Raw genomic sequence first — 57,671 nt, forward strand, 5'->3', positions numbered from 1 at the left:
ATATGAAGAAGGCGGCCTGCTGGTCAACAAAATACGGCAACAACCCTACGCAGTAGTATTATTCGATGAGATAGAAAAAGCCCATCCATCTGTATTTGATATCTTTTTACAGATCATGGACGAAGGCAAATTACACGACAGACTGGGAAAAACCGGAGACTTCTCCAACGCGCTGGTGCTCTTTACCTCCAATATCGGTAGCGACGCCATCGCCGCTTCTTTTGAACAGGGAGTGATCCCGCCGTCACAGCAACTGATGGAACTGATGACCCGCCATTTCAGGCCGGAGTTCCTCGGAAGGCTCACGGAGATCGTTCCCTTCGGACCTATCCGGCAGGAAAATGTAGAGAAGATATTTGATATCCATCTGCAACACCTGCTGCAACTGCTGGAACAGCAACAGATCACGCTGACGGTTACACCGGCAGCCCGGCAACACCTCGCTATGATGGGCTATTCGCCCCGTTATGGCGCCCGCCCGCTGCGGGAAGTGATCCGTGGCCAGCTCCGCAAACCATTGTCACGCATGATCATCGACGGCAGCCTTAGCAAGGATATGTCTGTAACGCTCGACCTGAAAGAAGATAAACTGGATTGGTCTATCAACAAGTAAAAAACCTCAAACAATAAAAAGGGACAGGGAGCCTATCCCCAGGCCCTTTACTAATTTGGAAAATCTCAAAATGTTTTGTTATGAATGACAACTACGGAATTGGTGGCACAGAAGTCAAACTGGACGCCAATGAAGCCATTGCGGAAATATCGCATAACCGTACATTGTTTGCTGAAAAACTCACGCAGCAAGCACCTGTAAAGCCTGAAATCGTGGAAGGGCTTACTTCCGTGGAAGCCGTTTTTGAACACTTCAAGCCCAGCCTCAACGTAAGCTTTCATGATGCTGATGGCCGTCCGGTGCCGGAAAAACTGCAGTTCCACCACCTTGGCGATTTTGGTGTGAAAGGTATCACTGAACAAAGCGCTTTCCTCAATGACCTTGCCACAGAGAAGGAGCAATACATGAAAATCATGAAAAACCTGAAGACCAACAAGATACTTAAACAGGCACTCGCAGACCCGGAGGCAAGACAGGCCATGCTGAACGCTATACGCAGCATGCTGAAAGACCTGAACACAAAATAGTTAAACGGTTCCTCTATCCCGGAACATAATATCATTTCTTATGGCAGAATTACAGAAAAACGAGGAGCTGCAAGACCAGCAAAATGCGGGACAACAACCGTCAGCCAAACCAGAAGTTAACCTCGCCCAAAATATTGAGAGCCTGGTCAAATACGGTGGCTTCGATCTCATCGAAGCTGCAGTGGAAGGCGCCCAGAACCTCAATCCCGACCGCAAAGCACGCCGTAATATCTTCCTCACGGAAGCAGGAAAAAAATCGGAAAGGGATAAACTCAGGAAAACACTGTCCCTCTGGGAAAAAGTGCTCTCCGAAGCAACAGAACTGCCGGAAATGGTAGACTTCTGTAACGAACACGCCGCCGAAGCAGGACAAGTGCTGAATAAAAACCTCGGTGAAGCAGTAGAAGGCACCCGCGAACTGGAACAGGCTTATCGTAACGTAGCCCTGTTCTTCAAAAATACAGAGTCCGACAAAGTGAAGAATATCTCTTTCATGAATGTGGAACTCGAACAACTGAAAGACCTCGATAACACCCGCTTTATCGACGCTATCCGTGAAGAACTGGTGGCCAATTACGACCGCCTCGATCTGCGCGATAACTACAGCCTGCTGGTAATTCCGGGTTATCTCGGGTCCAACAAGGTGCTGGAGAAATGGGCCAAAATTGCACATGAAAACAAAGCCATGCTGGTGACAGACTTCGCTCACCTCGACGCTCCGGACGATGTGATGGAAATGTTTGAACTGGCTAACCTCACCGGCGGCGAAATACACCGCTCCAATGTGATCATGTCCTGCAACTGGCTCGTTGGCCGCGGCAAATTCGATGAAGTTGGAGAGGACGACAACCTCTATGTGCCACCTTCCGGTGCACTGGCAGGCAAAATCTACAAAACACTCATGTCCCAGGTAACGGCCGGTAAAAAATTCGGCGGCATGAACGAAGTAGATGGCGTACGCTTTGAACTGAAGAAAAGCGAAATTGCCAGCCTCGAAAAAATGGGCCTTGTACCGATGGTGAAAGAATACGGCAAAGTAATGGCCTTCAGTGCTAAAACACTGTTCAACGGGGATAACCTCGGTCTGCAAACATACTCCGTAGTACGTGTGTTCGACTTCGTGACCAAAGTACTGATGGACTTCCTGAACCGCCGTGCTTTTGAAAACTTCAACGCCAATACCCGTAAAGACCTCATGAAGCAAATCATCCGCTTCCTCGATGGTATTACCGGTCCGGATAAACTGATCGAAGATTTCAACATACGTCGTTTTGAACAGGACCCTGTCCAGAAAGACCGTATCCACCTGGATATTCACCTGAAGCCTTACTTCCCTGCCAAGAACTTCCTGATCAAAATGGAAGGCCAGAAAGGAGACGATGCGGCTGAGTGGGATACTACTTATGAACAGGATAAATAAACAGGTAGTCAAACTGATTACATGCTGGCAGTGATCATCGTTGAACAACCGGCAACACCTTGTACAACGTTGATCATTGCAGCACGACATAATTTTTATTATGGTTGTTTTTCAGGTAGATAAAACAACCTGAGAGCCAACTCAACTGTTAAGTGTAAATACAATGAAAGCGGTGCGCAGTATTTTATTTTGTTTGTTAATTGGAACGGCCCCCACAGCGATGGCACAGCAAGTCGGAAGAACTGATACTGTGCTGACAAAAAGAGGCGCTTCTACCCTTATTACCAGTGGTTCTCCTATCACCACATTCCAGATCGGTGATGGAAAAAACACAGATTATGATTACCGGATCGTAGACGGCAACATGGCGGTAGTAAGAGCAGTCACAGCATCTCCCAAGCCCACCAATCTGATTGTCCGTGAAGGGGACAATATTCACTACATGATCCTCACGTACCGTGAGAATGCAGACCTGTCTAAGCTGAAGTATGTGCTGTCCAGGAAAGCGGCAGGAGGCAAGGAAACTGCCATGGCCGGTACGCCTGAGCCCAGGCATGGTGATAAGGACTCCGGCAACAAGAACCAGACTACCCTTAAGTTCCCTGAGGAAGATGAGAGTGCTCCACTGATCAGTGTGGATACCGTTACGGTAAGTGATCTGGCGGAAGACTTCAGAAAAGACAGCAAAGTCAATCACAACTACGAAGTGAAAATAGACGGAGTGAGCATTGGTTATGCCAAAGCGATGACACTCAGTTCACTGAACTACTTCTGCTTCCATATCCGTAACAAAAACAATGATCCCTACGAGTTTGTGAAAGTTACGCTGATACACAAGGAGAAAAAAGATACCGCAGTGCTGCATACCATGCCGCTGCTGTATAAGAAAGGTCCGGCTACTATTGAAGCCCACGGTGAAGCACAGGAAGTATTCGTAGTGCCATCCAGAACTTTCAAAAAGGAGGATGAGATCATCATCGTACTGGAACCTGCCGAAAACAAGCCGCAACTGGTGTTGTATGTGCCTGCCAGCACATTGCCCAAGTATATGTTGACAAAATAGGAAAACGTGTCATGAGACGCTGGTATCTTATAGGGTTGTTTGTCTGCCTCCTCACTGTTCCAACCATGGCGCAGCAGGTTGACTTCTGCGGCGAAGTGGTGCCTATGGAGCGGGACTTTGTGTCGTTCCGGCTCATGGATGTCATCAAAAGGAATCTTCGTTATCAGGGATACCTGCCGGCGCTTCGTTCCAAAGCGGAGATGTATTTCCCGGTAATAGAACCTATTCTGCAACAATACCAGGTTCCGCTGGATTTTAAATACCTGCCTATTGTGGAGAGCGGCCTCACCAACGCTACCTCTCCGGTGGGAGCACAGGGCGTATGGCAGATCATGCCCGGTACCGCCGCAGAACTGGGGCTGACCGTTGCCGGTAACTATGATGAGCGTAACCACCTGATAAAGGCCACCCATGCCGCCTGCCGGCTGATACGTATGTTGCACGATCAGCTGCAGTCCTGGACGCTGGCCGCAGCTGCCTACAACTGTGGCGCAGGCAATATCTCCAAAAATATCCGCCGGCAGGGCAGCCGTGATTATTATCAGCTGATGCTGAATAATGAAACGGCGCAGTATATCTACAAAATCATCGCTATCAAACAGCTGTTTGAAAGCCCCGAACTGTATCTGCCGGGCTTTGGCTACAATGTCTTTGCTAAAAGAGACAGCAAAGGTTCTGTATTTGCCAATCCGCAAACACCGCCTCCTGGTAATATCCAGGACTTCAATACCATCCGTATCAATATCGGCAAAAAGGCATTGCCGAAACAATCCTCCACCGTATATACTGCCCGTTTGCAGACAAATGCGGCTTTCCGTGACGGAGAGCTGGTCAGTATTCATATGCTCGACAACATGCAGGCTAATGGCGTGTATGTGGGGCGTAATGCCAGTTTGTCCGGCAAAGGATGGATTGTGAGCAACCGGGTGTATGTAGACCTTGGCTTCGGTAGTGCCGTGGTGCTCTGTGCCACAGATGGCAAAAAAGGAGTGCCGCTCGATCTGTTAAAGACCGGCGGCGAAGTAAGGTTGCTGAGTACGGACAGTCACATCAGTACATCATTGATGAATACACGGAATGGGAACGTATTGGCGGATTTTTCTTCCAGCTGGAGCAGCAGTTCCTCTTTTAAATAATGCAGATTGGCAGATGGATACCTGGCAATGGGCTGTAACAGTTGCAGCTTAATATCCATGGTCCTTACATAACCTGCATTGCCGCCGGGCTGCAGGCTCACACCTTTAGTCACCACGGCTGCTTTCAGCTCTTTACCGAAAATGGTACGGCATAACGCTTTGATATCTTCCGGCGTCACGATCCTGTTATGTGACAACAGGTGAGCGCGATAGAGATTGATTTTCTCATCGATGTTCAACCGGTCTTTACCGCCTTGTGTGTTGGTCAGCAGGGTAATGCTGCCCGGTTTGGTTTGTATGCTGCCATATTCCAGCAGTTTGCTGCCCATGCGGATGTTGTTGGCAGCAGTACCATTGGTGGAGTAGAATTCGATGAAGATATAAGCCGCATTTTCTTTGGGTTTCACCATCACATAGGGGATATTCCCCTTGTTGGATCCGGGCTGCAACTGTTCTTCCAGTGAAGCGATCAGTTGATGCAGTTCCCGCATACGGTTGGTGACGTAATCGTTTTTAACTTCTTCAAACAGCGAACTTTCATCCCGTATCACTTCCATGAGATAGGCAATCACTTCTTTGGCTTCACGGGTATCGAAGCGGCCGATGCCGCTGCTGCGGACCACCAGTTCACCTTCCTGCATCTGGCCTGCCGTGGCGAAGTTGCGGACATAATAATCAGTGCCTTCCAGGTCGTACACTCTTTTGATATCGAAGAAGATATCCGGTGTTTGCAGGGGGATGATATTGAGATAACGGTTCAGTTTCAGCGACTGTTCGTTATTTTTTTTGTTGATAACCGGGAAACAGTTGATGCTGCAGTATAAATCCTCCAGCAGCGTATGATGAAGCGCTTCCGGGAATTCGATGCGGATCCATTGGATCTCTTTCTGCAGCTTCTCTGCTTCCTGTCCGAAGGTGCTGACCAGCATAGCCGGCAGCGACGCTGTGCCTGTCTTATGGACACGTGTATCCGTAATCGTGAGGAAGTGTTTGCGGAAACGTTGCAGGATATGCTGACTGTAGCGCGCATTGGTATCCACGGCTACTTCCACCATTCTTTCGATTTCTTCCTCGTCAACCGGGCGGCTGTGATGGTAGCCTGCTTTTACGGTCACTTCAGTATCATGGATGAAGAAACGTGCCAGTGGCAGGTAGTGGTAGAACATTTCCTGCTGGTGGATATTGCGGAGGTCAAAGAAGAAGGACATGCCTTCGAAGCTGAGGCTTGTATCTTCGAGAGACAGTCCCAGCCACAGGTGGTTGGGCGCTGCGTCGGGGAGGGTATGGCCTTGCAGTATTTGTTCTTTGAACCAGTTGTCGCGTGTTTCGTATAGTTTACTGCCGATGCCCAGGTATTGCACATGGCCTTTAAAGAGGCGGTGCGTGGTGACCGGGGAAAAGAACAGGTCCTGGCTGTTGTGACCGGCTTTTGTATGATGATAGAACTGATGATCGGCCTGGATGTCGGCGATGGTTTCGGTAGACAGGGCATGGAGGATACCGAAAGCAGGCTGGCTGCTGGTGATGGGTTCCGGCATCATGATCTGGGCCAGTCTTTCCACCAGACGGGCATGAGAAACGTCCACTTCGCCTGATATTTTTTCCAGTTCGCTGGCACAGGCTTCCAGCAGGAGTTGTACGATGGGGTCAAAAGATGTTTCCACTTCCGCGTCGGGGTATCCCCACAGACGGGCAGCGGTTTTCAGCATACGGTCTTTTATCCTTTCCTTTTTTTCTTTCATGTATCGGCGTTAAAAACAATTATCAATCATAAGACAGCGGGCTGATGTAAAAATAGCTGGTGTACTGGAAGGGGTTATTGTTTTTGGCCAGTGTGCCGCTAACAGTGACCCGTATCTTTTTTTTCATTTTGCGGGCGGGCGCCAGCATCAGTTCTTCCTGATTGACGGCCGCCACCACGCGGATCTGTGCCAGTCTTTTTTCGTACCGCAGTACGGCTGTTTTAACAGCATTTTCTATCTGTTCCTTCACCTCATTGTTAGAGGCTTTGATGTCAAAATCACTGTCCCACCACTGACAGCCGTACTGGGGGTCGTCTTTGTTTTCCCCCAGTACCGTGGTGATCAGCAGATGAATATGTTGTCCTACGGATTCTTCCAGGTTGACAGCCGGCACGTCTTTCTTTTGCAGCAGCTGGGAGAAGTCCATGGGTAGCTTATAATACTTTCCTTTCATGGGAACCGCTTAAAAAATACCCAATAGTTTTTTCCGGTCGTACATGATCCTGATTTCTTTCACGCATCCGTTGGCGTCTTTGACCAGGTTCACTTTTTCTATTTTGAATTTCTTTTTGCCGTATATGCGTGAGCAGAAGTGGGCAAAATTATCTGTTTCCTTGTCATTGAGCAGTACGCGTGCCGACAGGTTGTCGCACAGGTACTTGGAGAAATCGCCGGCGCTTTTCTGTTTGGTGGTCACCTGTGTGAGCATGAACAGGAATTCATCGTCAGCTACAGCTGGTGCGGTAGGGCCTTTGGGTTTTTCCGGCTCAACAGTCGGCGGTGGTGGCGGTGGCGGCGTGAATCCCAGATCGGGAGTTGGTGCCGCAGTTTGTGGCCTTGCCGGGAAAACGGAGATCCGTTTCATCACCATATGGGCCGTGTCGCCGTTGACGATGAGCGACAGTGTCCTTTCGCCCGGAGAGGAGAACGTGTAGGTAACGGCTGACTGCGAGTGCGCTTCAGCGTTATCCTGCAGGAGGCGCCAGGTCCAGCTGCGCGCGCCTGGTGTTTTGTTGGAGAAGGTTACCGGTCTGCCGGCAAACACTTCGCCCGGGCCGTCGATCACGGGGAAGATATCAGGGTGTGCTTCCACCGGGGCAGTTGGAGCGGCAATGATAATAATTTCCTTGTTCCAGGCGCATTTGCCGGAAACGAGTGTGACCATATAACTGCCGGGTTTGTTGAAAGAGTGGTACACCTGTGCACCGGTTTGCCGGGCAGAGGAGTCACCAAATTCCCAGGAGAAGTTATTTCTTTTCTTATCCTTGTTTTCGGCGTTGAAGGTAATGACTTCGCCTACCGTGTAGGCTTTGCCGGAAGTATGTTGTTTGTTGCTGAGAACAATGTCAGTGGTGGTGCAGTCTTCCTTTGAATCCAGCTGGAATGCAAGCAGCACAACGCTGATGAGGAATAAGCCAAAGAAAGTCCACAGTACCATGGGGTCAACATGACTGGCAATTTTACCAAAGGGTCTGAACGAATTTACCTTGTGTTCATTTTCGGGTTTGCGGGGGGCCATTTGTTTTTCAGGTTTTGCAATTTCAGATTCACAATTTTACTGTTTTTTTGGATAACTTGCCTATGTAGCCGCAGCGTTTTTTCTTTTTTGAAAATTTGAGTCACATATAAATGTAATATATTATTTTTGGGGCAGATAGTTAGCCCGGATAACCATAGGAACAGTTGAGATTAGATAGTTATGCTAACGACGACGAGCCCGAAAAACCTAAAATGATAACCTCATGGTAAACAACGCCCAGAAAGCGGTGGTATTGGAAGAAGTGATCACACATGTTGCGGAATTCCCTTATGATGTAAGGGCTGAGGTGGTGGTGGGCGAACTGCTGGACAACCAGGTACGCAGGGAAGAAGTGGTGGTGCAGTTAAAGAACGTGTTTACCCGATCATTTAATAAAGATATTCTCCATGTAAAACTGGATGACAGTCAGCCATATCAACCATATGTGGTGATGTCATTATCACGGGATGGCATATATGACCGTTTGCCGGAGGGTTTGTTTCATGAATTCTCTGAGCAGCGTAATAAGTCACGGGGAACGGTGGATATGGTGGCCCGTTATAAGCGGCAGCAGCAGGAAGAGTTGCAGGCGCGGCGTTTTTTCCAGCCATTGGAGAATGAGTTTTTTCTGCAGCGGGTATTTCTGGAGCAGCGGGAAAAGCATTTATTGTTTGATGTGTTTGGTAAAGATGCTGACATGTTGTTCAGCCAGTTCTGGGACTTGCCTGAAGGGTTGCCTGGCGCTGCGGCCAACAGGCTGGTGAAGCTGTTACCATATATGCATCGTATAGCCGGCAACTGCCGGATGATCCGGCTTTGTCTGCAGCTGGTGTTGGAACAGGAGGTAGAGGTTAGCGTAGACCATACGCCGCAGGCTGTACGAACAGAGACCGGTGTGCCGCTCGGCGAATGGTGCCTGGGAGTGGATGGTATGGTGGGGCAGGTATTTTATACAGATATGCCCCGGGCCACAGTGACCATCGGTCCGCTGCAACGCCAACGGGTATATGACTACCTGCCATGGCAGCCTTATGGCCGCTTGCTGGAAACCTGCTACGGTTATCTTTTTCCGGTAGATATGGATATCAACACTGTGTTGGTGCCCGATCCTGCCGACAAAAAGAAGACCCTTTCCGATCAGCAGGTGCAAGATGGGCTTATGGGATATAATTTTTTCCTGTAGCCATTTTTTTGCACGGATGTGGAATTATTTTTGTTAACATTGTTAACGCGTAAAAAACGCTGTTATGTTAAATGCCCAAAAAAAGAAAAACCTGACATACCGGAAGAGCTATGAGATACACCGCTAAATTCTATTTGATGTTGGCCGGCGTTATGGCCGTAGGATCAATCATAGTGGCTTTACTCAGCAGATACATTAAAAATTTCAGTCTTTTTAAAAAGAAGGCACTGTTGTATTTAGCATGTATGACGCTGATATTTGCTGTGATTAGTTCCATCCCTTTCCTATTTACCCACAAGAACCTGATGGACCAGTATCTGTTTTACCAGGTATGGTTTCTGGGGCTGGGGATATTACACTGTCACTTTATGTATACCCGCTTTTGGGCCAATGAAACTACGTTAGGGTCTGAACTGGCCTTTATTGTCGCGATCTGGTTGTTTGGCGGTGTCGGATTTGTACTGGTAAACCGTTTCCTGGACAAAGACGCTTTCCTTTATTACCCCATGCTCACCAGTATGTTTGCATTTGTGCTGCCCACTTTTGTATACAAGACTTTTGAGAAGATGATGGCTATCCCGGTGAAGGTGCACAAGTGGTGGCAGTATCCGATGTACAAGGAGGTACCGGAGGTGAATGACGACGATATGCGTGATTTGATCGTTATAGGGCTGGAAATGGAGAAGGGTAATGGTGACCGTAACCGGACCTATTTCAGGGCCCGTACGCCTATTAAAATGGACCTTGGCGACCTGTTTTACCATTTCATCAATGACTATAACGACCGCTATCCGAATACACCGATTGACTTTGTGGACGATAACGGACAAGCCTATGGCTGGGTGTTCCACCTGAAGCCGAGGTGGTTTGGCGGTGCCAAAACACTGGACCCTCATAAGGCCGTGTTTATGAATGGGATCAAAGAGAACAGCGTGATCATTTGCAACAGAATTATGTTATCCTAAACGTATTATTATGGCCGAGCCGTTGAAACATTTTCCCGTGAACTGGGTGGACGGGATGAAGATAAAGAAGCAGCATTTTATCGATACTGAAAATGCGTTGCTGGACCAGATCAGGGATGCCCTTGCCTGTGGTGTGAACGCCATTAACTATGGATTGCTGCCTCCGAAAGCAGAACATAAAGAATCATTGCGTTGCTGGTTTGTGACAGACAATCAGCACCTGTGGCGTATAAAACTGACAGAGTGCAGGGCGGTGACGCCTGGTGGCGGCCGTATTGAGATACCGGAGCATACCGTGCATTCGTTGCGTTATGCCACCACCTTCCCGGAAGCTACCTACACGTGGGACCCGGAACATACGGAGAGCACCTATTATGTGTTGATACAGATAAATCCATTTAACCGGCAACCGAGCGGAGAGCCGTTGCTGGAAGAAGAGCCGCCGCGCCTGCCATATGCCACACCTGAATACAGCCTGTATGTATTGCCTGCATCCCAAATGCCGCAGGGGCAGCTGGGCAGCTACCAGGCAGTGCTGGCCAAGATAACGGTAGCGGATGGACGACCACAGATGGATGATGATTATATCCCGCCATGCAGCATTGTGGTGGCGCATCCGGCCCTCGTGGACCTGTATCATGAACTGGACCAGTTCCTTGGACAAATGGAATTGTATGGTGTGCATATCGTACAGAAAATCTATGGACGTAACCAGAACAATGACCTGGCACTGGTAGTATTATATATCACTGAGAAAATGGTGCAGTTCCTGGGCACGCGCATCACGCAGTTCCGCTGGCTGGCACTCAATCAGCCACCGGCGCAGATGCTGGAAGTGATAGCAGGGCTGGCGCGCACCATGAAAAATGCGATCGACCAGCGCGCCGGCGCCGGGAAGGAAGAGCTGCTCAATTACCTGTCTGAATGGTGTGAATTGCGACAGGGGGAACTGGAAAACCTGATGGTGAATTGCGCCAATATCCGTTATAAACACCTGGACGTGCGGGAGTGTCTGCAACCCATGATCCCGTTTGTACGGGCTGTGAATAAACTCTTTGAAAGCCTCAGTAGACTGGATTACATTGGCCGCAAACAAGACAGCAATATTTTTGTGAAAGAAGAATCTGCAGAAGATTCCGAATACCTGCGTAAACATAAAACCAAACGCTGGTTCTTTACTGACTGATAAATAGTAGTTGCAGGCTTTTGGCAGACAGCTTTTGGTGTTTTTTCATTTACCGGGTAGTGAATGGGTTTCGCCGGAAGCTGCGTCCAGAGCCGGGCCGGCAACTATCTACGATATTAAATTTATCTAAACCAATAACAGCTTAAAGCTCAGATTCGTATGCAAGTATTAAACAAGCAGGAGAGAACAGCTTCCTTCCTATGGTTCCTGTTATTTTTTGTGGTCACGGTAGCACTGTTTGTGCTGGCCATCTTTTTTAATTATCAGGTGCCATCAAGGGAGAATGCTTCCCTTCGCAAGGAGTTGACCGCTTTCCGCCAGGAGCAGGCATTTCAGGCGGAGTTCCTGCAGAAGCTGGATAAGGTGAAACATAACCTCGACTCCATCAATCTCCCTAACCAGAACGCCAATTATATGGACCAGGTCATTGCCGGTTCACTGGCAGAAATGCGTAATTCCATTCCAAAAGATGTGGTAACACATTATGCTTTGTATGATAACATCGTACAGGCCTGCCTGTCATTACAGCAAACCAAGCAGCAACTGCGTGAGTTACAGAATGCACAGCAGAATATCGCGGGACTGAAAGAACAGGTGCTGGACCTCACCAGTAAGCTGGAAAGCAAAAGCAGGGACCTTGATAACTGCCGCCAGATGATGCTGCTTAATAGCCGCGCCCACTAACGATGCCGGATGTACTGTTATTGGTATAAAAAAATTGTTAACGCTGAAAAAAAGTAGTTAGGATAATTGACGGAAATAAAAAAAATATTTATTTTTGAGGTTCATACTTTTTCCTTTTTAATAGGTATTTTTCTTTATTGTAACCTTAAAAATTAACCCGACATGTCCTTCAAGTCAATTTTCACAGTTAATGGAGAGAACTACAATGTTCAACACGTCTCCTACGACCTCAGCCAGGAAACAGATGCAACAGGGCGCCCTTCAGCGATCACTCGCGGCGGCCGCATCAGAATGACCGTAGAGTCTACTGGCAAAACAGAACTCTTTGAGTGGATGGTAAACAATTTCGAAAGAAAAGACGGTACCGTTACATTCTACAAAAGAGACACTGATTCCAAACTGAAAACGTTGGAATTTAAAGAAGGTTACCTGGTTAAGTTTGAAGAGTCTTTCGACTACGAAAACAAAAACCCGATGGTTATCACCTTCACCATTTCCGCCCGTGAAATTAGCATGGGTAATGCAAAACATGTTAATGAATGGGTGTGATAAACTCCAGACATTATTGAATTAGCAGGAGGGGCTTTCTTAGGAAAGCCCCTTTATATTTGGGGTAAAGTTATCTTGTGATGGGGTGTATGACCTTGTTGGTAAACATAGACTGCCGTTAGGTTGCAGCAGACAGGTGAGTGTGCCGCCTATAGGTATTATGGTTAATAATACTGCGGATGTGTGACAGTTTGCACGCACATCCGGTCTATATGACGCTGCTGGCAGCATATCGCGACATCGGTGTCTCCATTGGTTGTAATGTGCCCTATTGATAATTAGAATGAGAATGAGCGCAGTGTTTTTTTGCCGGATATGAGCATTACTGACAGCAGGGTAGCGTGTCTTTATAAGCCCTTGTTATGTATTTTCTGCTTCATTGCGGTAACTGCAACATGTACGCAGCTAATCTGTAGGTTTTGCTATGCCTGATTGATATTGGTCTCTATTCGCTCAAATATTTGAGTCGTGTTGTTGTTATGCAGGGTGATTAGTTTAGCGGAATCGGTTTTTATAAAAAGGAAATGATACCGTCATCAATAGCATCTAGGTTAATTGGTAACAGAAGTAGATAAAACGTTTTCGATGGTATGTTTTGTTTTCGTATAGCCGATCGTGATAGTGCTGATGTGTTGTTTGTCCGCCGGCCGTTTGTTGGCGAATGTCATGGGTTTGGGAGAAGTTAGTAAAGAAGTGTAATAATTGAGTATATTTCTGCATGACCAACACACCACTAACAGAAAAGGATATCCTGGATTTATTGCACCAGTTTGAATCGTGTACGCTGCCTAAGCCTGCATGGACGCATGAGGCGCATCTCATTGTGGCTATTGCATACAACCTGCTGTACGGAAAAACAGCGGCACTGGATAGGGCAAGGAAAAACATCAGCCGGTACAACGAAGCGGTAGGTACTCCCAATACAGACCATAGCGGCTATCATGAAACGATTACCTGCTTCTGGATTTGGCTGGCAGACTGCTTTTTACAGACACAGGAAGATAAATCAATACCGGTTGTATATGATGCGTTTATACGTTCACGTTATACAGATAAACAACTGCCGCTACGCTACTATAGTGCTGTACTGCTTTTCTCAACAACGGCGAGAAGAGCCCTGGTAGAACCTGATATATCTCCCCTTAATATGGCGAACATAGCCGCAGAAAAATAGGAGCAGGTATGGATCACCGTTATAATACTTAAAATGTTGTATAGTCTGTAATTGCCTGCTGAAGCCTGTTTGAGGGAGTCGGTTTGGAGGGTGAATGCCCCAATGTGTGTATGTGTTAACCCGATATTACACATGGGCAGATGTGCCTTTTGAGTCTATAACTACTCTGAAATACAAGCGTTTAGGTATTTCGGTAATGACTTTGGTATGTCAATTGCAAAATGTCAGGTAACCAAAACTGATGTTATGAAGTCAATGCTTAAAATTGTTGGCCTACTGCTGTTAGCCGTTTTTTTGTTTGCCTCCTGTAGCAAAAATACTGATCCTGCTGATGTAGATATTTTTGCAGGAACGTTTAGAGGAAAGGTGAGTTACAGAGATGGGGAAAAAAATATTACTCAGGACAATGGAAGTATTTTTGTAACAAAGGTGGGTACACGTTATGATTTCAGGTTCTCTGATGCCATTCCTGATCTTACCGGCGTTGAATTTGAGAGAAAAGATGATAATACCATGGTGAATATAGGCTCCTCCGGAACAGGTGTCATCACCATTAATAAAGACAAACTGGTGATTGGATTTACGAGAAACAACCAGGTATGGGGAGCAGATTGTTCGAGATAGGTTTCCGCATAATAGTCAACAAAAAGCAGCCGGCTAATTAATATGGCCGGCTGCTTTCCTTTTTAATCATATAGTTTCCTATAGCATCATTATTTAGGTCTGTTAACAAGTACTGCGTGTACGAGGTAGCCTTCGACGCCAGGAATCGGATAGAAATCTTTTCCTGTGGCAGATGTGTCTTCGTATTTGGTTTTAATACTCAGGATAAAGTCACCGGATGTCAGGTTTTTGGCTTTCAGCCAAGCTCCGAAGCCTCGTTCAATATACACTGTTTTGGTAAATGTGCCCTTGCCACTGATTATCCATTCTTTGTCTTCTGTACCGCGGGATCCCGGCTGCTCCTGATGCATATCGCTGTAATGGATGCTGGAAAATGGGGCGTCAGTGAATGATTGGATTTGATAGGTGACGGCTACCATTTCAGGTTTGGGTGCTTGTTCTGCGGGTGCTGCTGGCGGCGGTACCGGCGCTACTTTGTCATTTTTTTTGCATGCCATTGTCAGTGCCATTGCTGACAGAAATAAATACTTTTTCATGGTTTCTCGTGTTGTGATGTTAATTTGGTTGTGCTGGTTATCTCACCGAAAGTATGCCAGAACAGCACGAGCTTTTCATGTAGGGCGGTTAAATCTGAAACTGGATAAGATGCTATCGAATGTAATGACAAAAAGGAAGGCTTCAGATTATATTACCTGAAGCCTTCCTTTACTTGTTATTTCTCTGCGTTTTTCTGCAGCCAGTTTAATCTTCGCTGATCGGGGAGGTGCGTGACGCTAAAGTTTTCAAACTTCGCCAGGAACCCTTTGCCATCCGGAGATGCAGCCATTAAGCCGATCATTACGGGATGATTGTCTTTTAACGGTGCATTGCGGGTCATCACATAGTTCTTGTCATCGTAAGAGTAATAGATCTCTACGGCATCCAGTTTTCTGATAGCTTTTATCCAGATGAAAGGCGGTGTTTTATCCAGTGGCAGCACGCTCCAGTCACTGGTTTGGTTGGTGACTACCGTGCTCACGTTAAACTTACCGTCATAGAACTCAACACCTGTTTTGATATAATGTTCCTGGTCAATCCTGATCATCATGCCCATCTGATCAAACCGTGCTTTATAGTCGCCGGTCAACTTTACCTTCGCTTCAAACTCACCTCCATAAGTCGCATAATAAAAAGGGGCATCATCTACCGTAAAACCATAATGTGAGATACGCCAGTAATCCGTTTGGGGGGTAACAAACATGGACAGGGCATTTTGTTTTATTTCCCATTTGGCCGGCTCATTAAACCACTGCATCTTCTCCAGTGATTGTGCTGAAAGCGTGTGCAGCACAGACATCATCCATACGCTCAGAATTAGTTTCTTCATACTTTATTACAATTTGAATCGGTTTCCGCTTATAGCAATTAATCATGTATATGATATAGCTCCGCAAAGGTAAATTCCTGTAAATGAATGGACAATGGTTAAAAATAACCATATTTGCTTATCATGAACATCCTGGACTCGCTTAATGATTATTTACTGCTGCAAAATTTTGATGACAGCGATGCGTCCGTGAAACTCTCCCGGTCGCAAATGATTGCACAGGTGTATGCGCAAATGGAAAATTCCATTAGTGTTTTAAGTGACCTGAAGCGTAATAAAAGTTATATCTATACCGGCGGAGCTGCTACAACACTTGGCATTGAAGGTTCAACAGTTATGAAAGAAATCGGGTCCATCTGGGAAGAGGAGATTCTCCGGAAAATAAAGGCAGAAGACCTGATAGAAAAGTACGCGTTGGAGCTGCGTTTTTTCCACTTGCTGAAAAGCCTTCCGGTAGCGGAGCGATCAGATTATCAACTGGTGAGCAATATCCGTATGCTGGACAAACGCAACACTTATGTAGCGGTAAAACACCGTATGTTTTATATTCAGAGCACAGCAGATGGCAGCATCTGGCTGGCATTGTGCCTATATAACCTTTCGTTTGAAGCCAATGGGGTGGAGGCTTACCGGGGAACAATCGTCAATACCAAAACCGGAGAGACGATTGGAGATGATGGGTACCAGGTGGATGATATCCTGACCAGCCGCGAGAAAGATGTACTGCTGCTGATCAAAAAAGGGAAAAAGAGCAAGGAAATTGCGGCGCAGCTTTCCATCAGCGTTAATACGGTACACCGCCACCGGCAGAATATCCTGGAGAAACTTCATGTGACCAATTCCATGGAAGCCTGCAGGATGGCGGAGTCGCTAAAGCTGATAAGTTAACGAGCCTATTCTTTAGCCAATATGGGAATGTCTTTTGCCTCAATGGTGTGTGTGGAGTAGCCGTTGAACGTAACATTGATCATCGCTTTACCCACTTCTTCCAGTGTAAGGAAATAGTAAGGGAAAATAACCCTGAACACGTACATGAAACTAAATATCTTATAAATAGGTTTGAGGTTTTTGGCGCCCTTCGTGGCTTTCATAAATGCCGGACGGAAATTGTACACCGCTTTGAACGGAAGTTTGGTCAGGTCATTTTCTGTTTTCCCTTTGACCCGTGCCCACATTATTTTTCCTTTTTCAGAACTGTCAGTGCCCGCACCAGACACATAACAGAAGGTCATGCCGGGATTAACAGCGGCTAGGCTGCGGGCGAAATTCAGGGTCAGCGTATAGGTGACCGCGTAGTAAGCCTCTTCCTTCATGCCAACAGACGAAACACCCAGACAGAAGTAACAGGCGTCGTATCCTTTTAGCTGGTCCACGATGGGGGATATATCGCTGAAATTGTTATGAAGAATTTCTGTCACCTTGGGATGAACCACCCCCGAAGGTTTGCGGTTGAGCAGCAGAATTTTCTCTACTTTGGGATTGGCGATGCATTCCTGCATCACACCTTCTCCCACCATACCGGTGGCGCCGGTTATTATTACTTTCAGTTTCATAGCTGACAGTTGTTATTTGTGTGATAATTTCTCCCACCATTTTTCCCAGACTTTACCAGGATGATCGAGGTCTACTTTTTCTCCGATTAGCGGCGTGGTGACAGGTATATGGGCAGCTTCCGCCAGCAGGGTTACCTGGTGAAGAGGCTCGTACCATGGATGCTGCGCCAGTTTGAATTTGGAATTGTGTACCGGCATAAAGGCCGCTGCTTTCAGTTCCCGGGCCTCTTTGACCACTTCATCCGGAAGGGAGTGGATATAAGGCCACCGCTCATTGTATTGTCCGCATTCCAGTATGGCCAGATCGAAGGGGCCAAAGCGTTCCCCGATTTCTTTGAATTGGGGGCCGTAGCCGCTGTCGCCGCCGAGAAAAAGCTTTTTAGTGGGTGTTTGCAGCACGTAGGATGTCCACAGAGAGATGTTCCTGTTGAAAAGCCTGCCGGAAAAATGTCTCGCTGGCATCAGGGTTACCTGGAAGCCTTCGAATGGCGTAACGCTATCGTACCAGTTTTTTTCTGTTAGTTTATTTTTGTTCCAGCCCCAGTATTCAAAGTGTTGCGCTACACCGAGTCCGCAAATCACTTTTTTTACTTTCGGCTGTAGTAGTTGTATTGTCTGATAATCCAGATGGTCCCAATGGTCATGGGAAATCAGTAACAGGTCTATGTCGGGCAGGTCTTCCACCTGGTAGTGATTGGCGCCGGGGAAGGCTTTTACAGATCCCCGTACCGGTGATGCGTTACCGCTGAAAACAGGATCTACCAGTAATTTCTTTCCATCTACCTGAATAAAATACGAGCTATGTCCAAACCAGACCAGCACATTTTCTTCCGGGCGCAGTTGTTTTAAATCTGTATTGATAAAAGGGATGGGCGATGTTGGCGTGGTGTCAGTATGTTTGCCAAAGAAATGCCAGAGCACTTTCAACATATTTTGTCCCTCTACCAGTGCCGGTGTGGGGATCTGGTTTTGGAACTGCCCGTTTTTATAATTGGAAAGGGTGTTGAAATATGCTTTCCGGTGAGTGTCTGGCGCCTGGCCATATTTTTTCTTCATTAATCCAGTTTTAGTTTTTCTTCTTCCAGATCGATGTGATGCAGGAATTTCCTGATAATCTCTTCATCTATCTGTTCTTCTGTCTTATTCTTGTTTAACAGGAATTTGCGCTGTTGTTCAAGAATATTTTTATAGATCGATTTGACGTTTTCCGGGAGGACCACTGTTCTGTTGAACTGTAGCTGGTTTTGCCATTGAAGCGCCTGTTGTTGCAGATGGAGGTTCTGTTCCATATCTGCCGGGTGATGTTCCTGCAAGTAGGTCAGCGATGCACGGGCCAGTTCTTCCCGGATCATGATTTCTGTTTCGTCTTCCGGCAGGTGATCGTGAAAATCCGGGAGCTTTACTTTCCTGATCAGTATGGGGAGTGTTAATCCCTGCAGGACCAGCGTCACCAGGATGACGACAAATGTGATGTACAATATCAGGTTGCGTTGGGGGAAGAGGACGCCGTTGTCGAATGCTACCGGAATGGATAGTGCGGCAGCAAGGGACACCACGCCCCGCATGCCGGTCCACCCCAGGAGCAACGGTGCTTTGAAGCCGGGGTTCCTGTCTGCCACGGTAATGAAGCGGCCGGCTATCACCGTGGTGACAGCCGCTCCGTAACCCGCCAGCATTCTGCCTATGATCAGGGTTGCCGTGATTAACAGTCCGTAGCCGGTGGCCTGGTAGAAGCTGATGCCTTCCGCTCTCAGGCCTGCCGTTATTTCGGGAAGGTCCAGGCCGATGAGGATAAATACCAGTCCGTTCAACAGGAATACCAGGCTTTGCCAGACACTTTCGCCTCTTAGACGTGACGCCCCGCTTAGGAAACGGTGACGGTGATAGGAGAGGAAAAGGCCACCACTGACTACTGCCAGTACACCCGAAGCGTGGGCTGCTTCTGCGCCGATGTACATGGCGTACGGTGTTACGAAAGTGAGGATGATGTCCATGTTCACATCAGTGGGAAGCCATTTATGGAATTTGATAAAAACTAATCCTATCAGCAGGCCGATGGCAACGCCGCCGGCTATCATCCATACAAAACTGAGGGCCGCTTCATGCAGTACGAACTGGCCGGTAGCCACGGCCACCATGGCAAACCGCATAATGATCAGAGAAGAGGCGTCGTTGAGCAGGCTTTCCCCTTCCAGTATAGAGGCCATTCTTTTGGGTACTTTGACGAATTTCAGGATAGCGCTGGCGCTCACCGCATCCGGCGGAGAAACGATGCCTCCCAGCAGGAAGCCCAGTGCCAGCGAGAATCCGGGGATAAAAGCGTTAGACACTAATGCAACCGAAATGGCCGTGAGGAAAACCACCACAAAAGCAAAACTGCCAATGATCCTCCGCCAGTGCCATAGCTCTTTCCATGAGTTGGCCCAGGCGGCTTCATACAGCAGCGGAGGAAGGAAGATAATGAAAATCAGTTCAGGGTCTATTTTAAGGACCGGGATACCGGGGATGAAACTGATCGCGAGCCCTGCCAGTACCAGCAGTACAGGATAGGCCACTTTGATCCGGTTGCCCAGCATGATTAATAACACTATCAGAACGATAACGGCCAGATAAAAGGGGAAATGTTCGAGCATGCGGCGTTTATAGTTAAAAGTTGATTAAAGCACTCTCCGGATTAGGATTACATATTTTAAATTTAGTACTTTAAATCGTTTCTGATAGTGATTATTTAATGCTATTGTTCATCAAAAATGTCCTTAACCTGATGATGTACCAGGTTAAGGACGAATAAGGGAGCTAAATATTTTCTTTAAAGACTTTCCCTGTTGCATATGAGAAGGGAAACGCTGATAATTGTGAATTGCTGATTTCTCCACTGGATTTTGAGGACTTTAATCTTCCTTATCCGGATAGTCTTGAGTGGGTCAGGAATTATTTTTATCGTTATTGACAGCTGATTTTACTTTTCACCACCAAGGGCCGGCATAAGCCGGCCCTTAGATTTCCGGAGAAACCTTAGTATATATTGTAACTGATGAAAATGCCGTGTATACATGACAGTTACCCTATCATGCCTGCTGCCTGTTGGGTTATTGATACAGGTATCTCAATGCAATGATATCATTAGCATTGAAAGGACGGTTTACACCGTTAGGAATACAAGCCAACATCCAGCTGTTGGGATCACCGCCGGTAGGAGTGCCCGGAATGTTGATAGCACCTACGCCGGCAGAACCTTCGTTGCCGCCGGAACCGCAGCTGTAGGCGCGGTTGAAGTAGTCAGTATGCCTGAAACCGATAGTATGGCCGATTTCGTGAGCAATAACAGTAGCCAGATAGTTCTGGTTCGGGTTGCTGCCCAGGGCATTGGCATCAGAGTTCAGTTTGATTGGGCTCGGAGGGTTACCGGTAGAGCAGTTAGGGAAACCGGCAGATTGTCCTAAGATACCGGCGCCGAGGCTGGCATACTGGATCTTGATTTGTCCACCACTGGCTACGCGGGTAAATTTCAACCGCAGGTTCAGTGCATTGTAACGGGCAATGGCGATATCGGTAGCTGTTGTATAACCGGCAGGCAGGCCACTGATAGAAACAGTGATCGTGCGCGGAATACCGGTGATCAGGCAGCTGGTACGATATTGCTCATCGTTGGCAATGCGCAATACAGGAGAATTGGGTTTGTAATTCAGTGATTCGTGTGTCAGGTAGATATCACCTTCCACTACGTAACCACCTTCTACAGTACGAACGTTATCGGTGTTGTACCCGAGGCTCGAAATCTGATTTTTTACGTTGTCGGAAATTGTCTGTTTTTCTTGCTGAACAATATCCTGTGCATTATCTCTTTTACAGGAATAGACCACTCCGCAGAGAATGGCAACCATCAATGAAAGGCCGGCGGCCTGTTTAATAGTGATTTTCATTTGTCAGGTTTTGAGGGTTTGGGTTTACATCAAGTCTGAAGCAGGTTGACAGATTTTGGTTGCTATCATTGAATTGGGCTATCGATTTGGTTCGCTACAGATATATGTATAAGGGCTCTCGTTAAAATGAAGTTAAATAGTGTCACTGCATTGTGTTCGCAAGGCCCTGTTTTTTTTATCTTGTGTCAACGTTTGTATAAACAAAACGCCCCGGAAATTTTCCGGGGCGTTGTTCAATTGTAGGTTTAGTTCCAACCGCCGCCGAGCGCCCGGTAAATGTTTACCATAGCATTCAGCTGTTGTTTTTTGGTTTCGATCAGTTCAAATTTTGACTCCAGTGCATCGCGCTGTGTCAGGAGTACTTCCATGTAATCCGCACGGGCAAACTTGAACAGGTCAGTGGAAATAGTGATGGATTGCGTTAGTGCAGCCACCTGCTTTGACTTCAGATCGTAGCTTTTTTCCAGGTTGTTGATCTTTGCCAGCTGGTTGGCCACTTCCACATAGGCGTTTAAGATAGTGCGTTCATAATTATAGACCGCTTGCAGTTGTTTGGCATTAGCGCTATAGTAAGTGGCTTTTATCGCGTTTCTGTTGACCAGCGGGGCCACCAGTTCTCCGGCTACTGAGTACAGCATGGATTCCGGTGTTCTCAGCAGGTAACCCGGATTAAAGGCATTGTAGCCGAAAGATGCCGAGATGCCCAGCGACGGATAGAACTGTGCTTTAGCCACTTTGATGTCCAGCTGTGCAGCCGCCAGTCCCAGTTCCGCCTGTTTGATATCGGGGCGGTTGGCCAGCAGCTGCGAAGGCAGGCCGGCATGAATGGAAGCTGGTATCAGTTCATCGAAATGTTGGCCATCTCTTGGCACCGGCTGCGGATAACGCGCCAGCAGGAAGTTGATCCTGTTTTCCGTTTCGGTGATCTGCTGCTGGATATCGTATTGCAGGCTTTGTGTTTTCAGCACCTCTGCTTCAAATTTACGTACGGCCAGCTCCGTTACACGGGTGGCTTCTTTTTCCAGTTTTACGATATCGAGCGCGTTCTGCTGGATTTCCATGTTCTTTTTCACGATCTCCAGCTGATTGTCCAGTGCCAGCAGTTCGTAGTAGGAGTTGGCTACTTCGGCCACCAGATTGGTGATCACGAAGTTCCGGCCTTCTACAGTGGACAGGTAGCGGGCTACTGCTGCTTTTTTAGCATTGTGCAGTTTATGCCAGATATCCACTTCCCAATTGGCGTATATCCCTAACAGGTAGTCGGGCAGCGGATCGGGCATTTCCTTGCCTGGTTTGATTTCCGTGTTCTCTTCCATGGCACCGATGTTGGTGTAGCGGCCTGCTTTATCCAGACCGGCGCCTGCCCTTACGCCTACAGAAGGCAGGTATTCCCCTTTCCTGGCCCTTACTTCATTACGGGAGATCTCTATCTCCTGCAACGTGATATTCAGTTCCTGGTTGTTTTTCAGCGCTGTGTCAATCAGGGCCACCAGATGAGGGTCGGTGAAATATTCCTTCCATTTCACCTGTGCAGTGTTGACAGTGTCCTGCGAGTTGTTGTAACTGTCAGGGACGTGTTTGTTGGCTGTCTTTCCCGTCAGCTCCGGCACCTTACAGGCCGCATAGGCGAGGGAAAAACAGATGAGCCCTATATAATGATATTTTCTTCCTGGCATATGATCAGTTTCTTGAGTTAAAGCTGTCTTCTTCCATGATGAGGATTTTGCGTTCGGTCAGCGGTTTCTCATCTTCATCTTTGATCAGCTTGCGTTTAGCGGCGATACTGCCGAATATGTAATACAATCCCGGGATGAGGATTACCCCGAAGATGGTGCCTATCAACATGCCGCCCAGTGAGGACGCGCCGATGGTGCGGTTACCGATGGCGCCCGGACCGGTGGCGAAGATCAGCGGTATCAGACCAGCGATAAACGCCAGGGAAGTCATGAGGATCGGACGGAAACGGGTTTTGGCGCCTTCGATGGCGGCATCGAATACGGATAGGCCTGAACGGTGTTTCTGCGCGGCAAATTCCACGATCAGTACCGCGTTTTTGCCCAACAGGCCTACCAGCATGATCAGCCCCACCTGTGCGTAGATGTCGTTGGACAGGCCCATCACTTTGATCAGCATAAAGGAACCAAACACACCTGCCGGCAGAGAGAGCACTACCGCCAACGGCAGTACGAAACTTTCATACTGTGCGGCCAGGATGAGGTATACAAAGAACAGTACGATCAGGAAGATGTACAACGCTTCGTTGCCACGACCGGCTTCGTCTTTGGAAAGACCTTCCCAGTCAATACCATAGCCATGCGGGAGGGTTTTAGCGGCCACCTCCTGGATGATTTTGATGGCTTCGCCGCTGCTATAGCCTGCTGCAGGCTCACCACGGATGGCGGAGGAGTTGTACATGTTGTACCGGGTGATCTCATTCAAACCGTGTGTTTTTTTGATGCTCATGAATGCGGAATAGGGCACCATTTCATCACGTTTGTTTTTTACGTAGAGATTCATCAGATCGTCCGGTAGTCTGCGGTATTCAGGTGCTGCCTGTACATATACTTTGAGGAAGTTGCCGAAGCGGATGAAACCCAGTTCATAGGTACTACCGATGAGGATGGAGAGGTTGTCCATGGCTTTACCGATAGAGACGCCTTTCTGCATAGCGGCCTGGTTGTCTATCTGCAGTTCATATTGCGGATAGTTGGCACTGTAGAAGGTGAACAGGCCGGTCAGTTCCTTGCGTTGTTTCAGCGCGGCCATGAATTCGTCGTTAACTTTCTCCATCTCTTTATAATCATCGCTGTTGGTTTTATCCAGCAGACGGAGGGAGAAACCGCCGGCAGCGCCATAGCCCGGTACTGCAGGAGGGCCGAAGAACTCGATGGTGGCGCCGGGTATTTCCTTACATTTTTCTTCCAGTTCCGCGATGATCTGTGTAACGGAGTGTTTACGTTCTGACCAGCCTTTGAGGTTGATCAGACAGGTGCCCGCATTGGAACCACGGCCTTCTGTGAGTACTTCATAACCGGCCAGTGCGGATACGGACTGGATACCTTCCACATGTTCAGCGATCTCCTGTACTTTTTTGGCCAGGTCGTTGGTGCGTTCCAGTGTGGAACCGGGAGGCGTCTGTATAATGGCGTAGATCATGCCCTGGTCTTCACTGGGGATGAAGCCTGAAGGCAGTACCTGGCTGATGCCGAAGATACCCACACCGAAGGCAATCAGGATGCCGAAGGTGATTGCTCTGCGGTTAACGATCCTTTCCATCAGACGGGTGTAGCGGCCGGTGAGCTTTTCAAACCCTCTGTTGAATGCATCCAGGAAATACTGGATAGGTGTTTTCTTCTTCGGCTGGCCGTGTGTGTTTTTCAGCAGGATGGCGCAGAGTACAGGCGTGAGCGTGAGGGCCACCACACCGGAGAGCACGATAGACGTTGCCATGGTGATGGCAAACTGCCGGTAGAAGATACCTACGGGCCCTGGCATGAAGGACACGGGGATAAATACCGCCGCCATTACAAAGGTGATGGCCACGATAGCGCCGCTGATCTCATGCAATACCTTTTTGGTGGCTGCATAAGGGGGGAGGTGTTCCTCTTCCATTTTAGCATGCACCGCTTCAATCACCACGATAGCGTTGTCCACCACGATACCGATGGCCAGTACCAGCGCGAACAGGGTGATGAGGTTGATGGTGAGCCCGAAGACCTGCATAAAGAAGAAGGCACCTACCAGCGACACCGGTACTGCCAGGGTGGGGATGAGCGTAGAGCGCCAGTCACCCAAAAACAGGAACACCACGATCGCTACCAGCACAAAGGCTTCACCGAGGGTGTGGATTACTTTTTCGATGGAAGCGTCGAGGAAGGTAGATACGTCATAGCTGATCTGATAATCCATGCCGGGAGGGAAATCGGCTTTCATCTCTTCCAGCTTGGCTTTTACTTCCTTGATAACGTCATTGGCGTTACTGCCGTAGGTCTGTTTCAGTACAATGGCCGCAGAGGGGTGGTTGTTCAGGTTGGAATAGATATCATAGAATTCACTGCCCAGTTCCACGTCTGCAATGTCTTTCAGGCGGAGGATTTCACCGTCCGGGTTGGCCCGGATGATCACGTCCTTATATTGTTCCGGCTGATTATATCTTCCCTGATAGGTGAGCACATATTCGAGGGCTTCCGAGCGTTTACCATCGCTTCGGCCGAGACGGCCGGGAGAGCCGATGACGCTCTGACTGCCCAGCGCTTCCATCACTTCATCGGTGGAAACGTTGTAGGCCCGCATCCTGTCGGGCTTCAGCCAGATACGCATGGCATATTGGCGGCTACCGAGGATCTGTGCGTTACCGATACCTTTCACCCTGCTCAGCTCGCGGAGGATGTTTACGTTGGAGTAGTTGTACAGGAAGTTTTCATCCGCTTTAGGGTCTTTACTGTATACGTTCACATACATCAGCATGTTGGGCTGAAGGATGTTCACCACGATCCCTTCGCGTTGTACCAGTTCAGGCAGACGGTTGGTCACCTGTTCGATACGGTTTTTTACGTTTACCACGGCCTGATTGGGGTCGGTGCCCAGATCGAAGACCACTTGTATATTGGCCTCACCGGCGCTGGTGGCGTCGGAGGTCATGTACTTCATGCCCGGAACGCCGTTGACCGACTTTTCCAGGGGGATGAGCACGGATTTTACCAGCACGTCTGCGCTGGCCCCCGGATAGGCTACGCTCACGATCACCCTTGGCGGCGCAATGGATGGGAACTGTGAGGTAGGCAGGGTATTGATGGCCAGGATGCCCATGAAGATAATGACAAGGGATATCACTATCGCAAAGACAGGCCTTTTCATGAATATATTAAACATGTCGCTTTTTTCTTTAGGTGGATGTTTACGTTATTCCGTTGGTAACTTCAGGTGGGAAATCACCTTTGCCGGCTCTTCATAGTCGAAGGTGATTTTATCTTTGTCTTTCACCTTCCGTAAACCTTCCAGCAGTATTTTATCATCTGCGGCCAGTCCTTCCTGTACCACATACAGGTCCGGCATTTCGGCGCCGATGGTGATGGCTTTTAAAGTGACGATATTGTCTTTGCCTACTACGAAGACATATTTTTTATCCATGATTTCCATGGTCGCTTTCTGGGGGATGATCAGGGCATTTTTCAAGGGTACGTCCATGAGGATGCTACCCGTTTCCCCGTGTCTCAGCAGTTTATCCGGGTTAGGGAAATTGGCCCTGAACGCGATGTTACCGGTTTCGTTGTTAAACTCGCCTTCGATGGTTTCCACTACGCCGGGATATTTGAACACCTGTTTGTTGGCCATCAGCAGGTTCACTTTCACTTCTCCTTTTGATTTCAGGCTGGCCTGGTAGTCGAGGTATTCCGGTTCAGATACATTAAAGTACACCCACATGTGGCTGTTGTCTGACAGGGTGGTGAGCAGGTCGCCGTCACCCACGAGGCTGCCGAGTTTTAAATGCAGGCGGTCCACGATGCCATCGAACGGCGCTCTGATCTCTGTAAAACCGAGATGTACTTTAGCCAGTGCCAGTTCTGCTTTTGCCTTTTGCAGTTTAGCGTTGGCCAGTGCCAGTTCATTTTTGGATACAACATTTTTGTCGGCGAGGCTTTTGGTGTTTTGCACTTCAATTTCTGCCGCCTGGGTCTCTGCTTCGGATTTTGCCAGTTCTGCTTCGTAGAGTTTAGGCATGATCTTGAACAGGAGCTGACCGGACTTTACCACCTGGCCTTCATCTACGTTGATGCCTTGCAGGTAGCCTTTTTCCTGGGCCCTTAGTTCAATGTTGCGTATGGAGCGTATCTGGCAAACATATTCCCGGGTAATAGTGGTATCCATTTTCATTGGACTGGTCACCAGGAATTTGGTAGCTTCTTCTTTTTCTTCTCCTTTGGACGATTTACAGCTTGTATGGCACAATAAGGCATACAAGCCCATGAGCATGACGATTCTTTTCATATAAAATGATGCTTGGATTCAGGTCGGTTAGAACATTCTTAACGCAGGGACATGACAATCCCGATCTCATAGCGGGTACGCTATGCAGACAACTTAGTCAGATGTTTTTTATCAGTATGTAAAAGAAGGATGAGGCGATTGTATTCGCCTGTTATAGTGCAGGAATCAAATCCTGATAACACGGTTTACTATGAACTTATCAGCAGCCGTACGGGAAAAGTGAGGGAAATTTGGCCGGTGGTTGCTGAAGAGGATGGGAAAAATACTTCCGGGCTGAAGGGCATAAAAGGAGGTAATACGGCATATCCCGGTCTCCAGCAGTTTCCTGAAGGATTCCGAATCGCTTTCTTCCTCGATTTCCGTTGCTTTCATCTTGTCGCCTATGCTTCCTTTATCGGAGGGAGCTGCACAGACAACAGCATCGCTGTTGGGCATAGTTGTCAATTCCGCCAGTACCGGGTTTTCGGAGATTTGTTGGCAGGATTGGTCTAAACGAAGTTCGTCCGCATGTGCATAGCTTCCTAATAAAAGAAGACATAATGACAAGAGATATCCAATAAATAGTCTCATCATTAGAACCCAAAAATAGTATCAAAACAATTAAGTAGGTATAGTTAAAAATTAAATTTACTTTAAAATCGATGGAAGCGGGATAAATGGCTATTAGCCGGGAGTGATGGGAAAATGTGTAACTTAGGTCTGTAGCGATCTTCCCCATTCGACTACCCCGGCGCACTGGCGGCGTTGGATAGAGAAGAAAAAGATTTTGACCGCCTTATCGACAGTATTAAATTATTACCGGCAGATGGCATTAAACAAGGTGAGCCGTTGAAAAGGCATGCTGTGGACTATTATACCGCACTTATTTAGCACATGGATACGAAAAATGTTTTTATTGCCAGTGAACGATACCTGGGGAATATCAACTGGATACTGACAGATGGAAATGAATGGAACTACATTGGCGTGGGAGATGACTATGATGAAAATAAAGTGGATGCCTTCATTAAGCGCCATTTTGGAACGGCAGAACTTTTCCTGATTCTTGACAGGCATCGGGTGGAAATATGCCCAGCGGCTACCGCTGCACAGTCTATCAGATTATTTTTCGCCAAAAACGGCCTCACGGTCAGCAACCGGGATTTTACCAAAATGATGGTGTTTAATAAAATTGGTGTAATGAAATACGGCGATAGAGTAGGATAGAGATTTTAATACAAATCCGGCTTCATCACGCCCATTCCCTGGTAACGTTGCTTATTCATCTCATAGTGCATTTCCGTCACCTGATTAAGATAATCCTTCAGGGGAGGTAAGGCATATTCCTTCCGGACCTTATCCACATTAACGGAATCGAGTAGCCCGTTTCTGGGAAATGCTCTTCCGGTGGTGGTTACCTGATAGGCGATCTGGGTGCCGAATAATTGTTTCCTGCCGGCGTTGACCTGCACCCGGTCAAACAGGTATGCATAGTTGTTAGGGTTGGCATTTTGCTTTTTAACTTCTTTGTTCATCGCTTTCAGCACCTGGGTTTGAAACTCGGGGAACTTATCACAATGCTGTACCAACAGCCAGAAATGAGTAGAGCCTTCTTTTCCTACCATGTTAAACCCCGGGAACCCATATTTTTTAAAAATGGCTGCAAGCCTTTGTTGATGGAGGGCAAAAACACTGTCTTTAAAATGGTTCCATTGTTCGGTCGTATAATCTTTATACGGTCCTTTTTTGATATCAGCCGCGACCTGATCTTCTTTTACCAGTTCTATCAGTTCATTTTTCAGTGCGGTTTTTTTAGCGTCTGTCAGTCTGACGGCACAGCTGCTCAATATCATGGTGATGGTCAACAGGGATATAGCTTTTGTCATTTTGGTTGATATTAGGGTAGCTGAAGATACAGGAAATAGCTGATGTTTACTCAAAGTAATGTTGTTTTCAAAAAACCGATTAAGCGCGTAGGATAATCGGTTTTGTAAGCCATGGTAAAGGGAAAGGGCGGTAAATCGCGGGACGCGAAAGAAATAATATCCAGATGAAATTTCGTTTATCCGTAATAGTACCTTTTTTCTCCTAATGCGTTTTGTGTAAGAACACCCTTTGTTGAGATGATTAATATAACCCATAACCTACAGATTATTTGGATGAAGAAAGAAATTGGATTACTAATTGATAACAGTGATGGCCAGGAAGACATATTTAACTGGTTTGCCAGTGAAATTGAACAGTCAATACAGGAAGGAGAACATGATTTCGGGTTGAGTGAAATTATGGATAAAGTCCAGCACGTAGAGATGTCGTTGCAAGATTTATCGGAGAAGATAGATGTTAGCAATGAAAACGAGCCAACCTCTTTCAGCGTTGCGATAAAGCGAACCGGAGATTTGCTGAGGAAGTGGATGGTTTTGTTCCTGAACAGGAACAAAAACCCGAATGTTGTTTATTTTTTCAACCTGGAACTCGACAATATTCTGGAATACATTACTGTAGATAACATTAGCAACAAATCTATACCGGTTATTGAAAGAGATTTTTCAGTTATTTTCCTGATACAAGGAATTGATCTTGGTGATACTGTCAGGAAGATGAGCCGCGACGGGCTGTTTCAGCTGTCGGACAGCTTGCCTACCTTGAGCAAGAAGATAATTGATAAATTTGTTGTGGAGCTTAAAACGACGACATTTTCCACTTCTCAAATAGCTTTCAGAGACTTGATGCTGGGGGACACTCCCATGTCTCAGATAGCATTGAAGGGCTTGAGGCATGCAGATGCATCCGAAGAGTTTGTTCAGGATGGTGAAGAGGTTGAGTATCTATGGTTGGCTCACCTTTGGATTGATACTACTGATGCCGGTAAGGCCAACAAATTTATGCACTTGATTTCTTCCACACTTTGTTATATTGATAATGTTAAGGTGGAGCTTGTAAGTGCCAAAGTGGGGAGCCTTATGCAGAATTGGATTGTGACCGTGAAGGGATGGTTTACGAAGGAAAATATCCTGCAGATTTTGGCAAAAGTAGTGAAGGCTATAGAAGCATTTGGTCTTGGAAGACATATTGAATCTGTTGAGAAGACGAAAGCAGACCGTCGGAAAATAGAGGAAGATACCAAACGTATGATGTCTGAGGAGCAAACGCGACAAATGAATGAATTGGCGGTGGCGGAAAAAATAGAAGATGTTAAATCAAAGATGCTGGATAATAAGCTGAAGGAACTTGAGTACCAGCAAAAGTTAAGTGATATGCTCGCAAGTGGTTTGATGGAGACGGATGCGAATTTTAGTTTTATGATGAACAATTGCCTGGTCGTAAAACGGGAAAACGGTCGCCTTACAACAGGGAACATAGAAGACCTTGATGCCACCACGGGACGCAGCGAGACAGATACATCGCAAGACCCCCCAACCCTTTAAAAACAACCGGTTATCTGCTCAAAGCAGATAACCGGTTGCTGATACCCTTTTGTCAGGCAGTATTTATTGATTAACTGGTTGCTGGTACTGGTAACTATATTGTTTCAGTATTTTTCCGTTCTGGTCTTTGATTAGCAGCAGCCGTCCCACATTATCATACTCATAGTAAACGATTTTACCACTGGGGTCTGTTTCGCTGGTCACACCTACCGCTGGTTTGTAGGTATAGGTGCTTACCAACGCGTTCGTTCCTTTGAGGCCGGTGCGTATCTTGTCCAGTTCTGCCCTGAGCTGTACATCGCTTTGCGGGTTTCGGATCACAGCCGGGTCGACATAACTGATGGCTGTCTGATAGGTAGAGCCAATAATTTTGGCGACAGGGTATAAGTCATTGTATCCCCAGATATATACTTCGTTGATATCATTGGTTTTGCTCTGTTCCTGTATGTTCCCGTTGTTGTCATACAGGTTGAAGTTCAGTACCTGTTCATAGTTGTTGTCGCGTTTCAGATCGTTGTTGAGAATATACGCGGGCACAAAGTTAGTCAACGGCTCAGGGGTACTGAGTTTGTATGCCGAAGTCATTACAGCGCTCTGGTTGTTGGCCACAGGCAGTATTTTGTATTGTACCTGTGCGGCGGACAGGGTAGTGGTGGCGCCTCCGGCAACCTGTTGCGTGTACTGCTCAATCATGGCATTGTGCATATTACTGTCTTGCATGAACTTCAATGCCTGCAAGCCTGCTGACAAGGCGCCTGAAGGAATGGTATAGTCCGTCGGGTATTTGTTGTATATCCACAGGTCATTCATTTTTGAAGTTACCTTGTGAATGCGCGTAGGCTGTATGTGTTGCAGGTTGTCGTACGTATATTCGGTAACGTTGGTCAGTTCTCCTGTGCCCAGATACTGCTTTTGCGTGGTTTTTTTCAACAATACGCCGGCGCTTTTATAGTCGTAGGTATTAGTTGCGAATTTTTCTAATGCCGGTCCTGTAAAGTTGAATCCTTTTTCGCTATAGCCGGTTTTCCATCCGCGTACGTTACCTTTTTCGAAGGTGTCATATTCGTTGATGGTCTCCGCTACCCGCTTGCCGGTATTGTCGAAGGTCAGTTGCCGTTCCAGCATACCGTTTGTGATATTCACATTAGGAGTAGGGCCGAAAGGATAAATATTGAGGCCGCTGGCATTGTTATCCAGCTTGTAGATATACCGTATGCTGCCGTTTTGTTTGTTGCTGCCAATGCTTTCCAGTACTTCCCGGTACACAACAGACCCCTGTCCTGATTCTATTTCATTATTGGGGGCTGACGTGCGTATGGTCAGCGGACAGGGATAATTCGGAGTATTAGTTCCATCGGAATTTTTGACCGGTTTCATAGCGACATAGCTGTAATTGTATTTGGGCCTGTTACACAGGTAACCGCTGGACAGGGTATCACTGCCAAAGTTATAGGTATATGTTTTGATGATGTCATTGACGTGATTGATGCCGTCATAGGTGGTGATTTTCCGTATCCGGAGGCCGCTGGCGGTGCCTATATAGGTATAACCGACAAAAACACCGTACGTAATAGACACGTACGCCAGTTCATCGTAAATAGTCTCTTCGCTGTGTTCCGCATCCAGGATGATCAAGTGCTGCCCGGCGCTAAAATAAAGGTCTTTTGTCGTGCTGGTGATATATCGCCGTTCTCCTGTCGCCATATTCACGGCAACCGCTGTGGCAATGTTGCCGCAACATGATCTTACTATTGCACTAACACCTACATGCAGCTCTTTACTGAAATTTAGCTTAATAGTATCGCTTTTGGGGCCTCGGTCTTTAGGGCTTGTAGCGACCGCCTTTCCAACACTGATTGGTTGGTATATAGGATCTTCTACTGCTCCGCCACCGCCATAATAACTATAGGTGTGGTTCTCAAATTCAAAGGTAGTAGATCCCCCTGTAGGATACTCAATCTTTTCAAGAATGCCGGCTTTAGTATACTGGCTGTTGGGTGCTCTGTTTCCACCCGGCAGGCCCAGATCTTTGTCTGCCGGAATCAAAGTAGTATTACTTGCGTTATTATAATATCCCCAGTGGTCTTTTGATTTTGCATTAATGGCCGGGAGAGGTGTTTGTTCATAATATAGTTTATACGCAGAAATCACATTGTCATTCATATCTACCGTACTGACAGACTGTAACTTCAAACGGTCGGGAGTGACATAGTTTAACTTATACTTATTTACATCTGTGTATACGCCGCCCACATTGGATGATACCGTGATATCGCTTAGGGCATATTGCCCCGTCCCTTCATCCGTTCTTGGAAAAGCATAATTAAAACTAATTCTGCCACCGGGGTATTCGATTTTCTTTATTTGTTGTTGGGTGTATGACCGTGTAGTAACACAGGAAGTTAGTACAGGCGTAATACCCGGACAGCCCTGTATACCACCGCAATTTCCACCATAACATGCATTTCGTGATTCTGTTTCCGACGTGGAGTTGATAGAAACACTACCTGAAATATATTCAAAATTGATCGTACGTTTACTTACTGGCAATATAATCGTAGTGAGATACCACGCGGAAGTATAGGAATCGTAAGAATCGCCACAGTTGCTGGTTACCCAGGTGATATCTGTTGCTTTAAAGATATATTTGGTCCCGTTCTCCGTTGTCACAGTAAAGGAACTTCCGGTTGCCCAATCCCATTTAACCCGGATGTTTTTGTAGGGCATCAGCTGAACCACCCCGTTGGTGTCTACCACAAATTTTCCACTGTAGCCACCAAAATTATAAGAAAACTCATCCGGTTGAGTATCTATGATCCCCAATGCACTGGACCTGAATCTCTGAAAATTGCTGGCGTCCATCTGCCAGGGACGATCGGCCGGTATCAACTTACCATGTCCCTGTCCAAGATAGCCATACTCGTCCGGCGAACCATGCACGGTCCGGGTAATTGCTCCACCGGCATTCAATGCCCATCCCAGTCCTACATAAGAAGCTATTTCATCCACTCGGTTCCCGGCTGCATGATAAGATAAGTTCACCGGCATATTAAATTCGCTGCCAACCGCTATCTGGGAGAGCGGGATTTCAATGTTAGGCAAACCATTAAACAGGTTGACCGGGGTTTCTCCATATCTTCCCAACGAGGCGGCATTCGGTGAAGGCGGAATTACGTTGAATTTTGTCGGGTTCAATGGCTCTTCCTGAGCCAATAAGCTGTTACAGCAAATGAACAGCAGGAATAGGGTGCATCTTAATACTTTCATCGATCGAAAATTTCTGTTCAGAATATAAGGATTCACATGGGTGGTTATGATCCACCGGGAAACGAGTCATTTTATAAGTTTCCGGAAATTGGTCTTTGCACTCTAAAGGCATTTAATTGGTTAACATTTCGCAGATACTTTTTTGATTAATGCAATATATTATATTTTAACATATTGTGTTGTTAAAAGGCAAATTGATTATAATAAAAAAATGTATATGGACATGAAATACAAAGATGGACAAAAAATTTCAACGATCAAACGCGCTTTGTCTTTTTAACAGCACAATACAGAAGCATTCTTTACATAGCCATAAGCCAATAAAAGAAGTGGATAAATCAGCAACTGCATAAAAGATACAGTCCTTTCTGCTAATTTACGATAGTTAAACCAAAACAAAGTATTTTAAACCCCTGTAACCTTAAAACCTATACCAACAATGTTAATCAGCCCGGGTGTATGAACCCGATTAATATGCCCTGTTAACGCCGCACAGGCGTTGTTAGCTTTCGTTTAAGACGTTCCATACTCATATTTACTCACCTGGTAGTGAGCGATAGTAATAGCTATGCGCTTACTATTTTAACCCTTGTAATATGCAAAAGAAGAGAGCACTGTATAGTGCATTGTTATTGGTTGGATTGATGTTTTCCAACAATGCCCTATTCGCCCAGATATCGGCGCAGCTGGAACCTTACTTCAATTCCTACACCCAATTTATTACCAGCAATAAGTCTGATAGCGTGGTGTTATACTTTCAGCATAGCAGAATGGTGAAGGACACAACACGACTGAAATCCCAACTGGCTACTGCATTTCCGGGTAAAACATTCTCGCAGTTTAACCTGATGATCGTTGGTGGTTACGGTTCCAATACGCCGGTACGAAGTAGTACAGGTGGTGAAGGGTCGGACCTGGATATTAATATGCTATTTAAAATCAATAATGGTATTGCGGCAAATATCTCCGCCTATACTTTTAAAGAGCAGGTAAAATCGTGGCTTACACTCCTGTTTCCTAATACAGCTAAATCCCATTATGTGTTTAACATGAAAGATCCTGTTGTGGAAGTAGTGGCTGATACTATTCTTCCTGCTGGTGATACCCTGACTTATCACATGGATATCGGCTCATTTAACCAATTAAGCGTGCCTCAGCATCCCGGTTGTCTTCCTGCTAACCTGTGTTCGGAAATGGCCTGGGGAATAGGTACTGATAATGATATATTTCCTGCCACGTGGAATGAAACAGCTTCGCCGGGGTTTGCAGTCGACTTCAATCAGAAATTCCCTGCTACCACTACGGCAGGTGAAAAAGCCCTGAGCGTTTGTAAGATGCTGAAGTTTTGGAGTAAGACCGCCAACTATTCCCCTAATGAGGATGATGTGCCTCCCTCACTATCATATCTGATAGCCAGCTATAACTGGGCGCCGGCCTATGCTGCGCCTACCACCTACCGCCTTCAACAGTTGATTGCAGATGTAGACAGCCTGAGGAAGAACGTATTCAATAATAATTGCTCCTCTGTGGCAGGAGCTAAGTTGACGGTACCTTTCTACACATCGATGAATTCAAATCTCCTGAATAAGATGAGTACAGCCGGATTGCAGACCTTCTGCAATTCGCTGAAAAAACTTTCGGATACCCTGCACTTCGTCGAAACGCAGACCAGCTTACCAAGAGCCTTGCTGGCATTGAGTAATGTGTTACCTTATTTCAACAACGCGCCTGCAGGTACTTTCCGGGTTGTATCAGTGTCTACTGGAGGAGTTATATCGCCCAAAAACGATGGTACCGCTATTGGCGATACCCTCGTACAATACTCTTTCTCCAACGTACCTACCAAAAAATGGGTGTTAGGAAACATTCAGCTCAAGGCAGACGGTAAATGCTATTATGTGATCTCCAATTTTCAAAGCGGCCTTGTAATAGACAATCCCGGCGCTTCGATGGCGCAGGGCACGCCTATGATTCAATGGACATATGGTAATGGAGGAAACCAAAAATGGGAGATCCTCTTTCTTGGGTATGATGGTAGTAACAGGAGGATTTACCAGATAAAAAATAAAGCGAGCGGCCTATTACTGGATGTAGAATATCCGTGGGGTATCGGCGCCAGAATTATACAATGGCCGAATAATGGGGGAGATAACCAGAAATGGTATCTTGAAGAATAATCACTACTATACAGGTTGTCCGCTTTTAGCGGACAACCTGTATCTCATAATCTTCAGCCAGGCCGTAATCATACAGATCGTAGTCACTCCCCGATGGCTGTGTTTTGATATTATACCATTTGCCCGGGTCTACCAGCCCGGGTACGGGTTTGTTGTAAAACGGACCCAGCAGGTTTTTCAGGCTGCCGATCACCGTTACTTCTACTTTGTTGTTCCCCTTTTTTATGAACTGACCGATGTCAAGCCTGTTGGGCTCGGAAGTGATGATACCGGCAAATACATCATTGACTTTTACGGCGGCCACAGTGCCCTGCCATTTGCCCAATGCTACGGCGTATGACTTGCCCGGATCTGTTACAGTGAAGCTTTTCGTATAGGCGATACCTTGACTGTACAATGGCAACCCCTGCTTGTTCCAGTAACCGGTCTGTAGTGGTTGCGGCGGAACAATGCGCCAGCCTTGTACTGCTGCTTCCAGGTGAAAATCGCCCAGGATATACACCGGTTCAATCTCTGCATAAACACGCATGGGGGCAACGGTCACGGCTAGTTCATTGTCCCCGGCTTTTAAATAATTGCCAATCCGGTACACGCCAAAGGACCGGTCGAGCCACCATTTGCCGGGTTCGTTTTTAATGGTGACGCCATTCATTTTTACCTCGTGCCAGAGGTCCGGCTGCTCGATGACTGCTTTGAAATCCCGGAAGTCCACACCGTCTTTCAGCTGGAAATGGTATACTGCCGTATAGCCGGTGCCGGTAGAGAAGGTATCCCGTCTTACGATGGCGTCTTTGAACTGGGTACGGTTATTCCACGGGTTACCTACGCCATCGGTAAATCCATGGTGCTTAAAAGCGGTATTGGAAGCCTGGCCAACATGCAGGTGTGTGTAACCGGTATCGGGCTGGTGTAAATAGAGATCGCAAAAATCGATGGTCAGGGTGTTGTCTGCCGGCCGCGATACTGTAGTGGCGGAAGCCTTGGCAGTAGCCCATTCATTGGCTTGCGGGGCCGACTGGTACCCCGGCAGTTTTTTATCGGCAATAAACAACATCAGGCTGCCAGCCGGAGGTATGGTCACTTCAAACTGTACAGCGTTGTTGTTTTGCGTATAGTGGTAGCGGGAGATTTTACCGGCATGCATGTCCATCTCCAATACATCGTGGCCCAGCATATTGATTTTGCCGGAAGAAGCGCTGGTCATGCTGGCATTGGTCAGCAACAGTAACTCGCCATTGGCCAGTTGACGGCGCTGATGATAGATATTGCCACCAATGCTGTCACCCTGCGCGGCGGATATACGAAAACCCTCCTGTTGAAATAGAGTCGTGCTCACAGCCTGTATTTTATCTGGCGGAAGGATAGTAGCTAACTCCTGATTAACCTTTCCATCTACCAACCGTAATTGTTCAAAGCAGACTACTTTTCCACCAGCGGCCACATAATCTTTCAGTAACCGGTGGCCAGATAAGCATTTACGTTGTCGATATACAGCTCATAACGCCTGTTCCACAAACTGATAAATACTTCCTGTACAATTTCCTCCGCCAGGTTTTTATCCCTGCTATGGAGATAAGCGATGGCCAGCAGTTGTTTCCAGTAACGGTTGTAGATTTCGGTAAACGCGCCGCTGTTGCCCTCTCGCAGGGACACTATCAGGTCAGCATCAGATGGTGGCTCGTACCGGGTCATGTGATTGGTGTGGTACGCAACGTTATAAAAATAAATTCAGATTTTATATCGGGATATGAAAAGATAATAATAAGGAAACAGGATACCGGAAATCAAATTTGACAAATTGATTTGTTTGATATTTTTTTGTATTTTAGATAAACGGAACATTGATCAGAATAACCCATATCGTATGTTTGTTTTTATAAGTTATACCCGAACGTCACTATCGCCTGCTAACGCCATTCTTCTCCCAGAGTTGTAACCACGTTTTCCCACAGGCATATCTAACATATTTTGAAAATGATGGATGTTAATGGCCGCGCATAATAACGGCGTTTAATAACCACATTTTTCCTCATTCCCATTCCATCCCGGGTCCCAGGGCTGAAGCCCTGGGCTACGATGTTGTTCAGGCTGTTTTGCGGCTTAAATCCATTAAAACATGCTGAGTACCTCGTTGTTCAGGGAGGGGAGGAGTGAATCTTAACCGCAAAAACTCTTGGTGCTGAACAACCCGCCCACGGCCATGTCCATTTGACTAAAGACAGGGAGGATTTACTATTAAATGTTATGAAAATGAAAACGAAAAAACCCTCATTGACCAAAAAACTGATGATCAACAAATCCACTATCGTTGCGCTGACAGACCAGAAAGACCAGTTAAAGGGACGTATTTCCTACCATACCTTCATCAATTGTGATGATGAGGCCCGTAGGAATGGTCAGTTCTGTTAAAAATGGTTTTTGATTAATGCCGGAAAACGTTGTTGTAATTCGTTTTCTGGCCCCCAGTCCCAGGGCTAAAGCCCTGGGCTAAGATGTTATTCAGGCTGTTTTACAGATTAAACTCATTAAAACGTGCTCAATCATCTTTGCCGGGCAAAGAGGTATAATAGCGCCTTTTGGTGAATCTATGCCATGAAACAGCCTGAATAACATCTTAGCCCAGGGTTTTAACCCTGGGTTCCCCGGTGGGCATTGGATTCATGGGAGTTCGTTGAATCCATTCTATTCGTTGCATTCGTTTGATTCGTTGAATTCGTTTGATATTGGATTTATTGGATTCATTCAATTCATGGATTCCATGCATTGCGCGTTTTATAATATTTCCACATATCCATCGGTTCCGTTTACCCGTATCCGTTGGCCGTCTTTGATCAGCCGGGTAGCATTTTCCATGGCTACTACAGCCGGGAGGCCATATTCCCGGGCGATCACCGCGCCGTGTGTCATCAGGCCGCCGACTTCGGTGACCAGTCCTTTGATTGATACGAACAATGGTGTCCAGCTGGGATCGGTGAAGGCGGTGACGAGTATGTCGCCCTCTTCCAGGTTGGCATCGGCCATATCCAGGATAACACGGGCGCGTCCTTCAATAATACCGGCGGAAACGGGCGTTCCGACGATAGCGCCTGCGGGAAGGTTTTCCCGTTTGTAACTGCCGTTAATGATTTCCCCGTCGGATGTGATCATCCGCGGAGGCGTCAGTTTTTCGAATAGTTTATATTCCTCTTTCCGTTGATGGATAAGTTCGTTGTCCAGCTGCTGGCTGCGCACCACTTCACGGAATTCCTGGAAAGTAAGATAATAGACATCTTCTTTTTCCCGGATAATGTTGGCACGTACCAGTTGTTCCGCTTCCTTCAGTAAAGCCTGCTTATAGATAAAGTAACGGCTCACCAAACCGTATTTGGGGTATTCGCGGTAGCCGAGGAAGTTCCGCATGAGGCTGATCTTTTGTTGGGTTTCGGCTGCCTTCTGTTCTCCATCGGGCAATGATTTTAGCCGTTGCAATAACTCCTGTTCTTTTTGTAAAGCTTCCTGTTGTCCCTGTTCAAACTTCCGGATACCGGTGCCCGGCTCAAAGTTGCGGATGTTACTGAGAATGACGGGAACGAGGCTGAGGGGTTTTTCACTCCAGCGGGTTTTGGTGATATCGATTTCCCCTACGCAGCGCATACCATACTTTTGCAGATACCCGGCGATGGCCTCATGGGCTTCTTCACCGCCTTTCAGTACAGGCAGTTCTTCCAGGAAATTATCGTTTGTTGTTTGTTGTAAAAAAGCAACAACTTCCGGATAAGGACGGATGACATCTGCCACGTCCAGCAGCGCCAGTCCCATTTCTGAGGTGATGTTGTTGGGAACGGATTGAGAAAGTGTGCCCGCTACTCCTTTTTCACCGAGCCATTTTTCGATGTTGTCATTAATCCAGAATAAGGCTTCCACAGCAGCCATGATCACCCGTAGGCTTCGTGACTCAAACGTGATCTTTCTGGATTGTTGTACATCTTCCGGAATAAAATCAAATAAGTCCAGACCTGATTTGGTTTGAATGTTTTGTTTTAACAGTTCAATCGAAGACCGGCTATTGCTGATAAGTTCCGTAGTAATGGCTGGGTCGTTTTCCAGTGGCGGTTGTCCTTCGTTTGTAGGGATGGGCAGTTCCGTTTTATCATCCGGCAACGGTTTGATGAAACCTTCCCGCGCCATGATGATGGTGAGCGCGTCTCTGGTCAGCGGGTCGGATTTGCCGAGCGTGTTCATGATGGCCTCTCTGCCCGACGGCGTTGCGAGAAAGTGGGAGATATCGATAAACAGTCTCCCGCCGGCAGGGGACATCCGGGCCGATGTTGCCATCAGGAAAAAAGACAATCCCAATGGTTTCATGGCGTCGGTCATCATTTGGTTGTGGCCAACGGACGCGTATACATGATTTTCCTCGTCCGGCGCTTCCGGTATAGGATATAAAGTGGTGATGGGTCTGCTTTGTACAATGTAAAATGTATCGCCGGCAAGGCACCATTCGATGTCCTGGGGACTGCCGAAATGCGTTTCTATTTTCCTTCCCAGGTGGCTTAGCGCTATTACCTGTTGATCCGTCAGCGATGCATAGTGCTGCTGCTCCGGCCTGACAGGCTGCGTGTGTGTGCCGCCATTTTCAGCTGGCAGAATAGCTATTTGTTTGTTGGATATTTTCCGGTCAATGATTTGGTCTTCGCCGACTTTGTAGTTATCTGCATTGACGAGGCCGGACACCAGTGCTTCGCCAAGCCCGAAGCTGGCATCAATGGAGAGCACTTTCCTGTTGGACGTTACCGGGTCTGCGGTGAACATAATACCTGATACTTCCGGGAAAATCATTTGTTGCACCACGACCGACAAACTCACTTTGCTTTGGTCAAATCCATGTTGCAAACGATAGGTAACCGCCCTGTCTGTGTACAACGATGCCCAGCATTGGCTGATATGTTGCAGGATGGCAGCTTTGCCGGTGACGTTCAGGTAGGTGTCCTGCTGGCCTGCGAAGGAGGCTGTGGGCAGATCTTCCGCTGTGGCGCTGGAGCGCACGGCATAGGCCTTATGCTCGCCCTGCAAACGAAGTTGGTCCGAAACCGCTGCCGCAATATCTTCGGGAATGGGCACGCTTTCGATGGCTGTACGGATTTGTGCGCTGATATCACTGATGTTTTTCCGGTCATCTGCCTGCAGCAGGGCCAGCTGGTCGAGCAATGAATGCAGCGTTGCATGGTGGCTGATCGCAGCTTTATAGGCGTCTGTGGTTACGCAAAAGCCCGGAGGTACCTGTGCTCCCTCCATGCGGCATAGCTCTCCGAGGTTAGCGCCTTTGCCGCCAGCCTGTGATACCATCGTTTTATCGATTTCCTGAAAATCAAGTATGTAAGCGCACATATCGTTTATTTGTTGAGTTTAGTAGTGGTCTCCTGCATGATCTCAATAGCCTGGGAGAAATAGCGTTCGATGACTTTGGCTTCTTTTTCGGAGAAAGATGCTGTCAGTTTTTCCGACTTGCTCCGGAAGTCCTTGTAAAGCGGTTCAAACAGCGCCATGATGAGTTTGGTGTTAGGCTCAATGAGCACCTTTCTTCTGTCACCTTCCGCGAATTTTCGCTTCACCAGGTTTTTCTTTTCAAATCTGTCTATCAAACCAGTGATGGCGCCGGTTGTGAGGCCGGTCAGGGCTGCCAGGTCTCCTGCGGTCATCTCGCCCCGTTCCAGCAGAAAACCGAGGTATTTATGGTCCGTACCGGAAAGCCCTGCTTTCCGGGCTACGGCTTCGTGCATCTGGAGAGCCGTATAAGCATATGCCTGGGTCAACTTTCTGATCTGTTTGATGATGTCCTGCTCCATTTTATATCTTATTGAGTAAATATCTTAGTTACTAAGATAAATTGTCTGAAATTAGTATCCAAATAATTCGGGTTAAAAAAGTCTAACGGCAGAGGGCGATGTCCGAAATTCCAGGAACAGCACGCCAGTCCGGCTGAAATATAGCCCGCACATATTTGTGATATACCCGCGAATGTTGGCCCATTTTCCGCGAATGTTAAACGCGGTTGACGTTGTGGCTTCTTTTCCTCATTTTTGATAGCACAGGCATGAACATGATAAGATGAAAAAATAATGTGGTGGTCGTTGTGGAAAAAGAGGGGAAAATGGCATCCTGTGTATGAAGGGAGGACATCAACGGAAATGTTGGTCGGATAAATGCAGAATAGTAAACTATATAAATATTTTTTATGGCAGTAGGATTATTTACAGCACCTATTTTCTATATGATCGGCACAGCGGATTTCCTGCATTCATTTTTCTCAACGATCGTCTACCGGCTGGAGGATAGTGATTGGGGAAGCCGATTCCCTGTATTGATGAATGAACTGTTTATTGATGGAATAACCCATACGCAAAGCGAAGCCGCGTTGCAGGAGTTGGCAGTGATCAAAAAGGAGTTGGCTGGTTTGTCTCCGGACCAGGTGATATGGGATATTGAGGATCTTTCCAAACAACCGCCCTGGGGAGTGGATATTGCGCATACCATTACCAATTTGTCCAACTATTTTGTTACCAGTGATGGTAAGCAGTTGATCACCGTATTTGAAACGGCTTTAAACACAAGCATCAGCACACAAAGGCCATTGATCATCCGGTCGATGTAGGATTTTTAAAAAAAAGAATTGCCATGATGATTAAACAATTATGCTTCATCCTTTTAAGTTCAGGTTGTATGGCACAGGCAAAACCGCAGGCGGCAGCAGATAGCAGCAGGCTGCAGCAATCATATGATCACGTAGTGATGATTGATGATAAACATGTCGCTGAAGCGGCGGGCAATTACCTGGTGGACATTCCGCTGGTGGAACACCCTGATTCAAATTATGTGTTTTTTCTTGGTGCGCACGTTCCGGTGGCCCCGTTTACGGCCACCAATACGTTTTATCCGGATATCAGGGAGTTTACGCTGATTGTTCCGGACTGGAAATATTATCATGAGGTAGCTGTACATGCTACTAAAAACAAGATGTGTGCAGAACCTGTCACTACCAATATTTATTATCATATCCGCAGAGGAGAGGGGACCATTACAGTGGATAGTATTCGTGTGCAGGGAGAACAACCCAAGCTGCAATATATTACTCCCCACGTGCCTGTAGATACCCTGATCGTATACCGGAGCGAAAGTTATGGGTCTGCTTGTTGCCCGGAAGATCCGCAATGGAAACGCACAGCTGAAAACGCTGCCATGATAAAAGATTTTGAGCGGCAGCATAAAGTAGCCATCACCGGTACTTACCGCCAGAATTCCGGTAAGGAGGGAGAGCATACGGATTACTATACACTACCCGGACTCACCCCAAAACAACGATTGGATTTTGTGCTGGCGAGACGTTGGCAGTGGATTGTAAATAAGGAAACGAAAAATATCGTGTTCAAGCCCCAGTTTTTTACACCCATGCTGATACCCGTTGTTAAAGAGGGTTTCAGGGCCATGAGAGATGCAGCCAGTGACCAGTGAAAATGAGCGGAAAAAAAACTTAATACTTTGGTAATATTGAAACCATGATTTTTGCATCGGTAATTTATATTTCCGATGGATTACAGACAAGCTTCTGATAGTGAGTTGTGGCAATGTTGTCAGCATGACGACATGCAGGCATACAATGAGATGTTTAGCAGATATTACCCCCGCATGTTCCGTCTTGCCAGCCGTTACATCCATGATGCCATGAGGGCAGAAGAGCTGTGTATGGACCTGTTGTTCCATCTCTGGGTAAAGCGCCACGACATTCACATCAACAGCAGCTTTTCTGGTTACCTGTTCCGTTCCGTCCGTAATCGTGTGATCAGTGAAATGCGCCGCAACATCCCGGTGATGGCCGGTCTTGATACTATACAGGAAGATTTTCAGGAGGACAGGCCCTCAGATTACCGCCTGTTGGCAGAAGAAGCTGAACGTACTTACCGCACTGTACTCAACGAACTCAGTCCACAGCGCCGCCAGGTGTTTATGCTCAGCCGGGAAGAGCATCTTACCTACCCCGAAATAGCCCGGCGGATGAACCTCTCCGTCAATACGGTGGAGAACTATATGGTGGCGGCGTTGAACAGTCTGCGGAAAAGACTGAAAGAAAACGTGCCTTCCGCAGTTATCCCTCTTTTATTACTCAGTGATTTTCCATCCTCCCTTTGGTAACGCGGTATGTGTAAAGCTTACGCCGGATGGTAAGTATGTACAACAATTCCTCCCGGGAAAACGTTCGTATCCACCAGTTTCAGCTCAAGTGGCTGGGACAGATCGCTGAATATCGGTAGTCCGGCTCCCAGGGCTACGGGATGCACCACTAAATGATATTCATCTATAAGTCCTGTTTCAATCAGGCTCCGCATAAATCCAGCCCCTCCATGTGCTAAGATCGGTTGTCCCGGTTCAGCTTTGAGCTGCCTGATTTCCCCGGCCAGGTCGCCGTTGAAAATTCGCGTCCCGGCCCAGGAAACCGCGGCAGGCGACTGATCGGCTGCGGGAGGAATTGTCATCCCCTTTTGGGTAAAGACAGCCTTAGGGATCTCGTTCATCGCCCTGGCAATAGGTAGGGGCGAGGTGGGCCAGTAAGGCGCCATATCATGAAAGCTCTTGCTGCCCATAATATGCAGCCCCGCAGACTCGCAAAGTTCCCTCACCCAGGCCGATGACTTCTCGTCCGCGGCTTTGAACATCCAGTCGCCTTTACCATTGGCAGCGGCAACAAAACCGTCGAGAGATATTGACATTTTCATCATTAGTTTTCGCATGATCAAAAGATTTTGTTTTTCAAATGTAAGTCGACCTCACAAAACATAAGAGGGGCCAGCGCGACAATCGAGGGGGCAATTGCGGCATTTTTTTAGCCTTTACTGTAATGCTTGCCAGTAAAAGGTTACAGCGTTTTATACCCTGATTTGACCTGGACATTTATTAAAAAAATCTTTCCCGCATAGGTGGTGCCGGATTCATTTAGGCGTCATCATCAATAGAGGGACGTATAGCCGGTCGGGTTATCATCTGTTCTTCTATATAAATGCTAACAATGGGAAAAGCAGACAGCTACTTACTTCAAAAATTCCTGGAAGGCCGTTGCACCACCGAAGAGCTCAGGCAGGCGAAGCTATTGCTGGATACCGGGGAAGGCCGGGCATTGCTGGATGCGCTGATGCGCCGGCGCGAAATGATGGTATGGGACAATCCACCGGAAGAAAGCGCCGCCATGCAGCAGCTGTGGAGCCAGAAACAACAGGAAATGCAACAAAGGATAGCTGCCTATGAAGCCAGTATGGCTGCTGAAAAAAAGCCTGCTATTCACTGGCGCAAAGTGCTCCGCTATGCAGCTATATGGACCGGACTGATCATGCTGTCCGGTTTGGCGTTATGGAAATTCGGTAAGAGCCGCAGGCCTGTTCACTATGTGGAAATGACCAACGCAAAGGGCGCACCCCGCCGCCACGTATTGCCAGACAGCACCGTGGTATACCTCGCGGCCGGCAGTAGTGTTAAATATCCTGATAGTTATCCTCAAACAGGCAGGGACATTGAATTGAGCGGAGAAGCCTTTTTTGATGTGGCACCGGATGATATTCATCCCTTCACTATACGGTCCGGCGTCCTGCTGACACGCGTACTGGGCACCGCTTTCCGGATAACCGCCTACGAAGGACAAATACAGGAGGTAGTGGTCACCACCGGTAAAGTCAGCATCAGCGCCCTGCAGGAAGAAAAAACGACGGAACTGGCGCAGCTCACAGCCGGGCGTAAAATCACCTGGCAGCCTGAAACAGGGAAAGCCATACAAAGCGCGGCAGATATCCGCAGTATAGAACAATGGAAAGCGGGTGATCTGGTCTTTACCGATATGCAGATGGCTGAGGTGGTGCTGGCGCTGGAACGCCGCTATGGCGTAACATGCCGCTTTGAAAAAACAGTCACCGCAAAACACGTAGTGAGCGGCACCTTCTCCGCCACCGATTCCCTCACCGGCGTGCTGGACATGCTGGGCTTCGTAGGGAAATTCAGCTACCACCTTTCCGCCGATGGAAAAACATGCATCATCAAATAAAAACTTAAAAAGCGCCTATGAACAAAAAAGTTACGTGACCTCTCTCCTAAAAGAAAGTGTCCCGCCGGAGGCAGGACACCAGTAGCTGCCAAAGCCCAACGATGTGGAAGTCCGGTCGGCTTTACAGCAACATTTACCAATTAAAAATTAACCAGTAAAAACAGTTACAATAATATGCAAAAAAATATATCCTTATCAGGATTATTGACGGTTGTTCTCCGAACGGGAAAGCTGCTTCAGCTTTCCATTACTGCAATAGCCCTGTTTATCCTGATGATGCCGCTCACCGCCAGCAGCCAGCAGGCCGACAATCAGCAGATCAGCCTGCAATTGTCCAACCGCAGCATTAAAGAAGCCCTTGCCGAAATACAAAAAAGAAGCAGCGTCAAATTCGTTTATGGTGACGATATCAACAAATATGCAGCGGTAAAGGTGTCTGTCAATGCCGGCAACATTACCGTAAAAAACGCCATTGAACAGGTACTGAAAAACACCAACCTGCGTTATACCCGGCGCAATGATCATGTCATGATCGATGAAAAGCCCGCCGGCAGCCCCACTGCGCCGCAAAAGGAGCAGGATAAACGGCCCGGCCGCATTACCGGTAAGATCATCAGTGACCGTGGTGAGGCGCTCATCGGCGCTTCCATCCGCATCGCAGGCGGCAGTCAGGCCACACAGTCTGCCGCTGACGGCAGCTACATGCTGACCGTTACGCCGGGCAACTATACACTGGAAATCAGCTATATCTCCTTTCAGACACAACGTATCACCGGCGTGGTGGTAAATGAAAACAGCAGCACCCCGCTGACGGTGGCCATGAAAGCCAAAACCAACACGCTGGACCAGGTGGTGATCACCTCCGGGTACAAAAAAGCCAGCATATCGGGATTGCTGACGAAACAGAAGAACGCCGTGGAATTGTCTGACGGGATTTCTGCGGAACAAATATCCCGCAGCCCGGACAACAACGCGGCAGACGCATTGGCCCGTGTGACCGGTTTAACTACCATCGACAAAAAATACGTAGTGGTACGCGGAATGGGAGAGCGGTGGAATGAAACCGCGATAGACGGCATCACTCAGCCCAGCACAGAACCTGTCCGGAAATCGTTTTCCTTCGATCTGATACCAGCCGCCATGATAGATAATATCGTGGTGAGCAAAACGCCGACACCGGATATGAATGCCAATTTCACCGGCGGATATGTACAGGTGAATACCAAAGATATTCCTGACCAGGACTTCCTGACCGTTTCCCTCGGTACTTCCTATAACGACCTCAGTACCTTCAAAGAGCAGTTGGGACCCAAAGCGGGAAAATATGATTATCTCGGTTTTCATGACGGCCGCAGGTCTCTCCCGCAGAGCAGTCAGCTGAAAAACATGCTGGAGCTGGCGCAGGAGAACAATGGACATGCGCTGAAAAACCAGAATCTGTATGAGCAATCCAAATTATTTGCCCATGATAATTTTACCACTTATTCCAGTACCACGCCATTAGGTTTGAATGTGAAACTGGCTGGTGGTAAAGTGTTCCATCTCGGTAGGGAAAAGAAAAATAAATTCGGTATCGTTGGCGCACTGTCTTTCAGAAATTCACAGGAAACGGAAAAAATCGACTTTATCACCAGGGGTGGCTGGCAAAGCGCGCTGGGCCTTAATCTGACAGATGACCACCCTAACCGCCAATACCTCAATACAGGGAATACCTACAATGTTAACTCCACCTGGGGAGGTTTGTTGAACATGGGTTTACAGATAGGTAAAACAAAACTGGCATTCCGCAATATCTATTCTCATATTTTCAACCAGGACTTTACCCAGGTGAAAGGCTGGAACAGAGACCAGACAAACTACAAAACAGACATCCCGGGGATAGAAGAAGTGAACAGGCCGCTGTTTACCAATTTCATTCAGAATAAGCTGGAAGGGCGGCATGACCTGCAATTCATGCATATCGACTGGAGCCTTGCCCATACAGAGATCAGAAGAGATCAGAAAGATGTTACCTACCTGGGATATTCCAATGTGAAAATCAATGATGAGGTGATTCATTATCCGGCAACCAATGTGGTGAATAGTACCAACAGGTTTCCATTTGGCCGGGGGAACTATGCTTACAAAGGCAGGGATTTGAACTGGAGCGTGGCTGCCGCATTTCCTTTTAAGCTCTATGCTGCGAAACAGCTTTTCAAAGTAGGATACTTCGGTGCCAAAAGGACCGGTGTGCAGGATTATTTTGAAGCAGGGCTGTACAACCTGCCCAATAACCTCTCCAGGGAATACTGGTATCTTTCCGCTGCTCAGTTACAGGACCCTAAAAACTTCCATGAAAACGGGTTTGCCTGGCTGCCCACCGTTGCCGGCAATTCCAAATACGAAGGTAACATGTACCAACATGCGCCCTTTGCCATGTTTGATAACCATTTTGGACAGTTCCGGCTGGTGTGGGGACTGCGGGCCGAATACTTTAAATACGAAGAGCTGCAGAATCCTAACGACGGCCGGTTTGGTCCGACGTCAGCCCCGCTTCCGGAAGAGAAGAAATGGCAGTATTTACCCTCCGTCAACTTTACGTATAGCCCCTGGAGTGATTTCAACTTCCGCGTAGCCTATGCGAAGACCGTATCCAGGCCACAGTTTGCAGAAAGAAACCGGTTCTCCTATTATGATCCTGTGTATTCTGCCTACATCTGGAACGCGCCCGTGAAGTCTTCCGTGACGGATGGTTATGACTTCAAAGCAGAATGGTACCCCGAGCCAGGTGACGTACTGTCTGCCGGTGTGTATTACCGGGACATTGCCGACCCCATTGAAATGTATAACTTCTTTTCCGCCACCAACAAGAGTGAATTCACCCTGAAAAATTCAAAAAGGGCGCAGGTTTACGGACTGGAAGTGGATGTTCAGAAAAATTTCGGTTTTATTGATGAAACATTGCGGAACCTGCGGTTCTCCGGAAACCTCTCTCTGAACAACAGTAGGGTGGATACCTATGGCAGCACTTCTATCGACGAGAATGGTGATCCCTTTGAAAAAGATCAAAACGGCGCTGCTATCTCCAGGGAAATTGTATACCGGGACAACCGGCCTTTGTATGGCCAATCGCCTTACAGCTACAACCTGGGACTGGCCTATGTTACTGACAGTTGGGGTGTCAATGTGCTGTACAATAAAACCGGCAGGAAATACATGCTGGTAGGGTCTGAATTAAAGTACGCCGAATTGCAGAACCCTTATGGAAAAGTGGATATGCAGCTGAGTTATAAGTGCCTGAAAAATAGAAACCTGGAAGTGGTGCTCAATATCTCCAACCTCTTCAATGAAAGCATCCTGTATTATAATAATGCTGCCAGCTATGGATATGATGCGGAAGTAAAGAATGAAAATAACAGGATGGACCCGCGGTTAGGTAATCCGGCCTTTTACAACAAACATATCGTGTTACAACCGGGCAAATCCGATAACTACGACAAAGGGGACCAGGTCACCTATAAGGCACACACAGGGCGGCGGTTCACGTTAAACCTGAATTACAAATTCTAAAAAAAGATGGCATGAAGATATCACAACAACTGGCAGCTTTAATAGTAAGCCTGTCTCTTTTTTCCTGTACCAAATCGCAGGAGGAACTCTATCCTGAACATAAAATCATCGACATCAATATTAACGGTTATATAGCGGCAGACTCCCTGCAGTTGAAGCTGGGGAACAGGGTAGTGGAGGCGACAGAAGATGGATCATCCCACTATTTTCAGGGGAAGGTGAGCACAAAACAGGTGTCCAACGGCCCTACTACCTTTTCTGTTTTCGATAGCAAGGGGGTACAACTGCTGGAAAGAAAGATTGACGGCGCCGCTCTTTCCAATACCGTCAAATTCTATTATGATGGTACTTCTCTCATTGACAAGCTGCCGGAAATTCCTAAGCCAACACCCGGTAATGTAGGAATACTCGTCAATTTCCCGGAAAGAACATTTAGTAAAATTCCGGTGAAAGACATTGCGATAGAGGTCTATATAGCGAAAAGAGGGCAGCCTACCATCCGGAAAGTATACCCGCTGAACGAAGAGGGGAACGCCTATGCAGACCTAACTGTGCCTGCAACCTATACCTCTATGACACTCAAGGTGGTGAAAGCAGCCAGTCCATCAGAACTGTATCTCGATAATTCCAAAACAAGCATCGTGCTTATGAATGTGCCCAAGCCCGATAAAGGAGCGCTGATGTTGATAAAGGAATATGCGGATGGCGGTAACTTCATGGGGATTCAGGGTATAGAACTGACCCAATACCTGAACTAATATTAACAGGGAGCGAGCCACCAGCGTGGCTCGCTTTTTTTATGGAAAAAGTAGATTAACTTTAATAGGGAACACCTTATGCCCTGCTTTGATGCAATGTTTGCCGTCGGCCATTTTAGCGCCTTACATAAAGAATTATACCGTTGTGACGATTGAGGAAGATCTCGATAACGAGGTGTTTTATCCCAGCGGATACATAGATCTCGTTATCAATATATCCGGATCAGCCGCCACCATCATCAACGGCAGAAGAAAAGACACTCCCGCTATAGAACTGTTGGGACATCTCACCCTGCCTACCAGGCTTACGGTCACGAAAGGTACTACCGTGCTGATAGCCCGTATTTATCCACATGCCGGCGCTTTGTTTTTTTCGAATCCGCTTTCTGAATTTACCAATTATGCCACTGATCTGTATGATGTACGCTCGCAGGAGAACCGGGAGTTATACAACAGGATCATGGAAGCCGCTACCATCGGGCATAAAATCAGGGTGCTGGAACAGTTCCTCCTGGAACAATTGAAACAACATGAAAAGCAGTTGAAAAAAGTAACTGTTGTACAACAGCTTTCGCATTTGCTTTTATCGGGAGATGATAAACTGGACTTGCCCGCTATCGCCCGGGAATCCGGTATTTCTGAAAGATATATCCAGAAACTTTGTCTGCAGCATATCGGTATTAGTCCGGCTGCGTTGGTAGCGGTAGCACGGTTCAACAGAAGCCTGCGGCTGGTGCTGGATACTCCAGCATCACTGACCGCGGTGGCCTATGACACTGGGTATTATGATCAGGCGCATTTTATCAAGGAGTTCAGAAAATTTACCGGCATTACGCCTTCTGAGGCCCGGCAGCGACTGATAAAAAATGATGTGGCCTTTCAGCAGGTGGTGAACATCGGTTTTTAGTTATTTCGCCGGGTGGTTGCTGCTGAACATGTCCCGGTGCATCTTCCAGCCGTTGGCTGTTTTTTTCCAGATGACGATGACTTTGCCATCATCTACTTTGTTGCCCTTCAAGTCTGTCATTTCATAATAACTTTCTTCCGTGACAAATGTCTGGCCATCGCCATAGAGGTGTTGGATGGTGAATTTGCAGTGTACTTTTGGGCCGCCTTTGAAAAAATTTGCGAGGTTGTCTTTGCCGCGCACCGGCGCCGCATTGGGCGGGTACAGACAGGCATCGTCGGTATACCTTGTCAGAATAGAGCCATCGTTTTTATTGGCTAAATCGGAATAAATAGCGTTGCTGGCTTCGATCGCTTTCCTGGCTGCTTTTAACGGTTGATCTTCAGATTGGCCATTGGCCACGACGAAGACGAAGGTCAATAAGCTTACGATGAGGAGTTGTTTCATCTGTTTTTTTCTACAAAACAAGTGCTTTTGCGTGGCGTGGAATTGTAAAATTGCGAACAAGGGGTTGCTTATGGGAAATAAACGTATGGTCGTGCTCCATGAGTTTCAAAAGATACTCATCGACGCTTTGGGGCGATAATACGGTGGCTGTCAGTGTATAATTGATAGAAGACCTGCGCTATGCGCAGGTCTTGCAAAACTTCGGTGATTTTATAAAATATCAAACAACCATATATTTGAGTCTTTTACATCTGATAACAAAATCAGATTCTGGATTTTCCACTAATTTGTGATTAAACATCAACGGAAAAAAATCGAAAACTATTTCGCCATTATCATGATTAAGCATTGCAGCGTTAACTACTACAGAAGAAGTATTTCTGTTTTCAATAAGCCGGAAGCACATCACTTCTTCAAAGACTAATTTAACCTTCTCCCATTCAAAATCATTTTCACTATTCATACAATTAATGAGAACTTCAATTTTTCCTTTGCCGGAAGAAGAATAGACATTACTCTCAAAAGAAAAGCCAAGAACCAAGGCGTCGGAAAAATGCCCATATTTTCTAATTATTTCGGTTATCATATCTTTAATCTTCACTGTCCTAAAGGTACGGCATAGTTTATATTAGACGGGATGGTAAGATATGGCTTAGGCACCAGACTAAAAGGGACGTGGTTTTCAGGTAAGCCAACGCTAACGCTTCGGGGTGGTGCAAAGTACCTCCTTTTTTAAATTCAACCAAAAATGATGAAGTTGACTATCAAAGGATAAGAAAGGATATTGATTTTGTTATGGACAGGAAAACACGTACTCCATACCATCCACTTCATCCATTACCTCATCCACTTTCGTGAAGCCAAGGGATTTGATCAGGTTCATGGACGGCAGATTATCGGGAGATACCGAAGCAATAAAACGATCAACCTGAAAATGATGGCGTGCCCAGTCGAATGCGGCTGTTACGGCTTCCCGGGCATATCCTTTTCTCCGGTAAGGTTCAAATATTTGGTAGCCCACTTCCACCGCTCCTTTCATATATTCCTTTAAGGCACCAGGGTCGGGGGCGGCATGAAAGCGGATAAGACCGATGGTCTGCATTTCCCCGGTGAGTATGATAGCCCTGGAAGACCAGGGAGCATAGTTGGCATCCGCCACCAGTTGTTTCTGGTCGTGTTGCAGACTGCTGGGGTGTTCCAGGAATGCTTCGGGCACTGCTGCTCCCAGCAGATGCGATGCCTGGGAGAGATCGCCGGCAAGGCAGGCGTTCCTTACTTCATTTCCTAATAATCGGAGCGTTAATCTTTCGGTGATAATATCATCTGATACTGAAGGCATGCTACGGGATTTTTACGCGATTACCCCTGCAATGTAAGTATTTTGGATGGGATGCCTGTCTTCGGTGTAGATGTATTACTTCAGCGATATGATATTATTCCGGATGGCGTATAGGACTAGTCCGGTCACATTGCGGGAGCCTGTTTTCTGTAGCAAGTTATTCCGGTGGCCATTAACTGTTTTCACGCTGATAAAAAGTTCCTGTGCGATCTCCTCTGCGGTATATTGTTTACATACCAGTTGTAATATCTCTTCTTCCCTTTTAGTGATAGACAGGTTCTGGGGTTTATGCCTGACTGTTTTAGCTGTTTTGAGCTGTAATGCTTTCAGGGCGCGTTCATTGATATAAGACCCTTTCGTATGTACGGCGATGATGGCTTCCTGTACTTCCTGTGGGGCGCTGTCTTTCACCAGGTAACCATGAGCGCCGCATTGGATAAGCAGGTTGATGAAATGTTCGTCATCATGTACAGACAGGATGAGGACTTTCATGTCGGGGTAGATACGTGTCAGCGCCTGGGTAACATGTTGACCGCTGTATTCCCTGTCGCCATCCGGCGGCAGCGAGAGGTCGACCAGCATAACATCCGGGAGCACAGCAGCCTGCTGCAATTTGTCCGGCACGGAGTAACCATCGCCGGATTCAAAAATTACCTGCATGTCCGGCCATCTGTTGATAATGGCTTTCATGCCTTCTCTGAAAAGTGCCTGATCTTCCACTAATCCAATGTTGATGTCTTTTTTCATAGGTGGTGTATTAAACGGTTAATGTTAATCGAACAGTGGCGTAGTATCCGCCTGTATCCCGGTTGCCCATTTCAAGTTTTCCGCCGAGTGCATTTACCCGGCCTTCCATGCTCTTGAGGCCTAAACCTCTGTTGGTATTGTCATCCGGCAATCCTCTGCCGTCGTCTGTATATTGGCATACCAGTTCCTGATCGCGACGGAAAAGGTTTATCCTGATTGATTTGGCACCGGCATGTTTGAGCGTGTTGTTGATCATCTCCATAATAATACGGAACAAGCCTAGGTTCACCAGCCAGGGCAGGTCCTCTGAGTAGTCATCACAATTCAGTTCGATGTCTATCTCACCGGCGCTGTTGATCTGTTCTGTTACCGATTCCAGTGCTGCCGGCAGTCCGAATGACTCCAGCTGTGGCGGCATGAGTCGATGGCTGATGCTTCTGATGCTTGCCAGTGCAGTTTCTGATAATTGCCGTACATGTTCCAGCCCTTCCTGCAATTGCTGGGAGCTGTTGCTGCTTTGTTGTTCCAGCACCATGAGATGCATGCGCATGATAGACATCACAGCGCCCAGTTCATCGTGCAGGTCGTGCGCAATGCGTTTGCGTTCTTCTTCCTGAGCCTGTATGTTGGAGCGGAGCAGGTCACGTTGATAGACGCTCTTCAACGCTTCCCGTTTGAGCTTCTGTATAGACAGGTTCTTTTGAAAATGCAGGTTCAGAAACACCACCCCGATACCGATGATGAAAACGATAACTGCCAGCGGCAGTAATGCATTTAGAAAACTCAGGTCTTTGATCGTTTCCATAAGCCAATAAAAAAGCAGGTATACATTACAATGGAGAAAAAAGCAAGAAATATCCAGGCGTACAAATTCAGGTTTCTGCTGAAGTCAATCGTGATAACAGAACCAAAGTAAAATATCAATATGCTGGAAGAGTAGTAGATGAACAATCCTGAATTGATCCAGGTGAGGCTTTTGATGTTGGCGCCACTGGTTTCTTTGACGATGTCACTCAAAAAGAACCGGTAGGTGAACAGCGACAGGATGACGATCAGGATGGATTCTACTGTTAATGCAATAGAGTTGAAAGTATGCACAGGTTGAATGAACAGAGAGTTGGCTATCGTAAAGAGCAGGAATAATATGGCGATGAGCCATATTATTCCTGCGTCTATGAATCTATTGAGGATAGTGTTGTAGAACCATGCCAGGCAAAGGAACCCCGCTGCCACATACAGGTGTAGCAACGGCATATTGTTTTTGCTGTTGAACCAGAATCCCAGGGAGGTGAACTGGATGATGCCGGACAGGAAAATGAACCATGAGAACACTTTCAGTTCACGGGGAAATGTGCCATAATGTATGGCGGCATATACTACCGTGACCAAAATAGGCACGTGTGATAACACTATTACAGTTTCTGAGAAGCTCATAGATTATCTGTCTGCTTTAACGGTGGGTTCTATCGGGCAGGTTTTCGGGCAGGGCGCGTTGAGGTCCAGCACGTACCTGTCTGTTTCAGCGATCGCTGCTGAATCGATGGGCACGATGATGGGGTTTGCATCTTTGTTGAGGATAACATCCCTGCCGGCGGTCCACTTGGAAGGGTTCTTGTCCTGCAGGCAGGCGCCCGTTACCGGTACGATGTATAGTTTGAATCCCACTTTGTCCTGGAATCCGAGATATACGCGGATATGTTTGAAGCGGCACATCGCTGAGTCGGCGAGGTCTGTGGGCATGCCCATGGCAGCCAGGAGATCTACGGCGCGGATAGTATAGGATTCTATGGGCGGGATGCCATCCCAGTGTTTATGGCAAAGGCTGTCATAAGAGTAAATATTGCGGCGGGCAGTTACGAGGTTGGCCAGTACACGGCCTGCATTGTCCGGGGTTTGGCTGCAATCGGTTTTGGGGGGTGTATCCGGTTTGTTGCTGCCGGGGGATGGCTGGTTCTGGCATCCTGCGGCAACAAGGCCCAATAACAGGGCGAGGGAGAAAAGGTGCTTCATCTTAAACTGTGGTTTATTTTTGGTGATAGTTAATGGCGAATACCAACGAGCTGCAATGTAATTACAAAAGCATGCAGCTGCCACACCGGCCCCTCAAAAACAGGTATAAATACCTGCTCCTTTTTCAAAAACGGATAGTAATATCTGTTTTCAAAAATACTCAATTCTCCTCTTACCACCATCTGTGATCTTATGCAACTTTACAAAGTAAGGTTGATGCTACCAGCATCACACGGGAATGCCGAAAACCGTAAAGAGTAGGCAGTAATAAAAAGAAAATCCACTGATTATGACGACACAGACATTAACCCCGCATGCACTGTCCACTTTCAAATCGTTTCAGATGCCCAAATTGCAGGACATAGAGCCTGAAATATTTGTAAAGAAGTACCAGATGCCGGCGGGGGTATTGGCCACCGAAGCGGATACCCTTGGCTGGGATACCGTAAACTCTATCAGGCTGCCGGTAGTGAATGCAACCCTGGAAAAAAGTTCCCGTTATCCGAAGGAATTCCACGATGTAGTATCTGAAAACTGGAACATTGGTGGAAGATTCAATGCATGGAAACTGGTACGCGGCGGTTCCGGCGCCATTGTGTTCATGGAGCTGCCCATGCCTGAGGCGCATATGGCTTTTAACGACCAAAGCCTGCAATTCAATGATGGCTCGGCTACTATCGCTATTAAGCTGACCTACCTGCCGCAGGAACCTACCGGCAAAGCCACCGCCGGAAAAGCAACGGACGGCAAACCACAATTCCTCGTGGCCAACCCGCAGGCACGGAGCTCCAATGATCCTGCTGTAGTGATCCAGTCTATAGACTATGGTACCAGCAAACCCGACACCATGATGGATACGCTGTTCAGAGGTGCGCTGTCCATATGGCTCAATAAAAATGTGAATTTGTTTAGCTATGTTTTTACTGTGGTGAACATTAATGCTCTCGCAGCCAAAGAAGCTTTTCAGTGGCTGAAGCCCACCTATACCAGTTATGCTTACTTCAACGGTCCCACTGATGAAACCAGCTACTTCGGTGTCCTGAACATGACATCGGGCGACAGTGCTGAAGGACTGAGCAACCAGTTGCCGCCATCCAGTATCCCCCAGGGCTGTAATTCTGCCTTGCTCATCTCCACTAAAAAATTCCTCAACAACATGGTGCTGCCGGGGATGAGTACCGCATTTCCCAGAGCTTCAGAGGGCACCTTTATCGTGACAGGTAACAACACAGTGATCGAAAAAGTGGGAAATGACGTAGAACTGGACCCAATCCCCGTCAATGGTATCAACTACACACCATGGCTGCAGGATTTCACTTACCAGATAGTAGGTGATGAAATGCAGGTCAACACCAAAGTAAAGGTATCGGTGGGCCTTGGGATAGATGTATATATCCAAAACACAGGGTACTACAAAATAAAACTGGTCAAGAAACCGAATGGCGGTGGTGAAACGCTCGACTTTGAAGAGAGCAGGGTCGGTAAAACAAACAGCTGGAACGAAATTGCTACCTGGGCCATCGTTACGGATGCTATCATCGCTGCAATTACCGGTTGTACTGCCGGAATAGCCAAAGTGATGCTCAAAGAGACATTAAAGAGAGTGGTTGCCTATGTGATCGTGGCCATCATCGTAGGCATCATTGCTGCCATTCCCTCCATCATCGCACAAGTAGTGCAAGGCAAAGCTGCGGAAGTACTGCCATCTATCGGTGGTATGGTGGCGGATGCTACTGGTGATATCAAGTGGCCCGAATCTACCGGTTTCACGCCCGAAAAGGCGGAAAT

The 57,671-nt window shown here is 47.2% G+C and carries 52 protein-coding genes (2 of these 52 running past the window's edge); 25 read left to right on the top strand and 27 right to left on the bottom strand.

The window, feature by feature from the left end; translation table 11 throughout:
- The 5 genes from HHL17_RS10735 to HHL17_RS10755 all read left to right on the top strand — a co-directional run.
- Positions 1-613, top strand: the end of a protein-coding gene (locus HHL17_RS10735; protein WP_169224717.1) for an AAA family ATPase. It extends 1,844 nt beyond the left edge of the window; 613 of the gene's 2,457 nt are visible here — the last part of the coding sequence; its start codon lies off the left edge, out of view; it ends in the stop codon at positions 611-613.
- 80 nt (positions 614-693) lie between these two features.
- A complete protein-coding gene (locus HHL17_RS10740) occupies positions 694-1,140 on the top strand; it encodes a hypothetical protein (RefSeq protein WP_169224718.1) in 447 nt (148 codons plus the stop codon).
- A 40-nt stretch (positions 1,141-1,180) separates the two neighbouring features.
- The gene (locus HHL17_RS10745; protein ID WP_169224719.1) at positions 1,181-2,560 is read left to right on the top strand and encodes a DUF5458 family protein; all 1,380 of its coding nucleotides are present in this window, start codon (positions 1,181-1,183) and stop codon (positions 2,558-2,560) included.
- 250 nt (positions 2,561-2,810) lie between these two features.
- Positions 2,811-3,623, top strand: a complete 813-nt coding sequence (locus tag HHL17_RS10750; RefSeq protein WP_169224720.1) for a hypothetical protein — start codon at positions 2,811-2,813, stop codon at positions 3,621-3,623.
- A gap of 11 nt (positions 3,624-3,634) precedes the next feature.
- Positions 3,635-4,759 carry a lytic transglycosylase domain-containing protein gene (locus tag HHL17_RS10755; protein ID WP_169224721.1) on the top strand — a complete coding sequence of 375 codons (1,125 nt, stop codon included), beginning with the start codon at positions 3,635-3,637 and terminating at the stop codon, positions 4,757-4,759.
- Here HHL17_RS10755 and HHL17_RS10760 read toward each other — a convergent pair.
- The 3 genes from HHL17_RS10760 to HHL17_RS10770 are packed head-to-tail and all read right to left on the bottom strand — an operon-like array spanning position 4,669 to position 8,020.
- Positions 4,669-6,501: a type VI secretion system baseplate subunit TssF gene (locus HHL17_RS10760; protein WP_169224722.1), complete on the bottom strand. Its 1,833-nt coding sequence runs from the start codon at positions 6,499-6,501 to the stop codon at positions 4,669-4,671. The two genes, HHL17_RS10755 and HHL17_RS10760, sit on opposite strands and share 91 nt — an antisense overlap.
- A 22-nt stretch (positions 6,502-6,523) precedes the next feature.
- Complete coding sequence (locus HHL17_RS10765; RefSeq protein WP_169224723.1) at positions 6,524-6,955, bottom strand: GPW/gp25 family protein; 432 nt, start codon at positions 6,953-6,955, stop codon at positions 6,524-6,526.
- A gap of 9 nt (positions 6,956-6,964) precedes the next feature.
- On the bottom strand, positions 6,965-8,020 hold the full coding sequence (locus tag HHL17_RS10770) for a PKD domain-containing protein (protein ID WP_169224724.1): 1,056 nt from the start codon (positions 8,018-8,020) through the stop codon (positions 6,965-6,967).
- A 223-nt stretch (positions 8,021-8,243) separates the two neighbouring features.
- On the opposite strand from HHL17_RS10770, the gene HHL17_RS10775 reads away from it, so the two are divergent.
- The 7 genes from HHL17_RS10775 to HHL17_RS10805 all read left to right on the top strand — a co-directional run bounded on the left by HHL17_RS10775 (position 8,244) and on the right by HHL17_RS10805 (position 14,385).
- On the top strand, positions 8,244-9,203 hold the full coding sequence (locus HHL17_RS10775) for a hypothetical protein (protein ID WP_169224725.1): 960 nt from the start codon (positions 8,244-8,246) through the stop codon (positions 9,201-9,203).
- A gap of 152 nt (positions 9,204-9,355) precedes the next feature.
- Positions 9,356-10,168: a TssN family type VI secretion system protein gene (locus HHL17_RS10780; protein ID WP_240975697.1), complete on the top strand. Its 813-nt coding sequence runs from the start codon at positions 9,356-9,358 to the stop codon at positions 10,166-10,168.
- A gap of 10 nt (positions 10,169-10,178) precedes the next feature.
- The gene (locus tag HHL17_RS10785; protein WP_169224727.1) at positions 10,179-11,354 is read left to right on the top strand and encodes a hypothetical protein; all 1,176 of its coding nucleotides are present in this window, start codon (positions 10,179-10,181) and stop codon (positions 11,352-11,354) included.
- A 159-nt stretch (positions 11,355-11,513) separates the two neighbouring features.
- Complete coding sequence (tssO, locus tag HHL17_RS10790; protein WP_078672121.1) at positions 11,514-12,038, top strand: type VI secretion system TssO; 525 nt, start codon at positions 11,514-11,516, stop codon at positions 12,036-12,038.
- A gap of 162 nt (positions 12,039-12,200) precedes the next feature.
- Positions 12,201-12,587 (top strand): type VI secretion system tube protein TssD, encoded by a 387-nt coding sequence (gene tssD, locus HHL17_RS10795; RefSeq protein ID WP_169224728.1) that lies wholly within the window; start codon positions 12,201-12,203, stop codon positions 12,585-12,587.
- Positions 12,588-13,305: 718 nt separating this feature from the next.
- Positions 13,306-13,761, top strand: a complete 456-nt coding sequence (locus HHL17_RS10800) for a hypothetical protein (RefSeq protein ID WP_169224729.1) — start codon at positions 13,306-13,308, stop codon at positions 13,759-13,761.
- Positions 13,762-14,007: 246 nt separating this feature from the next.
- The gene (locus HHL17_RS10805) at positions 14,008-14,385 is read left to right on the top strand and encodes a hypothetical protein (protein WP_169224730.1); all 378 of its coding nucleotides are present in this window, start codon (positions 14,008-14,010) and stop codon (positions 14,383-14,385) included.
- Between the two features lie 89 nt (positions 14,386-14,474).
- On the opposite strand, the gene HHL17_RS10810 is transcribed toward HHL17_RS10805, so the two are convergent.
- Positions 14,475-14,921 carry a hypothetical protein gene (locus HHL17_RS10810; protein ID WP_169224731.1) on the bottom strand — a complete coding sequence of 149 codons (447 nt, stop codon included), beginning with the start codon at positions 14,919-14,921 and terminating at the stop codon, positions 14,475-14,477.
- A 176-nt stretch (positions 14,922-15,097) separates the two neighbouring features.
- Positions 15,098-15,751 carry a DUF1349 domain-containing protein gene (locus HHL17_RS10815; RefSeq protein ID WP_169224732.1) on the bottom strand — a complete coding sequence of 218 codons (654 nt, stop codon included), beginning with the start codon at positions 15,749-15,751 and terminating at the stop codon, positions 15,098-15,100.
- Between the two features lie 123 nt (positions 15,752-15,874).
- Here HHL17_RS10815 and HHL17_RS10820 point away from each other — a divergent pair, with 123 nt between their 5' ends.
- Positions 15,875-16,639, top strand: a complete 765-nt coding sequence (locus tag HHL17_RS10820; RefSeq protein ID WP_169224733.1) for a response regulator transcription factor — start codon at positions 15,875-15,877, stop codon at positions 16,637-16,639.
- 5 nt (positions 16,640-16,644) lie between these two features.
- Here HHL17_RS10820 and HHL17_RS10825 read toward each other — a convergent pair whose 3' ends face one another.
- From HHL17_RS10825 to HHL17_RS10860, 8 genes are all read right to left on the bottom strand, one after another.
- Positions 16,645-17,304, bottom strand: coding sequence for an NAD-dependent epimerase/dehydratase family protein (locus tag HHL17_RS10825; protein ID WP_169224734.1), 660 nt, complete (start codon positions 17,302-17,304; stop codon positions 16,645-16,647).
- A 12-nt stretch (positions 17,305-17,316) separates the two neighbouring features.
- Complete coding sequence (locus HHL17_RS10830; protein WP_169224735.1) at positions 17,317-18,360, bottom strand: MBL fold metallo-hydrolase; 1,044 nt, start codon at positions 18,358-18,360, stop codon at positions 17,317-17,319.
- A complete protein-coding gene (locus tag HHL17_RS10835) occupies positions 18,360-19,937 on the bottom strand; it encodes a Na+/H+ antiporter (protein ID WP_169224736.1) in 1,578 nt (525 codons plus the stop codon). Before HHL17_RS10835 ends, HHL17_RS10830 begins: the two co-directional genes overlap by 1 nt.
- A 456-nt stretch (positions 19,938-20,393) precedes the next feature.
- Positions 20,394-21,227 (bottom strand): M57 family metalloprotease, encoded by an 834-nt coding sequence (locus HHL17_RS10840; RefSeq protein ID WP_240975121.1) that lies wholly within the window; start codon positions 21,225-21,227, stop codon positions 20,394-20,396.
- A gap of 245 nt (positions 21,228-21,472) precedes the next feature.
- Positions 21,473-22,903 carry a TolC family protein gene (locus tag HHL17_RS10845; protein ID WP_169224737.1) on the bottom strand — a complete coding sequence of 477 codons (1,431 nt, stop codon included), beginning with the start codon at positions 22,901-22,903 and terminating at the stop codon, positions 21,473-21,475.
- A 4-nt stretch (positions 22,904-22,907) separates the two neighbouring features.
- Positions 22,908-26,099: an efflux RND transporter permease subunit gene (locus HHL17_RS10850; protein ID WP_169224738.1), complete on the bottom strand. Its 3,192-nt coding sequence runs from the start codon at positions 26,097-26,099 to the stop codon at positions 22,908-22,910.
- A 30-nt stretch (positions 26,100-26,129) separates the two neighbouring features.
- Positions 26,130-27,215: an efflux RND transporter periplasmic adaptor subunit gene (locus HHL17_RS10855; RefSeq protein ID WP_169224739.1), complete on the bottom strand. Its 1,086-nt coding sequence runs from the start codon at positions 27,213-27,215 to the stop codon at positions 26,130-26,132.
- A gap of 165 nt (positions 27,216-27,380) precedes the next feature.
- Complete coding sequence (locus tag HHL17_RS10860) at positions 27,381-27,788, bottom strand: hypothetical protein (protein ID WP_169224740.1); 408 nt, start codon at positions 27,786-27,788, stop codon at positions 27,381-27,383.
- Between the two features lie 300 nt (positions 27,789-28,088).
- Here HHL17_RS10860 and HHL17_RS10865 point away from each other — a divergent pair, with 300 nt between their 5' ends.
- Positions 28,089-28,421 (top strand): hypothetical protein, encoded by a 333-nt coding sequence (locus HHL17_RS10865; RefSeq protein ID WP_169224741.1) that lies wholly within the window; start codon positions 28,089-28,091, stop codon positions 28,419-28,421.
- Positions 28,422-28,426: 5 nt separating this feature from the next.
- Here HHL17_RS10865 and HHL17_RS10870 read toward each other — a convergent pair whose 3' ends face one another.
- A complete protein-coding gene (locus tag HHL17_RS10870) occupies positions 28,427-29,080 on the bottom strand; it encodes a DUF6624 domain-containing protein (protein ID WP_169224742.1) in 654 nt (217 codons plus the stop codon).
- A gap of 273 nt (positions 29,081-29,353) precedes the next feature.
- Here HHL17_RS10870 and HHL17_RS10875 point away from each other — a divergent pair, with 273 nt between their 5' ends.
- Entirely contained in the window at positions 29,354-30,622 is a 1,269-nt protein-coding gene (locus HHL17_RS10875) for a hypothetical protein (RefSeq protein WP_169224743.1), read from the top strand.
- A gap of 63 nt (positions 30,623-30,685) precedes the next feature.
- Here HHL17_RS10875 and HHL17_RS10880 read toward each other — a convergent pair whose 3' ends face one another.
- On the bottom strand, positions 30,686-33,889 hold the full coding sequence (locus tag HHL17_RS10880; RefSeq protein WP_169224744.1) for a hypothetical protein: 3,204 nt from the start codon (positions 33,887-33,889) through the stop codon (positions 30,686-30,688).
- Between the two features lie 596 nt (positions 33,890-34,485).
- Here HHL17_RS10880 and HHL17_RS10885 point away from each other — a divergent pair.
- On the top strand, positions 34,486-36,066 hold the full coding sequence (locus tag HHL17_RS10885; RefSeq protein ID WP_169224745.1) for an RICIN domain-containing protein: 1,581 nt from the start codon (positions 34,486-34,488) through the stop codon (positions 36,064-36,066).
- A 25-nt stretch (positions 36,067-36,091) separates the two neighbouring features.
- Here the strand turns inward: HHL17_RS10885 and HHL17_RS10890 are convergent, their stop codons facing one another.
- Positions 36,092-37,402 (bottom strand): hypothetical protein, encoded by a 1,311-nt coding sequence (locus HHL17_RS10890; protein ID WP_169224746.1) that lies wholly within the window; start codon positions 37,400-37,402, stop codon positions 36,092-36,094.
- A 113-nt stretch (positions 37,403-37,515) separates the two neighbouring features.
- Entirely contained in the window at positions 37,516-37,758 is a 243-nt protein-coding gene (locus HHL17_RS10895) for an RNA polymerase sigma factor (protein ID WP_169224747.1), read from the bottom strand.
- A gap of 558 nt (positions 37,759-38,316) precedes the next feature.
- Here HHL17_RS10895 and HHL17_RS10900 point away from each other — a divergent pair.
- Positions 38,317-38,475: a class I lanthipeptide gene (locus tag HHL17_RS10900; protein WP_168869469.1), complete on the top strand. Its 159-nt coding sequence runs from the start codon at positions 38,317-38,319 to the stop codon at positions 38,473-38,475.
- Between the two features lie 363 nt (positions 38,476-38,838).
- Here the strand turns inward: HHL17_RS10900 and ppsA are convergent, their stop codons facing one another.
- Positions 38,839-41,433, bottom strand: a complete 2,595-nt coding sequence (gene ppsA, locus HHL17_RS10905; RefSeq protein WP_169224748.1) for a phosphoenolpyruvate synthase — start codon at positions 41,431-41,433, stop codon at positions 38,839-38,841.
- A 5-nt stretch (positions 41,434-41,438) separates the two neighbouring features.
- Positions 41,439-41,891, bottom strand: coding sequence for a MarR family winged helix-turn-helix transcriptional regulator (locus HHL17_RS10910; RefSeq protein WP_169224749.1), 453 nt, complete (start codon positions 41,889-41,891; stop codon positions 41,439-41,441).
- A gap of 389 nt (positions 41,892-42,280) precedes the next feature.
- On the opposite strand from HHL17_RS10910, the gene HHL17_RS10915 reads away from it, so the two are divergent.
- The 3 genes from HHL17_RS10915 (at position 42,281) to HHL17_RS10925 (ending at position 44,232) form a co-directional block, all read left to right on the top strand.
- Positions 42,281-42,697, top strand: a complete 417-nt coding sequence (locus tag HHL17_RS10915) for an Imm70 family immunity protein (protein ID WP_169224750.1) — start codon at positions 42,281-42,283, stop codon at positions 42,695-42,697.
- A 68-nt stretch (positions 42,698-42,765) separates the two neighbouring features.
- Complete coding sequence (locus HHL17_RS10920) at positions 42,766-43,554, top strand: hypothetical protein (protein ID WP_169224751.1); 789 nt, start codon at positions 42,766-42,768, stop codon at positions 43,552-43,554.
- A 75-nt stretch (positions 43,555-43,629) separates the two neighbouring features.
- Positions 43,630-44,232: an RNA polymerase sigma-70 factor gene (locus tag HHL17_RS10925; RefSeq protein ID WP_169224752.1), complete on the top strand. Its 603-nt coding sequence runs from the start codon at positions 43,630-43,632 to the stop codon at positions 44,230-44,232.
- Between the two features lie 17 nt (positions 44,233-44,249).
- Here the strand turns inward: HHL17_RS10925 and HHL17_RS10930 are convergent, their stop codons facing one another.
- Entirely contained in the window at positions 44,250-44,828 is a 579-nt protein-coding gene (locus tag HHL17_RS10930) for a dihydrofolate reductase family protein (RefSeq protein WP_169224753.1), read from the bottom strand.
- Between the two features lie 275 nt (positions 44,829-45,103).
- Here HHL17_RS10930 and HHL17_RS10935 point away from each other — a divergent pair, with 275 nt between their 5' ends.
- From HHL17_RS10935 to HHL17_RS33825, 4 genes are all read left to right on the top strand, one after another.
- Positions 45,104-46,126 carry a FecR family protein gene (locus HHL17_RS10935; RefSeq protein WP_169224754.1) on the top strand — a complete coding sequence of 341 codons (1,023 nt, stop codon included), beginning with the start codon at positions 45,104-45,106 and terminating at the stop codon, positions 46,124-46,126.
- Between the two features lie 174 nt (positions 46,127-46,300).
- Entirely contained in the window at positions 46,301-49,675 is a 3,375-nt protein-coding gene (locus tag HHL17_RS10940; protein ID WP_169224755.1) for a TonB-dependent receptor, read from the top strand.
- A gap of 11 nt (positions 49,676-49,686) precedes the next feature.
- Positions 49,687-50,433: a hypothetical protein gene (locus HHL17_RS10945; protein ID WP_169224756.1), complete on the top strand. Its 747-nt coding sequence runs from the start codon at positions 49,687-49,689 to the stop codon at positions 50,431-50,433.
- A 91-nt stretch (positions 50,434-50,524) separates the two neighbouring features.
- Positions 50,525-51,340: a helix-turn-helix domain-containing protein gene (locus HHL17_RS33825; RefSeq protein ID WP_169225955.1), complete on the top strand. Its 816-nt coding sequence runs from the start codon at positions 50,525-50,527 to the stop codon at positions 51,338-51,340.
- On the opposite strand, the gene HHL17_RS10955 is transcribed toward HHL17_RS33825, so the two are convergent.
- The 7 genes from HHL17_RS10955 to HHL17_RS10985 all read right to left on the bottom strand — a co-directional run bounded on the left by HHL17_RS10955 (position 51,341) and on the right by HHL17_RS10985 (position 55,883).
- Complete coding sequence (locus tag HHL17_RS10955; protein ID WP_169224757.1) at positions 51,341-51,787, bottom strand: YybH family protein; 447 nt, start codon at positions 51,785-51,787, stop codon at positions 51,341-51,343.
- Positions 51,788-52,007: 220 nt separating this feature from the next.
- Complete coding sequence (locus HHL17_RS10960) at positions 52,008-52,388, bottom strand: hypothetical protein (RefSeq protein ID WP_169224758.1); 381 nt, start codon at positions 52,386-52,388, stop codon at positions 52,008-52,010.
- A gap of 192 nt (positions 52,389-52,580) precedes the next feature.
- Positions 52,581-53,126: a GNAT family N-acetyltransferase gene (locus HHL17_RS10965; RefSeq protein ID WP_169224759.1), complete on the bottom strand. Its 546-nt coding sequence runs from the start codon at positions 53,124-53,126 to the stop codon at positions 52,581-52,583.
- Positions 53,127-53,201: 75 nt separating this feature from the next.
- On the bottom strand, positions 53,202-53,873 hold the full coding sequence (locus HHL17_RS33375) for a response regulator transcription factor (protein ID WP_206155961.1): 672 nt from the start codon (positions 53,871-53,873) through the stop codon (positions 53,202-53,204).
- 10 nt (positions 53,874-53,883) lie between these two features.
- Complete coding sequence (locus HHL17_RS10975) at positions 53,884-54,678, bottom strand: sensor histidine kinase (protein WP_169224760.1); 795 nt, start codon at positions 54,676-54,678, stop codon at positions 53,884-53,886.
- On the bottom strand, positions 54,657-55,307 hold the full coding sequence (locus HHL17_RS10980; protein WP_169224761.1) for a hypothetical protein: 651 nt from the start codon (positions 55,305-55,307) through the stop codon (positions 54,657-54,659). Before HHL17_RS10980 ends, HHL17_RS10975 begins: the two co-directional genes overlap by 22 nt.
- A gap of 3 nt (positions 55,308-55,310) precedes the next feature.
- On the bottom strand, positions 55,311-55,883 hold the full coding sequence (locus HHL17_RS10985) for a hypothetical protein (RefSeq protein ID WP_169224762.1): 573 nt from the start codon (positions 55,881-55,883) through the stop codon (positions 55,311-55,313).
- 289 nt (positions 55,884-56,172) lie between these two features.
- Here HHL17_RS10985 and HHL17_RS10990 point away from each other — a divergent pair, with 289 nt between their 5' ends.
- Positions 56,173-57,671, top strand: partial view of a TULIP family P47-like protein gene (locus HHL17_RS10990; RefSeq protein WP_169224763.1) — the 5' portion only. It continues 40 nt past the right edge of the window; 1,499 of the gene's 1,539 nt are visible here — the first part of the coding sequence; it begins with the start codon at positions 56,173-56,175; its stop codon lies off the right edge, out of view.

The sequence above is a fragment of the Chitinophaga fulva genome, assembly GCF_012927205.1.
Lineage (GTDB): Bacteria > Bacteroidota > Bacteroidia > Chitinophagales > Chitinophagaceae > Chitinophaga > Chitinophaga fulva.

Bases quoted from the DNA above. Each gene is read 5' to 3' on its own strand.
- HHL17_RS10740 (WP_169224718.1), top strand. From the start codon at position 694: ATGAATGACAACTACGGAATTGGTGGCACAGAAGTCAAACTGGACGCC.
- HHL17_RS10745 (WP_169224719.1), top strand. From the start codon at position 1,181: ATGGCAGAATTACAGAAAAACGAGGAGCTGCAAGACCAGCAAAATGCG.
- HHL17_RS10755 (WP_169224721.1), top strand. From the start codon at position 3,635: ATGAGACGCTGGTATCTTATAGGGTTGTTTGTCTGCCTCCTCACTGTT.
- HHL17_RS10760 (WP_169224722.1), bottom strand. From the start codon at position 6,501: ATGAAAGAAAAAAAGGAAAGGATAAAAGACCGTATGCTGAAAACCGCT.
- HHL17_RS10765 (WP_169224723.1), bottom strand. From the start codon at position 6,955: ATGAAAGGAAAGTATTATAAGCTACCCATGGACTTCTCCCAGCTGCTG.
- HHL17_RS10770 (WP_169224724.1), bottom strand. From the start codon at position 8,020: ATGGCCCCCCGCAAACCCGAAAATGAACACAAGGTAAATTCGTTCAGA.
- HHL17_RS10775 (WP_169224725.1), top strand. From the start codon at position 8,244: ATGGTAAACAACGCCCAGAAAGCGGTGGTATTGGAAGAAGTGATCACA.
- HHL17_RS10780 (WP_240975697.1), top strand. From the start codon at position 9,356: ATGGCCGTAGGATCAATCATAGTGGCTTTACTCAGCAGATACATTAAA.
- HHL17_RS10785 (WP_169224727.1), top strand. From the start codon at position 10,179: ATGGCCGAGCCGTTGAAACATTTTCCCGTGAACTGGGTGGACGGGATG.
- tssO (WP_078672121.1), top strand. From the start codon at position 11,514: ATGCAAGTATTAAACAAGCAGGAGAGAACAGCTTCCTTCCTATGGTTC.
- tssD (WP_169224728.1), top strand. From the start codon at position 12,201: ATGTCCTTCAAGTCAATTTTCACAGTTAATGGAGAGAACTACAATGTT.
- HHL17_RS10800 (WP_169224729.1), top strand. From the start codon at position 13,306: ATGACCAACACACCACTAACAGAAAAGGATATCCTGGATTTATTGCAC.
- HHL17_RS10805 (WP_169224730.1), top strand. From the start codon at position 14,008: ATGAAGTCAATGCTTAAAATTGTTGGCCTACTGCTGTTAGCCGTTTTT.
- HHL17_RS10810 (WP_169224731.1), bottom strand. From the start codon at position 14,921: ATGAAAAAGTATTTATTTCTGTCAGCAATGGCACTGACAATGGCATGC.
- HHL17_RS10815 (WP_169224732.1), bottom strand. From the start codon at position 15,751: ATGAAGAAACTAATTCTGAGCGTATGGATGATGTCTGTGCTGCACACG.
- HHL17_RS10820 (WP_169224733.1), top strand. From the start codon at position 15,875: ATGAACATCCTGGACTCGCTTAATGATTATTTACTGCTGCAAAATTTT.
- HHL17_RS10825 (WP_169224734.1), bottom strand. From the start codon at position 17,304: ATGAAACTGAAAGTAATAATAACCGGCGCCACCGGTATGGTGGGAGAA.
- HHL17_RS10830 (WP_169224735.1), bottom strand. From the start codon at position 18,360: ATGAAGAAAAAATATGGCCAGGCGCCAGACACTCACCGGAAAGCATAT.
- HHL17_RS10835 (WP_169224736.1), bottom strand. From the start codon at position 19,937: ATGCTCGAACATTTCCCCTTTTATCTGGCCGTTATCGTTCTGATAGTG.
- HHL17_RS10840 (WP_240975121.1), bottom strand. From the start codon at position 21,227: ATGAAAATCACTATTAAACAGGCCGCCGGCCTTTCATTGATGGTTGCC.
- HHL17_RS10845 (WP_169224737.1), bottom strand. From the start codon at position 22,903: ATGCCAGGAAGAAAATATCATTATATAGGGCTCATCTGTTTTTCCCTC.
- HHL17_RS10850 (WP_169224738.1), bottom strand. From the start codon at position 26,099: ATGTTTAATATATTCATGAAAAGGCCTGTCTTTGCGATAGTGATATCC.
- HHL17_RS10855 (WP_169224739.1), bottom strand. From the start codon at position 27,215: ATGAAAAGAATCGTCATGCTCATGGGCTTGTATGCCTTATTGTGCCAT.
- HHL17_RS10860 (WP_169224740.1), bottom strand. From the start codon at position 27,788: ATGATGAGACTATTTATTGGATATCTCTTGTCATTATGTCTTCTTTTA.
- HHL17_RS10865 (WP_169224741.1), top strand. From the start codon at position 28,089: ATGGATACGAAAAATGTTTTTATTGCCAGTGAACGATACCTGGGGAAT.
- HHL17_RS10870 (WP_169224742.1), bottom strand. From the start codon at position 29,080: ATGACAAAAGCTATATCCCTGTTGACCATCACCATGATATTGAGCAGC.
- HHL17_RS10875 (WP_169224743.1), top strand. From the start codon at position 29,354: ATGAAGAAAGAAATTGGATTACTAATTGATAACAGTGATGGCCAGGAA.
- HHL17_RS10880 (WP_169224744.1), bottom strand. From the start codon at position 33,889: ATGAAAGTATTAAGATGCACCCTATTCCTGCTGTTCATTTGCTGTAAC.
- HHL17_RS10885 (WP_169224745.1), top strand. From the start codon at position 34,486: ATGCAAAAGAAGAGAGCACTGTATAGTGCATTGTTATTGGTTGGATTG.
- HHL17_RS10895 (WP_169224747.1), bottom strand. From the start codon at position 37,758: ATGACCCGGTACGAGCCACCATCTGATGCTGACCTGATAGTGTCCCTG.
- HHL17_RS10900 (WP_168869469.1), top strand. From the start codon at position 38,317: ATGAAAACGAAAAAACCCTCATTGACCAAAAAACTGATGATCAACAAA.
- ppsA (WP_169224748.1), bottom strand. From the start codon at position 41,433: ATGTGCGCTTACATACTTGATTTTCAGGAAATCGATAAAACGATGGTA.
- HHL17_RS10910 (WP_169224749.1), bottom strand. From the start codon at position 41,891: ATGGAGCAGGACATCATCAAACAGATCAGAAAGTTGACCCAGGCATAT.
- HHL17_RS10915 (WP_169224750.1), top strand. From the start codon at position 42,281: ATGGCAGTAGGATTATTTACAGCACCTATTTTCTATATGATCGGCACA.
- HHL17_RS10920 (WP_169224751.1), top strand. From the start codon at position 42,766: ATGGCACAGGCAAAACCGCAGGCGGCAGCAGATAGCAGCAGGCTGCAG.
- HHL17_RS10925 (WP_169224752.1), top strand. From the start codon at position 43,630: ATGGATTACAGACAAGCTTCTGATAGTGAGTTGTGGCAATGTTGTCAG.
- HHL17_RS10930 (WP_169224753.1), bottom strand. From the start codon at position 44,828: ATGCGAAAACTAATGATGAAAATGTCAATATCTCTCGACGGTTTTGTT.
- HHL17_RS10935 (WP_169224754.1), top strand. From the start codon at position 45,104: ATGGGAAAAGCAGACAGCTACTTACTTCAAAAATTCCTGGAAGGCCGT.
- HHL17_RS10940 (WP_169224755.1), top strand. From the start codon at position 46,301: ATGCAAAAAAATATATCCTTATCAGGATTATTGACGGTTGTTCTCCGA.
- HHL17_RS10945 (WP_169224756.1), top strand. From the start codon at position 49,687: ATGAAGATATCACAACAACTGGCAGCTTTAATAGTAAGCCTGTCTCTT.
- HHL17_RS33825 (WP_169225955.1), top strand. From the start codon at position 50,525: ATGCAATGTTTGCCGTCGGCCATTTTAGCGCCTTACATAAAGAATTAT.
- HHL17_RS10955 (WP_169224757.1), bottom strand. From the start codon at position 51,787: ATGAAACAACTCCTCATCGTAAGCTTATTGACCTTCGTCTTCGTCGTG.
- HHL17_RS10965 (WP_169224759.1), bottom strand. From the start codon at position 53,126: ATGCCTTCAGTATCAGATGATATTATCACCGAAAGATTAACGCTCCGA.
- HHL17_RS33375 (WP_206155961.1), bottom strand. From the start codon at position 53,873: ATGAAAAAAGACATCAACATTGGATTAGTGGAAGATCAGGCACTTTTC.
- HHL17_RS10975 (WP_169224760.1), bottom strand. From the start codon at position 54,678: ATGGAAACGATCAAAGACCTGAGTTTTCTAAATGCATTACTGCCGCTG.
- HHL17_RS10980 (WP_169224761.1), bottom strand. From the start codon at position 55,307: ATGAGCTTCTCAGAAACTGTAATAGTGTTATCACACGTGCCTATTTTG.
- HHL17_RS10985 (WP_169224762.1), bottom strand. From the start codon at position 55,883: ATGAAGCACCTTTTCTCCCTCGCCCTGTTATTGGGCCTTGTTGCCGCA.